Source organism: Bacteroides sp. D1 (genome assembly GCF_000157095.2).
GTDB lineage: Bacteria > Bacteroidota > Bacteroidia > Bacteroidales > Bacteroidaceae > Bacteroides > Bacteroides xylanisolvens.
Genome location: NZ_JH114333.1, coordinates 1 through 57,671, shown reverse-complemented (window position 1 = coordinate 57,671; position 57,671 = coordinate 1). Strand labels below are relative to the sequence as shown.

General features: G+C 41.2%; 48 protein-coding genes and 1 riboswitch (1 of these 49 running past the window's edge). Of the genes, 24 read left to right on the top strand and 24 right to left on the bottom strand.

Annotation, left to right across the window (positions count from 1 at the left end):
• Window positions 1-12: the beginning of a helix-turn-helix domain-containing protein gene (locus tag BSAG_RS0222725; protein ID WP_004291454.1), read on the bottom strand. 339 nt of this gene lie to the left of the window's left edge; 12 of the gene's 351 nt are visible here — the first part of the coding sequence; the start codon lies at window positions 10-12; its stop codon lies off the left edge, out of view.
• A 3-nt stretch (window positions 13-15) separates the two neighbouring features.
• Window positions 16-378: a helix-turn-helix domain-containing protein gene (locus BSAG_RS17260; protein WP_004304264.1), complete on the bottom strand. Its 363-nt coding sequence runs from the start codon at window positions 376-378 to the stop codon at window positions 16-18.
• A gap of 201 nt (window positions 379-579) precedes the next feature.
• Between BSAG_RS17260 and BSAG_RS17265 the strand changes: the two genes are divergently transcribed.
• Both BSAG_RS17265 and BSAG_RS17270 read left to right on the top strand, forming a co-directional pair.
• The gene (locus BSAG_RS17265) at window positions 580-879 is read left to right on the top strand and encodes a helix-turn-helix domain-containing protein (RefSeq protein WP_004291426.1); all 300 of its coding nucleotides are present in this window, start codon (window positions 580-582) and stop codon (window positions 877-879) included.
• A 31-nt stretch (window positions 880-910) separates the two neighbouring features.
• Window positions 911-1,216: a helix-turn-helix domain-containing protein gene (locus BSAG_RS17270; protein ID WP_004291424.1), complete on the top strand. Its 306-nt coding sequence runs from the start codon at window positions 911-913 to the stop codon at window positions 1,214-1,216.
• A gap of 77 nt (window positions 1,217-1,293) precedes the next feature.
• Here BSAG_RS17270 and BSAG_RS17275 read toward each other — a convergent pair whose 3' ends face one another.
• Complete coding sequence (locus BSAG_RS17275; RefSeq protein WP_004291423.1) at window positions 1,294-1,656, bottom strand: hypothetical protein; 363 nt, start codon at window positions 1,654-1,656, stop codon at window positions 1,294-1,296.
• Between the two features lie 11 nt (window positions 1,657-1,667).
• Window positions 1,668-2,903 (bottom strand): site-specific integrase, encoded by a 1,236-nt coding sequence (locus BSAG_RS17280; RefSeq protein WP_004291422.1) that lies wholly within the window; start codon window positions 2,901-2,903, stop codon window positions 1,668-1,670.
• Window positions 2,904-3,253: 350 nt separating this feature from the next.
• Between BSAG_RS17280 and BSAG_RS17285 the strand changes: the two genes are divergently transcribed.
• From BSAG_RS17285 to rlmJ, 5 genes are all read left to right on the top strand, one after another.
• Window positions 3,254-3,826: a Crp/Fnr family transcriptional regulator gene (locus BSAG_RS17285; RefSeq protein WP_004306434.1), complete on the top strand. Its 573-nt coding sequence runs from the start codon at window positions 3,254-3,256 to the stop codon at window positions 3,824-3,826.
• A 74-nt stretch (window positions 3,827-3,900) separates the two neighbouring features.
• Window positions 3,901-4,266, top strand: a complete 366-nt coding sequence (locus BSAG_RS17290) for an MmcQ/YjbR family DNA-binding protein (RefSeq protein ID WP_008020106.1) — start codon at window positions 3,901-3,903, stop codon at window positions 4,264-4,266.
• 259 nt (window positions 4,267-4,525) lie between these two features.
• The gene (locus BSAG_RS17295) at window positions 4,526-6,658 is read left to right on the top strand and encodes a cation:proton antiporter (RefSeq protein ID WP_004315236.1); all 2,133 of its coding nucleotides are present in this window, start codon (window positions 4,526-4,528) and stop codon (window positions 6,656-6,658) included.
• Between the two features lie 103 nt (window positions 6,659-6,761).
• Window positions 6,762-7,238: a DinB family protein gene (locus BSAG_RS17300; protein ID WP_004315237.1), complete on the top strand. Its 477-nt coding sequence runs from the start codon at window positions 6,762-6,764 to the stop codon at window positions 7,236-7,238.
• A 54-nt stretch (window positions 7,239-7,292) separates the two neighbouring features.
• Window positions 7,293-8,138, top strand: a complete 846-nt coding sequence (gene rlmJ / locus BSAG_RS17305) for a 23S rRNA (adenine(2030)-N(6))-methyltransferase RlmJ (protein ID WP_004315238.1) — start codon at window positions 7,293-7,295, stop codon at window positions 8,136-8,138.
• A 73-nt stretch (window positions 8,139-8,211) separates the two neighbouring features.
• On the opposite strand, the gene BSAG_RS17310 is transcribed toward rlmJ, so the two are convergent.
• Window positions 8,212-8,832, bottom strand: coding sequence for a hypothetical protein (locus tag BSAG_RS17310; RefSeq protein WP_004306429.1), 621 nt, complete (start codon window positions 8,830-8,832; stop codon window positions 8,212-8,214).
• Window positions 8,833-9,030: 198 nt separating this feature from the next.
• Between BSAG_RS17310 and BSAG_RS17315 the strand changes: the two genes are divergently transcribed.
• The 4 genes from BSAG_RS17315 to BSAG_RS17330 all read left to right on the top strand — a co-directional run bounded on the left by BSAG_RS17315 (window position 9,031) and on the right by BSAG_RS17330 (window position 13,087).
• Window positions 9,031-9,447 carry a DUF3788 domain-containing protein gene (locus BSAG_RS17315; RefSeq protein WP_004309075.1) on the top strand — a complete coding sequence of 139 codons (417 nt, stop codon included), beginning with the start codon at window positions 9,031-9,033 and terminating at the stop codon, window positions 9,445-9,447.
• Window positions 9,444-10,574, top strand: coding sequence for a GyrI-like domain-containing protein (locus BSAG_RS17320; protein WP_004309074.1), 1,131 nt, complete (start codon window positions 9,444-9,446; stop codon window positions 10,572-10,574). The genes BSAG_RS17315 and BSAG_RS17320 overlap by 4 nt, the downstream gene beginning before the upstream one ends.
• Window positions 10,575-10,605: 31 nt before the next feature.
• Window positions 10,606-11,076 (top strand): GyrI-like domain-containing protein, encoded by a 471-nt coding sequence (locus BSAG_RS17325; RefSeq protein ID WP_004306423.1) that lies wholly within the window; start codon window positions 10,606-10,608, stop codon window positions 11,074-11,076.
• 598 nt (window positions 11,077-11,674) lie between these two features.
• Window positions 11,675-13,087 carry a PLP-dependent aminotransferase family protein gene (locus BSAG_RS17330; RefSeq protein ID WP_008770674.1) on the top strand — a complete coding sequence of 471 codons (1,413 nt, stop codon included), beginning with the start codon at window positions 11,675-11,677 and terminating at the stop codon, window positions 13,085-13,087.
• On the opposite strand, the gene BSAG_RS17335 is transcribed toward BSAG_RS17330, so the two are convergent.
• Window positions 13,079-14,275, bottom strand: coding sequence for a PLP-dependent aminotransferase family protein (locus tag BSAG_RS17335; protein WP_004315240.1), 1,197 nt, complete (start codon window positions 14,273-14,275; stop codon window positions 13,079-13,081). The genes BSAG_RS17330 and BSAG_RS17335 overlap by 9 nt on opposite strands.
• A gap of 249 nt (window positions 14,276-14,524) precedes the next feature.
• On the opposite strand from BSAG_RS17335, the gene BSAG_RS17340 reads away from it, so the two are divergent.
• On the top strand, window positions 14,525-14,743 hold the full coding sequence (locus BSAG_RS17340) for a hypothetical protein (protein ID WP_004315241.1): 219 nt from the start codon (window positions 14,525-14,527) through the stop codon (window positions 14,741-14,743).
• A 216-nt stretch (window positions 14,744-14,959) separates the two neighbouring features.
• Here the strand turns inward: BSAG_RS17340 and BSAG_RS17345 are convergent, their stop codons facing one another.
• The 6 genes from BSAG_RS17345 to BSAG_RS17370 form a co-directional block, all read right to left on the bottom strand.
• Complete coding sequence (locus BSAG_RS17345) at window positions 14,960-16,063, bottom strand: Fic family protein (RefSeq protein WP_008025240.1); 1,104 nt, start codon at window positions 16,061-16,063, stop codon at window positions 14,960-14,962.
• A gap of 98 nt (window positions 16,064-16,161) precedes the next feature.
• The gene (locus tag BSAG_RS17350) at window positions 16,162-17,535 is read right to left on the bottom strand and encodes an MATE family efflux transporter (protein ID WP_004315243.1); all 1,374 of its coding nucleotides are present in this window, start codon (window positions 17,533-17,535) and stop codon (window positions 16,162-16,164) included.
• 93 nt (window positions 17,536-17,628) lie between these two features.
• Window positions 17,629-18,363: a lipoprotein gene (locus tag BSAG_RS17355; protein WP_004315244.1), complete on the bottom strand. Its 735-nt coding sequence runs from the start codon at window positions 18,361-18,363 to the stop codon at window positions 17,629-17,631.
• A gap of 84 nt (window positions 18,364-18,447) precedes the next feature.
• Window positions 18,448-18,975, bottom strand: coding sequence for a GNAT family N-acetyltransferase (locus BSAG_RS17360; protein WP_004315245.1), 528 nt, complete (start codon window positions 18,973-18,975; stop codon window positions 18,448-18,450).
• 11 nt (window positions 18,976-18,986) lie between these two features.
• Complete coding sequence (locus BSAG_RS17365; protein WP_004315246.1) at window positions 18,987-19,613, bottom strand: CatB-related O-acetyltransferase; 627 nt, start codon at window positions 19,611-19,613, stop codon at window positions 18,987-18,989.
• 72 nt (window positions 19,614-19,685) lie between these two features.
• Window positions 19,686-20,156: an Lrp/AsnC family transcriptional regulator gene (locus BSAG_RS17370; RefSeq protein WP_004315247.1), complete on the bottom strand. Its 471-nt coding sequence runs from the start codon at window positions 20,154-20,156 to the stop codon at window positions 19,686-19,688.
• Window positions 20,157-20,333: 177 nt separating this feature from the next.
• On the opposite strand from BSAG_RS17370, the gene BSAG_RS17375 reads away from it, so the two are divergent.
• Complete coding sequence (locus BSAG_RS17375) at window positions 20,334-21,620, top strand: O-acetylhomoserine aminocarboxypropyltransferase/cysteine synthase family protein (protein ID WP_004315248.1); 1,287 nt, start codon at window positions 20,334-20,336, stop codon at window positions 21,618-21,620.
• Window positions 21,621-21,688: 68 nt separating this feature from the next.
• The gene (locus tag BSAG_RS17380; RefSeq protein ID WP_004306417.1) at window positions 21,689-21,928 is read left to right on the top strand and encodes a hypothetical protein; all 240 of its coding nucleotides are present in this window, start codon (window positions 21,689-21,691) and stop codon (window positions 21,926-21,928) included.
• 106 nt (window positions 21,929-22,034) lie between these two features.
• Here BSAG_RS17380 and BSAG_RS17385 read toward each other — a convergent pair whose 3' ends face one another.
• The 9 genes from BSAG_RS17385 to BSAG_RS17425 all read right to left on the bottom strand — a co-directional run bounded on the left by BSAG_RS17385 (window position 22,035) and on the right by BSAG_RS17425 (window position 37,236).
• Complete coding sequence (locus BSAG_RS17385) at window positions 22,035-22,940, bottom strand: mechanosensitive ion channel family protein (RefSeq protein ID WP_004315249.1); 906 nt, start codon at window positions 22,938-22,940, stop codon at window positions 22,035-22,037.
• Window positions 22,941-23,093: 153 nt separating this feature from the next.
• Window positions 23,094-25,634, bottom strand: coding sequence for a zinc-dependent metalloprotease (locus BSAG_RS17390; protein ID WP_004315250.1), 2,541 nt, complete (start codon window positions 25,632-25,634; stop codon window positions 23,094-23,096).
• A gap of 4 nt (window positions 25,635-25,638) precedes the next feature.
• Entirely contained in the window at window positions 25,639-28,215 is a 2,577-nt protein-coding gene (locus BSAG_RS17395; RefSeq protein WP_008025245.1) for a zinc-dependent metalloprotease, read from the bottom strand.
• Between the two features lie 12 nt (window positions 28,216-28,227).
• Window positions 28,228-29,709 (bottom strand): PKD-like family lipoprotein, encoded by a 1,482-nt coding sequence (locus BSAG_RS17400; protein ID WP_004315252.1) that lies wholly within the window; start codon window positions 29,707-29,709, stop codon window positions 28,228-28,230.
• 18 nt (window positions 29,710-29,727) lie between these two features.
• Window positions 29,728-30,420 (bottom strand): DUF4843 domain-containing protein, encoded by a 693-nt coding sequence (locus BSAG_RS17405; RefSeq protein WP_008770671.1) that lies wholly within the window; start codon window positions 30,418-30,420, stop codon window positions 29,728-29,730.
• Window positions 30,421-30,438: 18 nt separating this feature from the next.
• Window positions 30,439-31,911, bottom strand: a complete 1,473-nt coding sequence (locus BSAG_RS17410; RefSeq protein WP_004315254.1) for a RagB/SusD family nutrient uptake outer membrane protein — start codon at window positions 31,909-31,911, stop codon at window positions 30,439-30,441.
• An 11-nt stretch (window positions 31,912-31,922) separates the two neighbouring features.
• Window positions 31,923-35,300 carry a SusC/RagA family TonB-linked outer membrane protein gene (locus BSAG_RS17415; protein WP_004315255.1) on the bottom strand — a complete coding sequence of 1,126 codons (3,378 nt, stop codon included), beginning with the start codon at window positions 35,298-35,300 and terminating at the stop codon, window positions 31,923-31,925.
• Between the two features lie 34 nt (window positions 35,301-35,334).
• Window positions 35,335-36,501 (bottom strand): FecR family protein, encoded by a 1,167-nt coding sequence (locus tag BSAG_RS17420; protein ID WP_004315256.1) that lies wholly within the window; start codon window positions 36,499-36,501, stop codon window positions 35,335-35,337.
• Between the two features lie 114 nt (window positions 36,502-36,615).
• Window positions 36,616-37,236 carry an RNA polymerase sigma factor gene (locus BSAG_RS17425; RefSeq protein WP_008020090.1) on the bottom strand — a complete coding sequence of 207 codons (621 nt, stop codon included), beginning with the start codon at window positions 37,234-37,236 and terminating at the stop codon, window positions 36,616-36,618.
• A 44-nt stretch (window positions 37,237-37,280) separates the two neighbouring features.
• Window positions 37,281-37,377: riboswitch (TPP riboswitch) on the top strand.
• Here BSAG_RS17425 and BSAG_RS17430 point away from each other — a divergent pair.
• From BSAG_RS17430 to BSAG_RS17440, 3 genes are read left to right on the top strand one after another with little or no spacing between them, the layout of a single operon-like run.
• Window positions 37,378-39,627, top strand: coding sequence for a TonB-dependent receptor (locus BSAG_RS17430; protein ID WP_008770668.1), 2,250 nt, complete (start codon window positions 37,378-37,380; stop codon window positions 39,625-39,627).
• A gap of 12 nt (window positions 39,628-39,639) precedes the next feature.
• A complete protein-coding gene (gene pnuC, locus BSAG_RS17435) occupies window positions 39,640-40,248 on the top strand; it encodes a nicotinamide riboside transporter PnuC (RefSeq protein ID WP_004315259.1) in 609 nt (202 codons plus the stop codon).
• Window positions 40,245-40,871, top strand: a complete 627-nt coding sequence (locus BSAG_RS17440; protein WP_004315260.1) for a thiamine diphosphokinase — start codon at window positions 40,245-40,247, stop codon at window positions 40,869-40,871. The genes pnuC and BSAG_RS17440 overlap by 4 nt, the downstream gene beginning before the upstream one ends.
• 172 nt (window positions 40,872-41,043) lie before the next feature.
• On the opposite strand, the gene thrC is transcribed toward BSAG_RS17440, so the two are convergent.
• The 3 genes from thrC to thrA form a co-directional block, all read right to left on the bottom strand.
• Entirely contained in the window at window positions 41,044-42,345 is a 1,302-nt protein-coding gene (gene thrC / locus BSAG_RS17445; RefSeq protein ID WP_004315261.1) for a threonine synthase, read from the bottom strand.
• Between the two features lie 127 nt (window positions 42,346-42,472).
• Complete coding sequence (locus BSAG_RS17450) at window positions 42,473-43,681, bottom strand: cofactor-independent phosphoglycerate mutase (RefSeq protein ID WP_004315262.1); 1,209 nt, start codon at window positions 43,679-43,681, stop codon at window positions 42,473-42,475.
• A 101-nt stretch (window positions 43,682-43,782) separates the two neighbouring features.
• Entirely contained in the window at window positions 43,783-46,218 is a 2,436-nt protein-coding gene (gene thrA / locus BSAG_RS17455) for a bifunctional aspartate kinase/homoserine dehydrogenase I (protein ID WP_004315263.1), read from the bottom strand.
• A 401-nt stretch (window positions 46,219-46,619) separates the two neighbouring features.
• Here thrA and BSAG_RS17460 point away from each other — a divergent pair, with 401 nt between their 5' ends.
• The 7 genes from BSAG_RS17460 to BSAG_RS17490 all read left to right on the top strand — a co-directional run bounded on the left by BSAG_RS17460 (window position 46,620) and on the right by BSAG_RS17490 (window position 56,954).
• Entirely contained in the window at window positions 46,620-47,657 is a 1,038-nt protein-coding gene (locus tag BSAG_RS17460) for an asparaginase (protein WP_004315264.1), read from the top strand.
• A 103-nt stretch (window positions 47,658-47,760) separates the two neighbouring features.
• Window positions 47,761-48,960, top strand: coding sequence for an ATP-binding protein (locus BSAG_RS17465; RefSeq protein WP_004315265.1), 1,200 nt, complete (start codon window positions 47,761-47,763; stop codon window positions 48,958-48,960).
• Window positions 48,961-48,971: 11 nt separating this feature from the next.
• Complete coding sequence (gene radA, locus BSAG_RS17470) at window positions 48,972-50,339, top strand: DNA repair protein RadA (protein ID WP_004315266.1); 1,368 nt, start codon at window positions 48,972-48,974, stop codon at window positions 50,337-50,339.
• 626 nt (window positions 50,340-50,965) lie between these two features.
• Complete coding sequence (locus tag BSAG_RS17475) at window positions 50,966-52,048, top strand: acyltransferase family protein (protein ID WP_004315267.1); 1,083 nt, start codon at window positions 50,966-50,968, stop codon at window positions 52,046-52,048.
• 78 nt (window positions 52,049-52,126) lie between these two features.
• A complete protein-coding gene (locus BSAG_RS17480) occupies window positions 52,127-53,779 on the top strand; it encodes an NAD(P)/FAD-dependent oxidoreductase (protein ID WP_004315268.1) in 1,653 nt (550 codons plus the stop codon).
• A gap of 16 nt (window positions 53,780-53,795) precedes the next feature.
• Entirely contained in the window at window positions 53,796-54,398 is a 603-nt protein-coding gene (locus BSAG_RS17485; RefSeq protein WP_004306407.1) for a response regulator transcription factor, read from the top strand.
• A 90-nt stretch (window positions 54,399-54,488) separates the two neighbouring features.
• A complete protein-coding gene (locus tag BSAG_RS17490) occupies window positions 54,489-56,954 on the top strand; it encodes a TonB-dependent receptor (RefSeq protein ID WP_004315269.1) in 2,466 nt (821 codons plus the stop codon).
• Window positions 56,955-57,671 lie beyond the last annotated feature (717 nt).

Genomic DNA, 57,671 nt, shown 5'->3' with positions numbered 1-57,671 from the left:
GAGCAGTTCCATGACCTATGTCCTCCTTCCTTTTGGTTTGCCGCCCGTGCGCAGCGTGTGGTTGTGGAACAGGGTGTCTATTGTCCCTTCCTCGTTCCTTACTGTGTTGTCCTCCAATAGCCGCAGTATCTCGGAAAGGCGGTAGCGGCAGCTTCCGCGTACCACCACATACTCGATACGGTGGTCGGTGCGCATACGCTGCATGGTGCGCTTGCTCACGTTGAGCATCTTCGCCGCCTGTGCCGTGTCAAGCAGCTTGTCTTCGGTTTCCCGCTTCCGTTTCTTCTCGTCCCTTGCCTCGCGGATGTACCCTGCGATGTTCGCAATCTGCGCCATCATCTCCTTGTAGGCGGAACTTTCCATTGTTATCACTTTCATGTTCAGTCCTTTCTTTTTGTTTCTGCGACAAAATTCGGCAATAAACAAAAGGGGCTTTAACAACTCACTACGTGACTCACGTAAGATTTTTGCGGAAGATGGCTCCGTAACCCGGTCAAACGGCGCAACAGGCAGCCTTTCAGCGGAAAACGATACGTCTTGTATGCCGTTTCGTTACCTTTGCGGCAAACTCTAAATGACATGAATATGGAAATAGTATCTATCGAGAAAAAGACTTTCGAGATGATGGTGGCGGCATTCGGCGCACTCTCGGAGAAGGTCGCCGCCCTGAGGCGCAAAAGCGACACGGGGCGCATGGAAAGATGGCTCACGGGCGAGGAGGTCTGCGGGCAGTTGAGAATAAGCCCGCGCACGTTGCAGACGCTGCGTGACAGGCGGCTTATCGGCTACTCGCAGATAAACCGCAGGTTCTATTACAAGCCAGAGGAGGTGAAGCGGCTGATACCGCTTGTCGGCACGCTCTATCCGCACGGCAGATGATTTGATTTATTCACCCACTGAATCCGAAGTTATGATGAACGAGAACAACGATGTTTTTACGATGGAAGACGAGCCGATAGCCTCTGTGGTGCAGGATATGCGCAAAGGCTCGAAATGGCTGTCCGCATTTCTGGAAAGCTACCGTCCTCCGCTGGACGGGGAACGTTACCTGACGGACGGCGAGGTGTCGGAACTGCTCCGTGTGAGCCGGCGCACCTTGCAGGAATACCGCAACAACCGCGTGTTGCCCTTCATACTTTTGGGAGGGAAGGTGCTTTACCCGGAAACGGGGCTGCGCGGGGTACTGGAAGCGAACTACCGCAAGCCGCTGGAGTGAGGCGGTTTCATGAAAAAGTAAACGGGTGACACCTTTTGTGGTGCTACCCGTTTACTTGTCTTATGGGGTATGTGCAATCAGCAATACCCGGCTTTTCCGTTCTGTATGAACATCACGTATGTCTGCCGTTTCTCTTGTGAGAGTGCCTTTCCCACCAGCCATGTGCGGAACAGGTGGGTGTTGTAGGTATTCACCCTGAAAGCGACCGGGATGATGATTTCAAGGGCGTACACGTCCGCGTGCAGCCCGTTTTCAAGCTGCATGTAGCGGCACACCTCGTAGTCGTTCAGCACGTCCGACTTGCGGACGGCTCTGATGGCGGCGTTCACTGCCGGGACGGTCGTATGGAACAATCCGGCTATTTCGGTGGCGGTCATCCACACGTCGTTACCGGTTACGCTGACTGCCTTGTCCTCGATGATGATTGTGTCACGTTTCATGGCTTTTCTTTTTAGATGGTGCAACCTGCAAATTCCTCGACGCCGTTCAATCTTGCGGCAAGGTTCTCCATGTCCTGATTGAGCTTCTCTTTGGTTATCTTTGCGTAAATCTGCGTCGTCTTTATGCTCTTGTGTCCGAGCATGGAGCTGACCGTTTCGATGGGAACACCGTTGGAGAGGAATATCGTCGTGGCTGCCGTGTGGCGGCTCTGATGCCACGTGATATGCTTGGTGATGCCGCAACGCTTGGCGACGGCACGGATACCGGCAAGGCACGTGTTATAATGCGGAACGGGAAATATCCTGCCGTCCCCGCACAGTCCCCGGTATTTGCCGATTATGCGGTTGGCGATGTCGAGCAGGCGGATGTTGGACACCACGCCCGTTTTCTGGCGGTTGATGTTTATCCACTCGTGTTCGTCGAAGTAGGTGCGGATATTCTCTTCCGTAAGGTTGCGCATATCCGCGAACGACAGCCCCGTGAAGGCGCAGAACAGGTAGAGGTCGCGGTACAATTCCTGTTTGGCGTTTTTCAGTTTCCCCTCCATCAGCAGGCGGATCTCATCTTTGGTCAGGAAACTGCGTGTTGTTTCCTCCTTCTTGATTTCATACTCGCGGAACGGGTCGCGCGTCAGCCACTCGTTGTTGATGGCGATGAATACCATCGTCCGTAACGGGCAGACGTACAGCCACACGGTATTGGTGCAGCAGTGCTTGTCCGTGCGCAGGAACATCTCGAAGTCGGAGATGAAAGCCGGGGTAAGCTCTTTTAGGGCGATGTCCTTCACATGGTAGCGGATGTCGAGGAACTCTTGCATGTGCTTGTAAACGGTGCGGTACTTCAGCAGCGTGCCTTTGGCTTTCATGCCTGCCTCCACCTGCTTCTCGTAGTCCTCGTTGTGCTGGCGGAACACCTGCATCAGCGTGTGGTAGCGGTGTTCCAGTCCGAGAAAGGCGTTCTTCACCTTCTCCGCCGTGACGAAGTTGTCACGCTCCATGATTTCCTGATAATGCCTGTTGATGCGTACCCGCATCTTGTCAAGCATACGGTTCGTTTCGAGTGCCGCCGTGCTTCTGCCCGTGACACGTCCACCTTTGGTGTCCCACAGTTTCGGATCGACAGTCAGTTTGCAGCTGAACTGTGTCTGGCTGCCGTCCACCGTGATGCGTCCCATGACGGGAACTGTCCCGTCCTTTTTCACTACCTGACGCTTGAGGTAGTAGATTACTGAAAATGTACTCTTCATTGTCCTTAATTTTTGGGTTTCAAAATTAGTTGGTGAAGAGTCCGGTGTTGGTACGCAAAACGGGGAGGAACGGCGCAATCTTTTTCCGTAACCTGATTTTTCGCATGAGTTATGGATAACTCACTATTCCTTAGAGCCTTGTTTCGCTATTCGTACCCGTTTGTCGCATTTTCGGGCATGGTTACGAACAAGTAACGTAGCGGCGTCAGGATTTGGCTTCGGCAGGGATTGTAATGGCTTCACGGATTATCGCCACTTCAACCAAAACCCTTGTAACTCAATTCTATCACTATATCTTTCCGCATTTCACTTTTTTGTAGTAACTTTGCAATGTAATGATTCAATGCGATATGGATATACACGAGATTATAAACAGGATATATCGGATGCCGGAGGCTTCAGCGGATAAGGTGGTCAAACATCTGTCAAAAATCACATATCCCAAAGGTTATCATATATTGGAGGCTGGCAAGACTGAAACGAATATCTTTTTCATCGAGAAAGGGATTGCTAGAGCTTACATTCCCGTAGACGGAAAAGAGGTAACGTTCTGGATTGGGAAAGAAGGGTCAACCATTGTCTCATTGAAAAGCTATGTAAATAATCAACAGGGGTATGAGTCAATGGAACTGATGGAAAACTCGGTGTTGTATCTATTAAAGCGCAAAGACTTACACGAATTATTCAAGGAAGATATCCATATTGCCAACTGGGGGCGCAAGTTTGCCGAATCAGAGTTCCTGCAAACAGAGGAAAGACTTATTTCTCTCTTATTCACCACCGCGTCCGAACGGTATATGAAACTGATACAAAATAATCCGGAGCTATTACAGAGAATACCATTGGAGTGTCTTGCTTCTTATCTGGGAATAACTCCGGTAAGTTTAAGCCGGATAAGGGCGAAATTGAAACGGGTACTTTGAGATAGAAACATGTTTTTCAAAAGCAAACAGAAAGTGATATATTTGTACAACGAATGAATCAAAAAAGAGAAGTCATGAATATCGAAGATTATAGAGAATATTGCCTGTCAGTCAAAGGAGCAACAGAATGTATGCCGTTTGATGAACATACTTTGGTTTTCAAGGTTATGGATAAAATGTTCACTTTTGCTACATTACGTCCTAAAAACGGAAGATTCTGGGCGGATATGAAATGTAATCCTGATAAATCAGAAGAGCTCATAGAACAATACGAAGACATTTTTTGGGGACCTTTTTCGGATAAGAAACATTGGATAACCGTTTACTTGGAAGGAGATGTTCCCGATAAACTCATAAAGGAGTTGATTAGCCACTCGGTAGAAGAAGTTTTAAAGAAGTTACCCAAGAAAAAACAAGAGGAATACAAGAACATGATTTAGGATTCGAAAAATAGACATATCCGGCACTACTATTATTGCTAAAAGTAGAGCCGGATAAAATCACTATACACCCCAAAACGCACACACGGATAAAATCATCGTATATTTAAAAACGTATGTCCCAGGAACACTTGCATTCTTCATTCCGGCAATCATGAATCTGGAGAAAAAATAAATGACTAATTTTATTAACTAATGCTTTTTTAGAAGCATTTTTTTAGGTTATTTTGCGGAACAAATATCACGAACTCGTCAAATTATGGATTGGATTGGCCTTGATTTAACATTCCCTATCACCGACCCTACATGGATATTTCTCCTTGTACTCCTAATTATATTGTTTGCTCCGATATTATTGAATAAACTGCGCATCCCTCATATTATCGGTATGATCCTGGCAGGACTGGCTATTGGCGAACATGGATTTAATATCCTGGCACGAGACAGCAGCTTTCAGTTATTCGGGAAAGTCGGACTCTATTACATCATGTTCCTGGCTGGTCTGGAAATGAATATGGGAGATTTCAAAGAGACGCGAAACAAAGCATTAGTGCTCGGATTACTGGCTTTTATCGTTCCTATCGGGATTGGATTCGTGGCAAATGTATCTTATCTGAAATATGGTGTAATCACCTCTGTATTATTAGCCAGCATGTATGCCTCCCATACGCTCGTGGCCTACCCTATCGTCACCCGCTTCGGCATATCACGCCATCGTAGCGTAAGTATTGCCGTAGGAGGAACGGCCGTAACGGATACACTCACGCTGCTGGTACTGGCTGTTATAGGCGGATTGTTCAAAGGAGAAACCGGAGGATTGTTTTGGATTTGGCTGGTGGTAAAAGTAATCTTTCTAGGGGCACTAATTATTTATTTCTTTCCGCGCATCGGTCGTTGGTTCTTTCACCGGTACAATGACAACGTGATGCAATTTATTTTCGTGCTTGCGATGGTCTTTTTAGGAGCAGGGTTGATGGAGCTTGTTGGTATGGAAGGTATCTTGGGAGCTTTCCTCGCAGGATTGGTACTTAACCGGCTCATCCCCCACGTCTCTCCATTGATGGATCATTTAGAGTTCGTTGGTAATGCACTTTTTATTCCTTATTTCCTTATCGGAGTGGGAATGTTAATCAACTTACGTGTTATTTTCGGAGAGGGGGATGCCTTAAAAGTTGCCGCCGTGATGATAACCATGGCGCTGACAGGTAAATGGATTGCTTGCTGGCTCACTCAAAAGATATATAAGATGTCTGTTCTTGAACGAAATCTGATGTATGGTTTGAGTAATGCACAGGCGGCAGCCACATTGGCGGCTGTGTTAGTTGGATACAACATTATTCTGCCCACCGGCGAACGGTTATTGAATGATGATGTACTAAACGGAACAGTCTTGCTTATCCTGGTCACTTGCGTAGTGAGTTCACTGATTACCGAACGGGCAGCCAGAAAAATGGCGATGGATGATTCACAACCTGAAAATGAATCGTCGAAAGAAACAGAGAAGATTTTAATATCCATAGCCAACCCGGACACTATCGAGGACATGGTGAATCTTTCTCTAGTCATACGTGACCCCAAATTGAAAGATAATCTCCTGGCATTAAATGTTATCAACGACGATAATAACTCTGATAATCTACGAATTCGAAGCAAACATTATCTGGAAAAAGCCGAAATGATAGCAACGGAAGCAAATGTACCACTCAAAAAGGTCACCCGGTATGATTTGAATATAGCTTCCGGTATTATCCATTCAGTCAAGGAGAATGAGATTACGAGTATTATCACCGGCCTGCACCGCAAGAAAAACATCACAGATTCATACTTTGGAATACTTGCCGAACACTTATTGAACGGATTAAACTGTGAAATAATTATCTCTAAATTTCTGATACCGGTCCATACAATCAAACGGATTGTCGTTGCCGTCCCTCCTAAAGCCGAATATGAATCCGGCTTTCCGCATTGGATGGAACACTTTTGTCGCATGGGGAGCACTCTTGGATGCCGCGTACACTTCTTTGCCAATGAAAAGACTACCATCCGCCTACAAGCGTGGATAAAGAAAAGGCATAAACAGACGCTTACCGATTTCTCTCTCTTAGAAGACTGGAATGACCTGCTGGTATTGACAGGACAGGTAAGTTACGATCATTTATTGGTTATTATCAGTGCACGACCAGGAACTCTTTCGTATGACAGTTCTTTTGAGAAGTTACCGAGACAGCTTGGGAAATATTTCTCCAACAATAGCTTCATCGTGCTGTATCCTAACCAGTCGGGAGAGCCGTTGGATACGTCTTTCTTCTCCAAGCTATATACTGATACCGAAACCCGACATTACGAGAAAGTCGGTAAATGGTTTTACAGGTGGTTTAAGAAAGAGGGATAAAATTAGAATTGAAAAGTTCCGTTTAATTTATAAATATCGATACATTTATCTATATTTGTACTATTAGCAATTTTGCTATAAACACCTAAAGGAAAAGAATGGTATGTCAAACGTCGATTTTTCCAAAATAACAGAAGGAATCTATCATGTGATAGAAACTGAAGAGAAAATACTAACCGGGCTACAAAATGATACGATCACGTTGAAACGTAATAAACAAAATCGTACCATCAAACAGATTCTCGGACATTTGATTGATTCGGCATCAAACAATCACCAACGCATGGTCAGATTGCAATACAGTAAAGATTTGCTTTTCTTTCCCGATTACCGTCAGGATAATGATCTGTGGATAGCATTACAAGATTACCAAAATGAAGATTGGAATAACCTGATTCAACTATGGAAGTTTTTTAACCTGCATATCATTCAGATTATAAAATCTGTAGACCAGACAAAACTGGATAACTACTGGTGTGATTTTGAAGGAACAAAGGTTACGCTACAAGACATGATAGAAGGTTATCTAAGTCATTTACACCTGCATATTCATGAAATCCATGAATTAATGAATGCCTAAAAAGGATAGCGGTTGCAGTTCTTTTATGTTCTATAAATATTAAGATGTACCCACATGGCAACTTACACTCATTTCGCAAAACAACCCGATGTACTGAAACATCTGATACTCTGTGAAGTTCTTAGAAATGAAGCCCCACAAGTATATGTAGAAACCAATTCCGCATGTGCCATCTACTCCATGACGCAAACTCCGGAGCAGCAATATGGTATCTATCATTTCCTGGAGAAAGCAGATGATGACAAATCTCTAAAAGCTTCCATTTATTACCAACTGGAAAGCACAGAAATGGCAAAAGGAAATTATCTGGGTTCTCCTGCCCTGGCAATGAATGTATTAGGAAAGCAAGCAAAAAGGTTCGTATTCTTCGATTTAGAAAAGAGTGCGCTGGAGAATGTAGACATTTATGCCAAACAAATCGGATTAAGTACATCCGTAGAAATACATCATACCGACTCCCTAAAAGGCACAATAGAACTGTTGCCTTCACTTCCCGCATCCTCTTTCATCCATATCGATCCTTACGAAATAGACAAGAAAGGAGATTCAGGAGTAACCTATCTCGATATCCTGATACAGGCTACTCAATTAGGCATGAAGTGTTTATTATGGTATGGATTCATGACCGGAGATGATAAAGCATCTTTGGATAACTATATTGTATCCAGTCTGGAAAAGGCAGGTATCAAGGATTACATAGGTGTAGAGCTTACAATGAATTCAATAAGAAAAGACAGTATATTATGTAATCCGGGCATTTTGGGAAGTGGTATTTTGGCTACAAATGTATCACAAACTTCCAAAGATATCATTCTTGATTACGGCAACAAGCTGGTTGATATATACAAAGATGCTAAATACAAAGATTATGACGGAAGTTTATATATTCAGCATCTTTGATATCCACTTATTAATTTAATTACCTAGAACATTACTCTACAAGCAGAGCGTCAGAAAGCCGGAGCTTTTAAAATCAGTTTCCGGCCTTTTGGCTATAAATTAACTTATTTCTTTGGCTGATTGTCCACAAGCCATCTATTAGCCGTACATTTTTCGTATCGTCATCTTCCACGTTCCATGCATAACCTCCTGAAGGCAGGCCACGTCTCTCCAATATTTCATTGGGTTGATTATTGGAAAAGAAAAGTTCCAGTTGCGTAGAGTCAGGACTAAACACAATAAAGGCAGAAGCATTGCTATCGTCCACCGATTCCGTGCGGATTCCTTTCTCAAACAAGCGGATACAGTCTTTTTGCACTTCACACCATACATATCCGGCAGAACCGATACAGCCATGTTCATCCCGATCACCTCCCACAATCGGAGATTGCGGATACTGAACTAATTTAGAAGCCGGCATTCCCGGTGTATATTTTCCGGTATAGAACACTTCCAGCGTATCATTCAGAAGCAAACCGTTGACTTCATCTTTATTTGCATCTATCGTACTGAACGAAAGGGTATCATTCTTATCAGTAACAATCGTTACCGTATTCATGGTTGCATCACTAACGATTCCTTTTGAGCTTGCCACTTTTGACGAGCAACCTGCCATGAGGCAGAGCGTACCTACTGCTAATAATATTGTTTTCATTTTCTTTAATTCGGGCTTTGTTTTTAAATTAATGCAAAGATAAAGGTTATACTGCCAATATTTCGCTTTTACAAAATAAATTAATTTCCGGGCAGATTGTTCACCAGCTACACACAAAATGCCTATATTGGACAACGATCTATTAGAAAATCAGCCTACCTTTGTGATATGGATAATCAAAAGTAAATACAGAATACCATGAAAGAAACTTTGCAGATTCCCACTCCTGAAACACTGGAAGCCTTGATAGGTAAGGAACTTTATGATATATGGACTTCACTTTGCCAGCTTATCGAGCAAAAGTACAATATGGAACAACTATGGAACCATGGAGGAAAAAAATGGATATACGAATATAAATATCGCAAAGGCGGAAAAACGCTGTGTGCCCTATACGCCAAAGAACAAACGATTGGTTTCATGGTCATTTTAGGTAAAGATGAGCGTGCCAAATTTGAATCTCTGCGAGAAGTATTCTCCAATGAGACTCAAAAGATATACGATGAGACGACTACTTTCCACGATGGGAAGTGGCTTATGTTCGAATTGAAAGACACTTGCTTATTTAATGATATGGAGCGACTGCTATCCATCAAACGAAAACCCAGCCGATGATTGAATCAGATATAAATAAAAGGTATTGTCAAAGTTGCGGGATGCCTCTCCGCTTTGATATAGAGAAATATCTGGGTACTAACTCCGACGGTTCCCGAAGTGACGAATATTGCTACTACTGCCTGAAAGATGGAAAATATATCGTCGACATTCCGATGTCGGAAATGATTAATATCTGGATAAAATACACCGACAAGTACAATGAATATGCAGATACCGCTTATTCGCCGGAGGAACTTAGGCGAATACTCAACGAACGGTTACCCAAACTGAACCGATGGAAACAGAAGCTGGAAACCAGTAATATCCATCACCAAAAGATTCAGGATATAGTCGTTTACATCAATAATCATTTATTCGATAGTTTAGATGCAGATATACTTAGTACGATAAGCGGACTTTCCAAATATCACTTCAGAAGAGTGTTTCAAACCGTTGCCGGAGAAAATATCGGAAGCTACATACAACGTTTGCGCCTCGAACATATAGCACATCTGTTAGTATCCACCGACTTTACATTAAATCAGATTTCGGAGCAGACAAACTATCAGACTAAATTCAGTCTGGCAAAAGCCTTCAAAAAACATTTTGGAGTGTCAACCTCTCAATATAGGGAGAAGTATAAGCCGATGTATGACGAACAGCATGCGGTTATCACTCCTGAAATCCGGTCGATTCTGCCGATGAAAGTATTTTGTATCGAGGTGGGTGAAAAGTATAAGGATGAACTCCGATACAAGTTAATATGGGATAGGCTCACCAACTATGCGAGGCAGCACAATGAAGAAAAGTCGAATGATAAGTTTGTCAGCCTTAGTATGGACGATCCGTCCATCACCCCGATGGATAAATGTCGCTTCTATCTCGGGGTAATAATCGATAACAAAGAAAATGATTCCCAGCCGGGAGTGATGGAAGTTCCCGGTGGTCGTTATGCTGTATTCAGGCATATCGGCGACTACTCTTTATTGCATAAATTCTACCGGACTATTTATGAAGAGTGGTTCCCGGAAAGTAAATATCGTCCTCAAAGCACCTTTAGCTTTGAAATGTATATGAACCGCCCTGCCTCCACCCTTAAAACAGAACTAATTACCGACATCTATATTCCGGTCATCAAGAAATAATTAATTATCAACCCTCTAAAAACAATGTATTATGGGAAAAATTTCAGAAATCATGCTATTGAAGCAACCGAAACAGCCCGCTTTGGCTGTTGAAGTACAAACAGATATGAACGGAATGTCGGAAGCTATCGGAAAGAACTTTGTAAAAATAGACTCTTTATTTAAGGAACAGGGTGAAGTCACTACCGACATCCCCTACGTTGAATATCCCAACTTTGAAAGTCTGACGGAACACAATATCAAAATGATTATTGGTCTAAAGTCATCCAAAGAATTACAGGGTGAAGGGGATATACGCTCCATAACGATACCGGAAAGAAAAATAGTTTCCTGTCTACATAGAGGAACTTACAGTGAATTGGCTGTCCTGTACAACGAAATGATGGAATGGATAAAAACCAACGGTTACAAACTTTCGGGAACATCCATTGAATATTATTACAGCAATCCCAATGTACCCGAAGAAGAACAGGTGACGAGAATAGAAATGCCACTATTATAAATGTTGATTTCATCTACTTCATCATGTAGATTCTTCCCAAGCTCCAATTATTGTTATTTGATTCAAAACGGTACGGAAAGGAATGAAACAGATTCTTTTATAAATGCCATATTTTAGTTCTAATGTAAATATTATTACAGTAATAGATGCAATAGAAATAAACGGTATTGCAAAAAAAATGTCAATAAAACTCCTATGTATTTCTGATAGATAACGTTGTTTTGTAAAACACTGTTATCCAGGCGGTTACTATTCGGGCTTTTCCTTTAAAACCAATAACCCGTTTCTCACCGAGAAACAACCTTTTCGACACCGAGAAACGAAGTGTTTCTCACCGAGAAACGAATCGACTGTTGAAGTCCTAAACTTAAATTAAGAAAATTGTTCGTCTCTTTTATTTTTGACGCTTCTATCGTAGGAATGTATATGTTGAAATATATTTCAATGATAATCTTGTCATGTCTAAAATATAATGATATGGAATAAATTTATAACTGAATAGCAAGCAATTATAAAAAATGACTGAATGAATTATTTGCAATCAAACAACAACAGATACAGACATCATTTTTGTATCTTTGCCAAGTACAGAATAAACATGAAAAGAGAAATCCTATATCAAAAGATAGCCGGCACTATCGCCTGGCAAATAAAAACAGGTATATGGAAAGCAGGCGAGAAATTACCTTCTTTACGTACTATCAGCAATGAATATGGCGTAAGTTTAAATACAGCCATTCAGGTATATTATGAACTGGAAAAGGAAGGATTCATCATTTCCCGCCCCAAATCAGGGTACATTGTCAATTATAAGCCACTAAATTTGTCTGCGCCGGCAACAACGCAGCCTTCCGCTCAATCTCCGGGAAAGGAAGAAGCAGACTTAATCATGGAAGTATATCATTCCATCGAAGATTCGTCTATCACCCGTTTTTCGCTGGGAATACCGGAAGATGTTTTATTGCCTATTGCCAAACTCAATAAAGAACTGACCAAGGCCATGTATTCACTTCCGGGGAACGGCACCAGGTATGAAGACCCTCAAGGAAACATTCGTTTGAGAAACTATATTGCCCGTTTTGCGTATAGCTGGAATGGAAATCTGACCGAAGATGATATTGTTACTACCACAGGAGTAACCAATTCCATCTCTTTAGCATTATCTGTTATTGCTCAAAGAGGAGACACGATAGCTGTTGAAAGTCCTGTTTATTTCGGGATATTACAGTTGGCCAACAGTATGGAGCTTCATGTGCTGGAACTGCCGACCAATCCTGTAACAGGCATCGAACCCGATGCTTTAAGAAAAGTATTGCCGCAGATCAATCTATGCCTGCTTATCAGTAATTTCAGTAATCCGCTTGGGAGTTGCATGCCCGATGAACATAAGAAAGAGATAGTACAGATGTTGGCGGAACACAATATTCCTCTGATTGAAGATGATTTATACGGCGATGTATTCTTCGGACATTCACGCCCTAAGCCATGCAAAGCTTTCGATGAAAAGGGACTTGTGTTATGGTGTGGTTCTGTATCAAAGACGTTAGCTCCCGGTTATCGGGTAGGCTGGATTGCCCCCGGTAAGTTTAAGGATGCTATTATTCGTCAGAAACATATTCATTTAATATCCACTCCTACCCTCAACCAAGAAGCCATTGCCAACTTCATGGAGAACGGCAGGTATGAGAATCATTTACGCAAGTTGCGCCATGAGCTACATTCCAATAGTCTTCATTTGGCACAAGCTATTACCGACTATTTTCCCGAAGACACTAAAATCATCACTCCACAAGGAGGTTTTATGCTTTGGGTGGAACTGAATAAAAAGATTGATACCACGGAGCTATATTACAAAGCGATGCAACATAAGATCAGCATTGCTCCCGGACGCATGTTTACTCTGCACGACCAGTACAGAAACTGTATGCGCTTGAGTTTCGGTCAGCAATGGAGTGCTTTCATTGAGGAACGCTTGCAGGTTTTGGGAAACATTATCAAAGAATCATTTTGATTGACTGATATACTCCTTTACCACTTCGCCGAGGGTTTTAAGTCCTTTCTCTATTTTGTCTTCGGGCATATTAGAGTAGTTGATCCGAAGCGTATTTTCCTTGTTTCCGTTCGGATAAAAGGAGCCTCCCGGAACAAAAGCAATCTTTTTCTCCAGGCTTCTGACTAAAACATCACGTGCCGAAATCCCTTCGGGAAGTTCTATCCATGTAAATAATCCGCCTTCGGGACGAGTAAACTTTATAGTATCAGGGAAATAACGTTCTATACTTTCAATCGCCACATTTCTGCGTTTTCTGTATACTTCTACTATTTTGGCAATATGTTTATCAATATCATAGCGCTTCAGGTATTCGGCGATGGTCATTTGGGCAATAGTGTTGCATTGTAAATCCGTACCTTGCTTGACCAATACGTATTTGCGGATAATCTCTTTATCCCCCGCAATCCAGCCAATCCGGAAACCGGGACAGAATATTTTCGAGAAACTACCTGTACACAGGATATTTCCAGCCTCATCAAAAGACTTTATAGATGGCAAAGACTCTCCTTCAAACCTTAACTCGCCGTACGGATTGTCTTCAATAACTGCAACACCATACTTTGCGGATAATTCAGCCAGTTTCCTGCGTCTTTCCAGGCTCCACGTCTTTCCTGTAGGATTCTGAAAAGTAGGTATTGCATATATCAGCTTTATATGAGGAGTATTGCTCAAAATTTCTTCCAAAACATCCATCATCATACCGTCCCCATCCGTAGGAAGTTCAATAAAGCTACATCCATACGCTTTGAATGCACTGATTGCAGCCAAATACGTAGGGCTTTCGCAAAGTACGATGTCTCCCTCGTCCAGGAAAACTTTTCCGGATAAGTCCAATCCTTGTTGCGAGCCATGGGTAATCAGAATATTATCTTTATCGAAAGTCGTGCCCAAACGTTCGTTCATCCGGTTGGCAATCCATTCGCGCAAAGGGACATAACCTTCTGTTGTGGTATATTGGAGCGCTTTCGTACCTGCCTCTTTCAATACGATCTGATTGATCTCATTGATTTCATCTATCGGAAAAAGTTCCGGAGCAGGCAGACCACCTGCAAACGAAATCACATCTTCCTGTTCGGTAACTTTTAATATTTCTCTTATTTCCGAAGCCTTTATATAAGACATTCTTTTAGCAAAATTCAACTTCATAACCTTTAAGTATATTAGGAGATTAAAACAACACTGCAAAGTAAATCAAAAAAGAAAGACGAGAACAGATACACTTTTTTATATATTGACAGGTACAGATGACTGACTTTTCAAAGGATAAGTATATGAAGTTAATCTCCCCGATTACTTATTTCGTCATGAGTAATCAGGGCATTCGTCGAATAATCCTATACAGAACCTTGTTTAAACCTACCTTTGCACTGAAAACAAAAGTAATTGATAGTAACTATGGAAGAGCAAATACTCATTTTTCGAACCTCGGTTAGAAATGCACGGGATATAAAACATATCGCAGCGCTGTTCACCCTATGTCCCCAAATCTACAAATGGAATGTAGATATAGAGGACTGGGAAAAAGTATTGAGAATAGAATGTCAGGGCATCACCCCGACTGAAATCTCAAAGGCATTACGCGCCATCAACATTTATGCACAGGAGCTGGAATGAAACAGAGAAAGCTAGTAATGAGCTAATAACGAGGCAGGTCTTTTACTTCCTCATAATATTTTTCCACTCCAACCTCCTGCATCCGCCTGTTGATGGCTACAAATCTCTTGTATAATTACTTTTTGTTATGACCTAACTGATCGGTGTCGGGTCGTATATAAGTGCCATTATTATACGTATTTATCGCGATGATAACCATTAATAATTACCGCCAAATTATAAGACCAATTCATAATTAGTACTCCGCCCTCCCTCGTCTGTTTTACGAAATACACCTTTAGTTATTAAATCTTGTATATCACGCAATGCAGTGTCAGGAGAGCATTTGGTTATCTTCGCCCATTTGGAAGAGGTCAACTTGCCATCAAAACCATCCCAAAACAAATTCACCATTTTAATCTGCCGTTCATTCATCGAAACCAACCGATATTTATCCCAGAAAGCAGCTTTCTGCAAAATCGTACTGATTGATTTCTCTGTATCAAGTAATGCAGCTTCCAGACAGTCAAGAAACCATTCAAGCCAATTTGTTATATCCAAACTGCCTTTTTGTGTTTTCTCCAGCATCTCATAATACCTCTTACGCTGCTTGCGTATTTCGGCAGACATACTATAAAAACGATGTGGCATTTCATCTGCACGAGCTAAAAACAAATCAGTGATCGTTCGGGATATACGTCCATTCCCATCATCAAAAGGGTGAATAGTCACAAACCATAAGTGAGCAATCGCAGCTTTCAGAACAGGATCTATCTTCTGATTACCATTTACCCACTCCAAAAACAGTTTCATCTGGTAAGGAACATGATCCGAATCAGGAGCCTGATAATGTATTTTCTCTTTTCCCATCGCTCCTGATATGACTTGCATTGGCTCCGCACCTTGCCGCCAATCGGCAACCGTTATTTTATATACCCCACTTCGTCCTGTAGGAAACAATGCAGCATGCCAATTAAAAAAGCGTTCAGCCGTCAATGGTTGCATGTAGTTTTGAGTAGCATCTATCATTACTTGCACCACTCCATCTATATAGCGGTCTGCTTCGGGTAATCCTTCTATTTCTATGCCCAAATGACGAGCCACAGAAGAACGCACCTGATCAACATTCAATATTTCTCCTTCAATTTCCGATGACTTTGTAATATCTGCTGTCAGCGCATCAAGCATAGCACTATTCTTCAAATCAAAACCAAGTGCACTCATTCGCCCTACAAGTCTACCTTGCAAGCCCCTGACTCTACCTAATTTATAAGATAGTTTTGCATCATCCCAAGTAAAATCAGGCCAATCAGTTTGTTGCCAGATATAGATTGATTTCATATTCTCCGTATATTTTGCGGTAAATATAACGATTATTCTCCGCATTTTATTCTAATTATCAATCAAAAAATAGCCAATGCTTTGTACATTGGCTGTTTCTAATCTGTACGCAAAATATTCCCCTGTATTTTCCCCAGAATCTTGGGGAACTGCCAAAAGAACAACAAAGTACAGCAAATTGCCGCTGTGGCATCAGATATTGCTTCGGCTGCATATACACCGGTTACTCCCATATAATGCGGTAATATCAATGCCAATGGAATCAGTAGAATCGCTTTACGCAACAAAGCAATAAAAATAGGTATTTTTGCTTGTCCCAAGGCTACAAACATATTCTGACAGGCACGTTGTAATCCAAAAATAGTCATACCACCCAAGAAGACAGGCATTGTCCAACGGACTGTTTCTATCAATTTTTCATCACTAGTAAAAGCAGATGCTACAATCGTAGGAAACAAGATCATAAGCAACATCAATAACAGGTTAAATGAAAACATGGTTATCATCACAATACGGAAACAGTCTTTCACACGTTGTTTATCACCATGACCATAATTATAACTGATAATCGGAACAAATCCCAGCGCAAAACCGGTTAACGGAACACTTGCAAACTGCATCGCACTTTGCAAGATAGTTAATGCGCTGACATAAATATCTCCAAAATTTTTCAGACTACTATTCAATACAAAACCAACCAGGCTCTCCGTACTTGCCATTATAAATGGAGATACTCCCAAAGCTAACATGGCAAATACAATCTTCCGGCTCAACCGCATATTACGCTTTTCCAAAGGTAAGGAAGCACGACGGGAAAAGAGAAAACTCAATACCCACGCCGCACTACATGCTTGAGACAATACGGTAGCCAAAGCAGCTCCTTTCACTCCCATATCAAACCAGAAAATGAAAATAGGATCAAGAATAATATTCAATAAGGCACCGATCAAGACGGAGTACATGGCAATGGCTGGCCGTCCCTGTGCATTAATAAAGCTATTCAGTCCTGTAGATATTTCAACGAAAACAGTTCCTAATAAATAGATGGAAAGATAATCAACCGCATATTCCAACGTATTTTCCGAAGCACCCGTAAAAAGCAAAATCGGTTCCATAAAGGTATATGCGATGAACGAAGTGAACAGGGTGAATAGTATTAATAAGACAAAACCATTCCCCAAAATTTTTCCGGCACGCAGACGATCGCCCTGTCCCAGTGCCATGGCTGCCAATGGCGCGCCCCCTCCTCCTACAATCGCCGAGAAAGAAGAAATCAGTATAACAAGAGAAGTCGTCACTCCTACCCCAGCCAACGCATCAGTACCAATACCCGGAATATGTCCGATATAGATACGGTCGACCATGCTATACAGCAAATTGACGAATTGGGCAACTACTGCGGGAAGCGCCATTTTGAAAACGAGCGGCAACATACGCTCTGTACCTAGCCGTGCTTCATACTTATTTATCATTCCAAACTTCTTTTTCTAAAATCAGCTGCAAAGTTATAAGAAAAACAGGCTCCCGATTTAAAACCGTTGGATAAAATAAATAGAATACTTCAGTTATTTCTGTGTCAGAAATCCAGAAATAGATTGATTAATAAGCCTGTGTTGCTCTTCCGTTCCATTCTCTCCCATATTACTATGCGTTATTCCGTCCAATTTCACAACTTTCATATGAAATTGCTCCTGTTCTTGTTTTGTGGGGAGTACTCCCGCATCCGCATCATAATCGCATCCTCTTAATGTATACAACCGGGGCTTCTCCGTTCTAGGCATAATCATTCTGCGATGATCCATAGATATGGCTTTGTTTATTAAATGCGGATATTTAGTAGCAAACAACATTGTCATATCACCACCATTGGAGTGTCCTATCAGTATAAGTTTATCCCAGTCTAATTGTGGTTTCAACTTCTTAAACTCCTGAATGGTGAAATAGATATTTGCCACTCCTCTTTCCCAGTTTGGCATACGGGTTTGCATAAAATCGCCTTCCATAGCCAAGAGTGGATCATTCGGCAATTCATGTTGTATACTTATTACATAAAATCCTTTTTGAGAAAGGAATCGTGTCAGATAAGAATAGGTCTGATTAGATTTTCTATTCTTATTTCCATCATAACCATGATTGAATATAATGACTTTCGTTTTTGAATTTACTTTCTGTGGCTGATAAACAGTTATGGGTATAACTCTGTTTCTTGCTCCATCAAATAGGCAAGTCGTAAATTCTGTTTGTGAGAAACAAGAGAATGTTGATAAAAAAAGAACAAATACAATAATTAATTTCTTCATGTTTATGATGTAATAATTATCATTCTACAAATCTAAGAATAACCGAATTATAACGGTGCAATGTATTACGCAGGAAAAGGAGTATTAAATGATTCTCTCATAAAGTCTGAACCAATCCAAGCCGTACTGTCCCAGTCCTAAATCCACGGTATCAACATATTCAAAACCGCATTTTTCGTATAACGATATGGCAGGAAGATTTTTCTCATAAACATCTAACCGAACAGACTTTATTCCCGACCTTTGAGCCAATTCCAACGAATAATCCATCAACGCATGCCCTACTCCCTTTTTCAAAAAAGAAGGATGCACAACAAAAGTATGTATCACAAAGATACAGCTATAATCCAGTTCCATTTTCCATTTGACATTCTCATAAGCCTTTTCCGGCTGATGATTTAAGATGACCGAACCGGCAATTCTCCCATCGATTCTTGCTACGTAAAGCATGTTATCATTCACACCGGCAACTGCATCCTCCCGAATTGGATAGATACCTTTTATCCATCCGGGATAATTAATCGTAGCTGCCAGATAATCATTCAGTTCATTATACAGCTTTTCCAATTCATCTATATCAGCAGAAGTTCCGGGTTCTATTATAAATTTCATATATGCATTGCTTATCTTTTCATCAGTTCTTCTATCTTTCCACCTGTGATATAAGGTATACATTCGGAGATCTTTTCGACACTCCAATCCCACCATTGCAATTCTTGCAATCGGACGATCGTTTGCTCATCAAAACGTTTCCGAATCTCCCTGGCAGGTGTTCCACCTACTATTGTATAAGGAGGAACATCTTTAGTAACCACAGCCCGCGACGCAATGACTGCTCCATTCCCGATATGTACTCCTGCCATGATAACAGCTTCATATCCAATCCAGACATCATTACCTATTACTATATCCCCTTTATTATCCCAGGCAGAAGTTACATCTCCCTTATCTAAATTCCATTCCTCAAAAAAGATAGGAAACGTATAATTGGATAAAGAATTCAATGTGTGGTTTGCACTGTTGAAAAGGAACTTAGCTCCACAGGCTATGGAGCAGAATTTTCCTATTATCAAACGGTCTTTATTAATCGGATAATGATATAAGACATTGTTCTTCTCAAAAAGAACCGGATCATTTACAAAGTCATTGTATATTGTATAATCACCTACGATAATAGCAGGATTCTTAATCACTGTATTCAGGTAAATAGTCTGAAAATCATTGGTACGAGGATATATGTTCGAATTCATTGTGTGTAGGGAAACAGGATTTATATTACATAGCAAATATACAAGATAAATTTCAGACTATCACACAAAGGACTAAATATGTATTCCATATTGATGCTTCACTTCTGCCATCACAAATGTACTTTCCAGTGATCCCAAGCTATCAATCGTTCCCAACACATTCAGAATAAACTCCTGATAGTATTTCATATTGGGAGCGTGAATCTTCAACAGATAATCATAACTTCCCGATATATTATAACATTCGGTTACTTCAGGAATATCCTGTATGATCCGTGTAAACTCTGCCGCTATATCCCTGTTCAGACGTCTAAGCTTCACACTGCAAAACACGACAAATCCCTGATTCAGTTTCTCCGCATCCAATACGGCAATATACTTCTTTATATAACCTCCATTCTCCAACCGTTTAAGGCGTTCAAAAACAGGAGTTGAAGAAAGACTCACCCGCGCAGCCAACTCTTTCGTTGTCAATCGGGCATTCTCTTGCAAAGTACGGAGTATTTGCAAATCTACTTTATCCAGCTTATCAAAAGTATCCATAAGAAAAATATTCTTCTAAAAGGTGATTTTCAGGAATAACGCAGTTACATTATTCCATATAACGGCACAAAAATAGCATTATTTTCTATATTTTACCTATATCTTGTTCGATATATCTACATCTCATAACTTTGCAAGAAAATAAAGGAAGAATATAAACTTAAAAAACATACGATTATGGCAACAAAGAAATTACACTTCGAGACTTTACAGGTTCATGTAGGACAAGAACAAGCAGACCCGGCAACAGATGCCCGCGCAGTACCTATTTACCAGACCACCTCTTATGTATTTCACAACTCCGCCCATGCAGCCGCACGCTTCGGCTTGCAGGACCCGGGAAACATCTACGGCCGTCTGACCAACTCCACTCAAGGAGTCTTTGAACAACGCGTAGCCGCCCTTGAAGGAGGAGTAGCAGGGCTGGCAGTCGCTTCGGGTGCCGCTGCCATCACTTACGCTTTCGAGAATATCACTCGTGCAGGCGATCATATTGTAGCAGCCAAAACCATTTACGGAGGAAGTTATAACCTACTGGCACATACCTTGCCCAGCTATGGTATCACAACAACATTCGTTGATCCAAGCGATTTGTCGAACTTCGAAAAAGCTATTCAGGAAAATACAAAAGCCGTATTTATCGAAACTTTGGGAAATCCAAATTCAAATATCATTGATATAGAAGCAGTGGCAGAAATAGCCCACCGCCACAAAATACCTTTGATTATTGATAACACATTCGGAACTCCGTATTTAACCCGCCCCATCGAACACGGAGCAGATATCGTAGTACATTCCGCAACAAAGTTCATTGGCGGACACGGTTCTTCATTGGGAGGAGTTATTGTAGATTCAGGTAAATTCGACTGGGTAGCTTCCGGCAAATTCCCACAACTGACCGAACCCGATCCATGCTATCATGGCGTACGCTTCGTCGATGCAGCCGGTCCGGCTGCCTACGCAATCCGCATCCGTGCCATTTTGCTGCGCGACACAGGAGCTACCATCAGCCCATTCAACGCTTTTATCCTGCTACAAGGTCTGGAAACTCTTTCCTTACGTGTAGAGCGTCATGTAGAAAATGCATTGAAGGTAGTGAATTTCTTAAACAATCATCCAAAAGTGAAGAAAGTGAATCACCCGTCATTATCCAACCATCCCGACCATGCACTGTATCAACGTTATTTCCCGAACGGTGCCGGTTCTATCTTTACTTTCGAGGTAAAAGGCGGACAAGAAGAGGCACACCGTTTCATCGACAGTCTGGAGATTTTCTCCCTGCTAGCCAATGTGGCTGACGTGAAATCATTGGTGATCCACCCGGCGAGCACTACCCATTCGCAGCTCAATGCACAGGAGCTAGCCGAACAGGAAATTTATCCGGGCACCGTACGTCTATCCATTGGAACAGAACATATCGATGACCTAATTGCTGATTTGGATCAGGCACTTACCAAAATCTAACATTCAATCATTGAACTTTCCATGACTGCAAGATGTTATACCTATATAACATTAAAAACATTGCAGTCATGGAAAAATATTTAATACACAGCAACGAACTGCATCTGATAGACGCAGAGAAAATCCATCAAGCTGTAGAAAAGATGGTGGAATCACTCGATTTAGCCGCTGGCTCAACTACGAACTTCGATCTCTATCAGGTTGTGGAAAACTACTTTAAAGATCTTGAGAAAAGAAGAAAGATCAATCATGTACTGGGGATCAAAGAAGATAGATATGAACTAGCCGAAGATTTCGGCATTAAATAAAAGAAAGAAATTTATTCAATCACACCAGACAAGTTTATCCAAAAACGAGGGAGTTACACTCAATGTGAAACTCCCTCGTTTTTTTGGAATAATCGGCGTATCATAATTAATTTCCCTGATGTACTGTAAGTTGCGGGAAAGGGAAGTTGATACCTTTTTCATTGAAGGTTTCGTAAATCGCTTTATTTATATCGAAATAAACACCCCAGTAATCTCCGCTATTTACCCATACACGTGCCACTACATTCACACTGCTGGCGTCCAGCGCATGAAGAGCCACAAAGGGAGCAGGTTCTTTCAGGATACGTTGATCAACAGCAAGAATATCATAAACGATTTTCTGCACTTTCTCATAATCTTCTCCATAATCTACCCCAACAATCCATTCCACGCGACGAGTCACCTGATTACTATAGTTAGTTACCACTCCACTACTCATTGCACCATTCGGCACGTAAATCACTTTATTATCTGCAGTAGTCAAAATAGTATGAAAAATCTGTATTTCTTTCACTGTACCAGAAACTCCCTGACTTTCTATCCAATCTCCCACTTTATATGGCTTAAACAACAACACAATCAAACCTCCCGCAAAATTCTGTAAATTACCGGATAAAGCCATACCGACAGCAACACCGGCAGAAGCCAACAAAGCAGCAAACGAAGTTGTTTCAACTCCAAGAGCACCTACTACAGAAATGATTAACAGTACAGTCAACGTAATATTCACCAAGCTTTTTACAAAAGTCTTGATACTTATATCCACTTTTCTTTTATCCATCAAACGCCCGACAAACTTATTAAGCATAGAGATAAGGAAACGTCCGACGATAAAGACAATGACCGCAATCAGTATACGTTCTCCGGCACGAATACCAAAGTCTATCAGTTGTTGAGTAATCAGCGAAAGTTTATCTAAGCCGTCAGCATTGGCAATCGCCTCTTTTATTAATTCATCTGCAGCCACTTGCACAGAGTCCGCAGCTTGTGTTGCTTGCAATAATAGTAGCATAATTAAAATGTATATTAAATGAATAAATTGTTGTTTTGTTATTTCAACAATTTACAAAGTTATATTGTTTCTCGTAAATAAAAAAGTTTTTTAATAATCGAGATTATTATTCCTTTTATTTCCTACACTTTATTGCATACAACTTCATTTATATCAGTTATCATCTAAGATCTGATTTATTTTGTAAATCAAAAAACCATAATATTCCTTCATGTCCGGAGAAGCAGATGAAATACGGCTACTCAAAAGATTTCTTATTTTTAATAGCATATCCCAATAAACTGAGGCGTCTTGATGTGAGTTCACTGGTACTATATCCTGCGCCTGCCAACCCATTACGAAAGAATTAGCCTCATTAAAAATATCCATTTTAAAACTATCTCCCCGTAAAGCTTGCTGACGTCCGGCATTCTTAGCCGTACCTCCACCCATATTTTTCGATATATTCTTTACTAAATAATCAATAAAGGCATTTTGATACAGCATCTCCGTATTCGTCAGTACTCTGTTTTGCAACACTCCTTTCCAAACAATAGAATGAATATCATCCATATAGTTTTTTACAGAGTATTCTCCGTCGGATTTCTCCGAGCATAATGCCACATAACGGATTCTGTCGAATAATAACTGAAAAATGTATTTGCGTGTCTTATCTACGATCAAATCCTGTAATTCCAAACTGGATTTAACTTCAGCATTTGTCAGCCAGTCCAAATCCATCGACATTTTCACCAGATAATTCAATGCTTTCTGTTGCATTTCCTTAGATACCGGAAAGCTTATTCCTTCCTTTCCTTCATCCAGATAAAGTCCACCTATCCAGAATGATAATTCCATTGCTCTATTGGTAAATAGCTTTATCAAACTTGCATATAGTTCTGCACGCCGACTTATATCATAATCCTCTTTTGCATACCACTTCATAAAGTTTGCAATTGAAATTTTCAAATTTTGAATCTGATAATCTGCTGCTTTAAACGGATCATCACCGAGATCCCAATATAATGCAGTCGGATCATATAGGGCATAAAACTCCTGTCTTGGCCCATAATGATACTCATGAGCAGTATAAGCATCTTCTACCCATTTATTTAAAGTAACGAGTTCCTTCTCCGGCTTATCAGCAACAACAGGAGCATACAAATAACGAATTGGGAAATAGTCATACGGACCAATTCCCGGTTGCACTAACACAGCACCCTTTTCAACATCCTCCGGCTGGGCAATATAATTACACATTATGTTATCCATAACAGAAGCAGTCAATCCGTGCTGACGCGTAAATTCAGCACTTCGGAGCGAGTCTACCGGGTAATGATAAGAAGCCCCCATATTATCTGTAAGTCCCAAACAACGACCTACTTGCTGTGCAATACCGACTTTTAACAATTCTCCCATCTGCTTTTCCGAAAGTGTCAATGTTCTGGCCGTCGGATCAGAAGCCATAGTCTGCGTACAACGACCGCTATATAACAAAGAAAGAAAATTATGATGGATGTAAACTGAAGCATTCAGTATTTCGCCGGTACGAGGGTCTGTGTGCATAGAAGTCTGTGCCATATACATCCAATCCGGTGCATAACAAATAGAAGAATGACGGATGTTGGAAGAAGAAAAGTCTGTTCCTTTCGGCCATTCTTTAGCCTGAACAGCATTTAAATAGCCAATCTTCTCAAAACTTTTATTCCATTCTTCTACTCCTTCCTTGATATAAGGTTTCCAAGAATCCGGCATTAACGTATCGATATAAAATACTATCGGCTTTTTAGGTTCTACCTTTTCTCCCCTTTTAAACGCAGCTTTGTCCGAAGGCTCCAAACGCCAACGTTTTACTAAATGAGTGCTTTTCAAAGGAGACATCTCATCTACATACTGCTTACGGACTAGAAATGCCGTATTCACTTTTTGATTAGCATATCGGATATCCATCGGCGTTTCCGGAAGTAATACCAACATTCGTGCTGCAGTAACCGTCACCGGTACATTTCGTTGCATAGTAATTGTTCCGAAAGCAGTATAATCCACATCATATCCCAATACACAGGTTACCGAAATATTATCCGGATAACTATGAATATCCTTTAAAAAAGAACGTGAAGTGTCACATCTGAATTTCCGGGTTACCATTCCATACATTGAATTAGGTGCATAAGACGAAAAAGGATTCGAGTAATCCGAATGTTCCAAAAATAAAGGAGCCAGGTTAACCAGAACCGAAGAACTGTCTTTTGCAAAAGCTTCTATCTTAAAAGATTTATAGACACCTCCCGAAGCAGACTTCAACAAAGAAGATGCTACTCCTTCTTTTCCCGTTTCCTCACGCATTAAAGGTTGGTTAGTCATCATTCTTGCTTCCAACTTTTTGCCATTTCTCACAAAACGGAACATGACTTCCGGAGAAGTGAACTGCCCGACTACTCCTTCTCCATTGTCACTGATATTAATAATCGAAGAGGCTAAAAGCATTTCTTTCTCCAATAACCTGACTGGAAACTCTACCAGAACTTTATCTTTAGTCCGGTGCATGATCATTAACCCCGTCGAATCAGAAGCAACACAATCTTTTAAATGATTCTCATATCCTTTGATTTCCGTTTTTGCCGACTTCTCCTTTTTTTTACGTGCACAAGCATCCTGTACAGTAAAGAGCAACAATAGAGACAACAAAGAGAAATATATAATTTTCCTATTCATACACCTATTTTAAAGATTGAGATATTTTATAAACCAACAGACGATAATGAGTGCGATTCTCATCACTACCGGCAGACATTCGATTTTTAGCCAACCGCTCAATCTTCCGTAACATAGAATAATAATGATGTTCCATCGACTCTACAGGGATAGTAACAGAAACAGTATCTTCAAATCCCATAACTTCTTTAGGATCATTGAAATGATTCAATGGTCCATCATACAAATAAGTGGGAGCAACAATACCTTCAGGCAAAGGTATTCGTTCATCCGTCAACATTCTCCCTGATGTTCCGGCAGCACTTCCTTTCTTGACTGTTTTGATTCCATTCATTAAATAGGATACGAACTTTAGCTGCATATTTTTCTCAGAAGCCGAAAGTACATTTTTTTTATCCGGGACCATAAACATATAATAGTATAGATCATCCATATAATCCAGCTGCGTATAAGGATTCTGCTCCATCTTATCCCCACAAATTGCCACCGAAGGGAAACGTTTTAGCACATAGTCAATAATCAGGTTCTCTATCACACTGCTCAAATTCGAATGAAGAGGCAATATTTTTTGTAGAGCCGGTTCATCTATCCATGAACAATCAAGAGCCTGCTCCCAAAGAAATTTTAACGACTCCCTCTGCTTCTCCTTTGTCACAGGAACGTATGAAGGGAACGGATCGCCTTCATAATGTTCATTTACATAAATACCGCCAATATTAAATAATACATTATTAATATAACGTATATACTGACCGATAATCTCGTTATAAATTTCTTTTCGGAAGTCACCTTCTACATCGTCTTTAATCCACTCGTTCATCTGAGACAAAATATATTTCAGATTCATGACTCCGTAAGAGGAAGCTTTCACCGGATCGTCCCCCAGATCTTCTTCAAAAGAACTTGGGTCGATACGAGTACGAATCTGTTGTCTGCCATAACGATAGGCCGGGTCGGGCAACTTCTCACTAATCCATTGCCTCAAAATAGGAATTTCTTCCTCACTGGATTTGGCTGACATAATAGGAGAATATAACCACTTTACTGAAAAATAATCATATATCCCCAAATCAGGAGGGGTCAAACGAACTCCTTTTTCTTTATCTCCCGGTTGTGCCACATAATTATTGCGTGCATAGTCCATAATTGAATAAGTAGTTCCATACTTATTGGTAAAAGAGGCAGAGCGTAATGAATCCACAGGAATCGAAGAAGACGCGGCCATGTTATGCATAAAAGCAAACGTATGTCCTACTTCGTGAGCCACCACATAACTGATACAATCACCCAATATATCTGTAGGAAGTTGTTTCCGGCGAACATCCGTGTCCGCCTGTGCCGTCTGTACAAAACGCCAGTTACGTACCAGCCCTACTAAATTATGGTACAAATAAACAGATGCATTCAAAATTTCCCCCGTACGCGGATCACTCCAAGAAGGTCCCATAGCATTGGCTATAAAAGAAGGAGAATATCTCACACAACTATATTTTATATTATCCGGATCAAATTCAGGGTCATCTAATGGAAAGTCTTTCACACAAATTGCATTCTTAAAACCGATCTTCTCAAAAGCATCATTCCATCTTAAAATTCCACGACGAATATATTTTTTCCAAAAATTAGGGAAAGCATTGTCTATATAATATATAATCGGCTTCTTAGGTTCCACCAATTCCCCTTTCTCATATTTTTCTGCATCTACAGGCTCTAAACGCCATCTTAATGCATAATAAACATTCTCAACGCGTTGACTCTCATTGCTGAATTTAACTTTAGGAGTATAAAAGATATTGATACGAGAATCCGCATAACGAGGACGCATCGGTTTCTCCGGCAGTAAAATAATACTACGTGTCAACACCGCTGTAAAAGGCATCTGCTTAATATATGTCACTCCCATACTCGATACAGTAACATTGTAAGTCAAAGAAGAACGAATACTTAAATTATCATCGAATGATTTGATTGACATAATAGATGAATCCTCCTTTCTGAACTCCTTGCTGACAGTGTATGCTGCCATAATAGGAGAAAATGGGGAAAAGGGATTCATATTGTCCCGATTTGCCAATAAAAAATCTGTCATATCAAAAACCACAGCTGTACTGTCCGGTGAATATGCTTTTATATTAAAGTTCTTCAGAATTGCCGGTCGGGTACTTTCTGATATTCTCTGCTGTAGATTGCTATCATGTGACATATAATCATCAGATACTTCACATAAGCTAATCAACGAGTCTGTTTTTATAAATGTAATATGCAAAGGAGCATACGGTTTTTCACCAACACTTCCAAAACGATTATCTGTAGTCTCACTAATAGTAGAGCCTAACAACATATCCTTTTCCAACAAATTCAAAGGTAATTCAAAATAGACGCGGTCATCCATTTTATGAAGTGTTATCATACCTTTTACTGTTTCACACTTTTTGCCACGAAACAGTTTCTCATAAGGAGTAGCTTTCTTCACCTGTTCCGATTTTGCCTTTTTCTTTTTCCAAGGAAACTTAGCATGCCCTTCATTAGAAAACATAACTAACAACGAAAGACCCACTAGAGTCAATAAACGTATTTTCATTTGAATAAATTATTAACGATACATTTTTGACGGACTTCCATAACGGTAAATCACGTCTACCACTTCTCCAATATTATTTACTTCGTGAAGTTTCTTTGCTTCACCACCCATAATAGTCGATTCATCTACAGCGTATACGACAAAACCGTCCTTCATTCCAACTCCTAAAGTCATACTTTCATAATTCAATTGAAGATCTGTAATTTCACTATTACAAATAGTATAAGGTATTACACGCTGAGTACTTTTCTCATAATAATACAATTCATTATTAATGGCTCCACCTGAAAAGAACAAATAACTTCCTGAAGCATCCTTTGAACAATAAAACTTAGATTTATCTGTCAAATAGTCGCCACCGTCAGAGAAACTAAAATCTGTTTCATTCTTTATTATTACCTTACCCTGCCAATCATATTCCAAATCGAATGTCTTCACCGAATAGTTTCCATCCGCATCTTGCAACACTAATACATAACCACAAAGATAATCCGTATAAGGATCTGGAAGATAAGCATCTGCATATATTAACTTTTTACCTTCCAATCCATTGATCGGAACATCATCTATTGCACCCGTATAGTAACTATAAAGGCTACTCAAACTGAGGAAACGATGATTCTTCTCATCATACATCAATACATGTCGTGTTTTATAAAAATTGGCTTGTACCATTCGTGTTATTTTCATTCCCATGTTATAATGCACGGGAATACTACTGTAAGGTGCCGAATGGAACCCCGCATTATCAGGATTCTTCAACAAACGAATATATATTTGTCCGTTAGCTGTCAACAGAACATCTGTATAATAAAGATAAGCAGCATCTGTCACAACAAAATCTTCAGGCACTCCTTCGGTAAATTCCTGTGTAGTATATAAAACTTTCATCATCGAATTCCCCTCCAATTCCAATGGACCTTTTGCATCCTGATTGACAACCAGAATTTCCGGATTAGTTTTCTTACCGGAATAATGTTCTACTAATTTATATGGTTGACTGCCTAGTTCCTCGCCATTTACCTTCTCATAAATATTTAAATAATCCACATACTCATCATTATCGTCACGAACTTGTGTTAATATAGCCTTATGATTCAAATCTGACAAAATAGCCCATCCTGTTTTATAAGAAGATTTAGCTACCAGTTGCAGATTTTTCATTGTTCTAATCTTACTGTCTTTATGGATGACTGAGTACAAAACATAATAAGTAATAGCTTCTTTGGGTACAAATGAGAGTATCTGTTCGTTACACACAACCTCACCATTTAGCTCCCATTCAAATTCATAATTAGAGACATCATCTCCCTCGCTAAAAGACAGATTAGGTTCAATATGCGTTTCTTCTCCAATGACCCCGTCATATATAGACTCACTAAAAGTTATCTTCACCGTGGGAGTTTGTAAGTAGTCATAAGAGCCTTTATCATCTACACAAGAGTAAAAGGTCATCAACCCACTCAATAAATAAATAAGATATCTTGCTTTCATAATCATATCGTTTTTAAATTATCCTACTACCGGAACAGACATATACGATCCATCTTCATCCTGCACCGGATTTCCCTCATCTTCTTTTTTTATGAGATAGTACTTGAACTGGCGAGCCAAAGACCATCTTTCAGATTCTGACAGCTCCGTCAGATCTCCCACTCCTGTAACTTCCATGAAAAGCCTGAACTTAGTTTCTGTATATTTTCCTAATAAGCTTTCTGTTACAACATCATCCCACCAAAGAGGTTGAGATATTAAAGAGCTAAAACGAACGACTTTACGAGTATATATATTTTGTCCGGGTTTTAAAACATCATTCTCCACAATGTCAATCACAAGCCGGACTTCTTTTGTATCCAACAATGCCGTTTTCTTCAACAAAAAATACCCAGTTTCTTCCAAAACATCTTTCCGAAAAACCATCTCATTCTCCAATTCATACGAATCCGGTTCAGCTGTTGTCAGTTCCTTATTAACCCTCAGACTAACATAAGCATCATTTGCCAACGGTAATCCTATCAATCGCATATTGAGAGGTACCTTTATTTCCTCTTGTGTCCCATAGAAGAAAAAAGAATAAGTCAAGGAATCTTTATACTCTTCCACAAACTGCACATAGTTACCGGAATCCCATATCCGGATTTCGTCCTTTTCACAAGCAACCAACAAAAAGAAGGTTGCTATCAATAATGAATATATCTTTTTCATTTTGTTTATCTCCATAAATTAATAGATTATCTCACTTTCCGGTATCGGCATTACATATCTGCCATCCATTTGTATTACTTGTGTTCCCGTGGTGACAGGCATATTCCAGCGTTTAAAGAAATAAAACATCTGTCCCTCCGCCAAGAATTCTTTCTTGTATTCTGCTACCAACTCATTATAATAGTCTTTCGATGCTGTGCCTGAAATATCTCGTTTCGCTCCACGTGCTTTTCTAACTACCGACAAATAAGAGAGAGCCTCCGACAGGCTTGTCTTAGAACTAGCCTCACTCAAGATATAATACATTTCACTTAACCGAATCATCGGTATCAGCTTATACTGAATGGTGACACTCTGGTTCGTTGAATTCGTATTTATCCATTTCATTGATGTTTTACCAGTTTTACCGTCAGAGGTCGCTAAAGAAGTACGATAGTCGTCCGCATCCAGTTCAAACAAAGCATCGTAATTCTTCAGAGTCATTAATAAACTATTATTAGCAGATTTAAAATTATCAATACGCTCCAATAACTCCCGGTCGTAAAAAGCCAGGAATGTGTCTTCATACAATTTGACATATTTATATTTATCCGTAGCTTTCGCATAATCGTAAGGATCTGTAAAATAAAACCATTTTCGACGAGTTACGAAATCATCTATTACATGCTTGGCATACTTAGCAGCATTGTTCCAATCATTATCATACAAATATACACGAGCTAAAAGCGCATTAATAGCCACATAATTCATACGAATTCCTCTTTGACCAAAAAAGTCACCACCTGTAGCCTTATTCGTACCTCCCATCCGGTAATCCGGCATTGCCATTGTTGACGTATTGACAATCGTATCATGCTTTGCAACCAGCTGACGAGCCTCAAGTAAATCTTCTTCTACTTTCTTCAGTATTTCCTTTGTTGAAAGATTCGGTTCATATTTAGATGGATATACAGTAAAGTATGGAATCCGCTTGCTTTCATCACCGGACTCTACCGAAGGAGCAAATAAACGTAAAATGTCAAAATGCATCATGGCTCGCAATGCTTTAGCCTCCCCGATAATCAGATTCCTTTCAAGTGCTCCCTCACGAAAAGCAGTCGAATCTTTTGCTTCTGCTTCTGATATCAACTTATTGCAATTAGCAATTACATTATATCCTTTTGACCAAACTGATTCCAGCACCGCTTTGATCTCCGTTTCTCCGTATTCATATTCCATAGCGCTACCATATGCTTTAGATTTGGCGATATCGTTATCTGCATATGTTTGAGAAAGAACACTGGCAAGCCCCCAAGACAACTCGCGCCCATACAGTTCGGAAGACGACATAGCAATATAAATTCCGTTTAACGCATTTCTGAATCCATCTCCACTTTCAAACAATTTCTCGCTTGATACCTGATCAGAAGGATCAATATCCAGCCAATCATTACAAGCGCTTAATGACAGCAACAAGGTAACACCTATTATAGCAAAATTATATTTTTTCATATCCGTTGTTTTTAGAAACCTAAATTTAAAGAGAAAGTAAATGTACGTGCATAAGGATAAGAGAGACCTCTTTCTTGATGAATAGAAGAAATACGAGCAATATTATTCATATTAAATTGTACACGCAACATACTGAGATTGATAGGAGCAAGCAACTTATTGCTAAACTCATAGGCCAAAGTAAATGAATTAAATTCGAGTGTATTATTATCCTGCACGAAACGAGAAGTCGGTCGTGTCGTTTGGTAACGGTCTTTTATTGATTTCAGCATAGTTACATCTCCCGGCTGTTTCCATCTGTCAGTCAATACCCGTTTATCTGCATTGACTTCGTAAATATTCACATTTTCGACCTTGTTTACCAACGTGCTATTATACAGCTGCCCGCCACATTCGTATTTGAAAGTAGCATACATAGTGAATTGCTTATAACGTAGATTTACACCAAAAGCTCCTTGTGCAGTAGGTTCCGTATCGCCTATGATCACCTGATCCGATGAATTCCAATCGGAAGTAATTGTTCCATCTTTCTTCAGAAAAGTCTCTTGACCATCCGAAGGATTAATACCTAATGACTGCATTCCCCAAATGGAAGTCAACGAACCGCCCTCTGTATATTTCATAAAAGGTTTACTATACTTAGAATCCTGCATGGTACCTATATTCTTATCATAATCGGCAAAGTATGTGTCTACACGATCATTATAAGCCTTTAATGATTCTGAGATCTTTAATATTTTATTCTTATTATGTGCCAGGTTACCAAACAAAGTTACTGTCCAATCTCTATTTTTGAATACATCGGCTCTGATATCCAACTCAATACCACGATTCTGTACCTCTCCGAGATTATCACGATATACGGTGAAACCTGTTGATGAAGGAAGAGTAACATCCGTAATCAAATCGACCGTTTTCTTGTTATACCAAGAGAATCTGAATAAAACCGCATCGTTGAGCAATGATATATCCGTACCGATATCAAAAGTGTTAGTACGTTCCCATTTCAAGTTTTCATTCCCCATGTAATAAAGTAATACACCGGCTCCGGTTCCATATTTATCCGATAAGATCTGATAAGTGTTCTTTGCTGCATAAGCCGGAAAATTGACTTTACCAATCTGACCATAAGAACCGCGAATCTTGAATTGGCTAAATAATGTCTGCTGTTTCATAAACGGATAATTATGAATATTCAATCCGGCTCCAAACGACCAGAAAGGAGCGAATTTCTTTTTCGAGCCAAATTCCGAAGAACCATCCATACGGAAAGAGGCATCCATCAGATAAATGTTATCATACGTATAGTTGGTAGAAAGGAATGTACCCATTAATCGGGTATGATTATCCGAAAACGAAGGCTTGGTAGCGATTTCATCCGCATAATTCGGAGAGTCCAGCTTACCGGAAGGAAATCCACGATACAGCGCACTCTCCGATTCATCCTTGGTTTCACGTATATTCAAACCTAAAGAAAAATTCATGTGATTACGGTTTACTGTCTGTACATAATTTGCCAATAAGTTAGCATTCCAATAAATACTTTGCGAACGGCCGGACAATAATTCTCCTTTAGGATCACTATCCGCATAATTGACATATTTACCGCTTCCCGGATCTGTAAATTGCCTGGATTCATCATCACGTTTTGTTACGGAGAACTGTGCTTTCAACTGAAAGACATCCGCCAGATGATAATTTAGGCTTAGGTTGTTAGTCAAGTCCGTATAAGACGAACGATCATAACTGCTCAACATGGTAGCATCATACAAAGGATTACGGAGATTCGAAGTTCCCGTATGCCAAGTAGTCAGATATTCCACGTAATTACCTTCTTCATCTTTAAATGAGTCATAGGGTTGCCTGGAAGTATAATCAGAAAAAGTCCCATACGGAGAATTCTCCGACTTTACAGAGTTGAATGTCACATAATTCTTGATTTGCAGATTGTTAATACGATAATCGATGTAAAATCCTCCTCCCGCACGCTTTCGATATGAACCTTTCATTACTCCATTCTGAATGTCATAGTTCATCTCAGCACCGAAACGGATATCATTAACGCCTCCCTCTATATAAAGACTGTGTTTGTGATTAAAACCGTTTCGTAACGGCTGTGCAATCCAATCGGTATCAATACCCTTTAATATATTATTCTGTTTTGCCAGATACTCTTTCTGTAAGTTCAGGGCTGTACTGGGCGAGTCGCTTTCATAAAGTCCGGCCAGACGTTCAGCCTCAAGTTTCTCACTGGCATTCATCAGATTATAGTCAGATATGTCCGGAGCTGTGAGTTCTGCAGAGAAATTATAGTTCACACGCAATCTGCCGGGAACCGGTGCTTTCGTTTCAATCACAATCACCCCATTTGCCGCACGTGAACCATATATGGCAGTAGCGGCCGCATCTTTTAAAATCGTAATCCGTTCTATACGGTTAGGGTCAAAGTCATACACTTTCGACACAGATACCTCAAAACCATCCATAATAAAAATAGGAGTGTTCGGATTATTTGAAAGAGCGGATTGGGAAACTGCATCCTTATCCAATTCCATGACTCCGACACCGGAACGTCCACGGATATAAAACTCCGGCAAACTATTGGGATCTGACCCCATTTCATTATTAACCGCTATCCGTAAAGAAGGATCGTACACTTGCAATACATCAATCATATTACGTGTAGACACTTTCAATAAGTCATCTTTTGTGACGGTTACCGCATTTCCGGTAAAACTTGTACGTTTCACACTCGAATAACCATTCACGACCACTTCATTCAAACTATTCGAGTTTTCTTCCAAAAAGATCTGTAAAGGTTTATTAGCAACGACCTTTACAGATTTGTTCTTGTAGCCTATATATGATGCAACAACCTCCTTTGTATCTGCCGGAACTTCCAATGAGAAATCTCCATCCAAAGTAGCCGCTGTCCCCACCGTGCGCTTATCATTCTTCATAATAAAAACGGTAGCTCCTGCTAACGGAGATCCATCTTTACTATCCATTACTTTTCCTGTAAGTTTGATCTTCTTCTCCTTTTTTCTCAGATGGATAACAAATACTCCGTTTTGTTTTTGGGCAACCAAGTTAGTACCACTTAAACAAGCAGTTAATGCAACTTCCGGTGTCACATTATCCACGTTTACCGTAATATCAGTTACTGACTTCACATCTTCATCACTATACATGAGATTCAGATTTGATTGCCGTTTAATCTCATTAATGGCCTCAAGCAAGGATACATGATTCAAATGTAAACTAACAGAGTGTTCCTGCGCCAAAATTGGAAAGGTCGTAAACAGCAACCAGCATGCAAATGCCATTCTTAACGCTATCGCCTGTATAACTGCCAGACTATAGCCTGTTTTAGAAAGCTCTTTCATCATTAAAAATTAAAGTTAGTATTTATATTCATGAAGTTTAATCGATATAAACAGTACGCCCTTTGACAGAGAAACTCACTTTTTCTGTAAGTTCTATCATACGTACAAAGTCTACAAAATCTTTAGAACGCGGCAACTCTCCGCTGAACAGTGTATGCCTTCTTTCTTCTGAAACCCATACTATCCGGATGTCATACCAGCGTGCTGCTTCTTCCATAATCTGTTCCAAAGTAGAACTGCGGAAAACAAACATATCATCCTTCCAGGATACGACTTCCTGTACATTGGCAGTTACTACATCTATCTCTTGATTGTCTGTAACAACAGCAGTCTCACCCGGATGAAGCTCTATAATATCCTCTGTTTCATGGGATGAAACCAACACTTTTCCCTGTACCAGTGTGGTTACCAACTTCTTTTCTTCCCGGTAACTCCTCAGATTAAAAGAAGTACCTTTTACCTCCACCCGGCCATAATCGGTTTCAATAATAAACGGCCAACTATCGTGATGCGACACCTCAAAATACATTTCTCCGCTTGCTTTCACAATTCGTTGATCAGAAGCAAAAGCAGATGGATAGTATAACTCCGAATCAGAATTTACCCAAACTTTAGTTCCATCGCAAAGAGTTATGTCATACTTACCATTTCTTGGAACAAACAGTTTATTTTTCCTCTTTGTATCTGTTCCTTTTTTATTGTCAAGAATATGAATACCTGCTTCATCTCTAATAGCATAATTTTCTCCTACCAATGCCAGACGTATACGGGAGTTCAAATAATATTCGCTCCCATCAACCAAAGATAGTATAGCTTTGGAGTCTCCCGCTCTAATAGCGGTCAGATCATCTTGATACTCGAATTGATGAACATCAGATTGAATAATCCAAAGAGCACCTGCAGACAATAGCAAGGCAAAAACGGCAGCACAAGAAACGACCTTTACTAATAATGCCCGTTTCTTCTTTTTGGCAATGCCAGTCTTAATACTTTTCCAGATTCTTTCCGAGCTTTCATATTCTTTTTCTTTCACGATAGACCGTGCTCTAAAATACTCAGCATCCTGATATTTCTGATATAATCTCCGGTTTCTGTCTGAAGCATTACGCCATACATCTAATTCATTGCGTTCCTCTTCAGATTCTTTTCCTTTAATAGATTTTACGATTAGCGCAGCAATGCGATAAATGTCATTATATCCCATAATCTTGTCGTTATTTACTTAAAGACACACGAGCTGGAGAAATTAGTCGCTTCGTGGTTACTTTTTTTTCAAGAAATTATTCTTTTGTCAGTTACCCGGCCCAAAAGTTATGATTTAGATAAGAACAACCAGACTGTATGCCCGACATGAAAGTTTCTTTTTCAAGCTACTCTTAGCTCGTTTCTTGTACGCATTTACCGCATTCCGAGTAACTCCCATTATTTGCGCTATTTCATCTGCATGTTTGCCCTCCAGACTAAGTTCGATCACTTTACGATAAGATTCCGGGAGTTCTGTTATCGCTTTACTCAACTCAATAAAAACTTCTTCATCCAGCATGACTTCTTCAAAAGCCTCATCCGTGATTTTCTCAATGCAGCGCTGCTCCATTGCCTGCGAACGAATATAATTAAAGCAACCATACTTTACTGCTGAATAAAGATAATCTTTCACTGATTCAATCTTATCCAACTCCTTCCGCTTCTCCCATAATTTTAGAAACACATCTTGAATAATGTCTTCAGCAGCTGTACGAGGAACAAAATGACTAGCTACAACTAAGAGGGAAAGATGGTATCTTTCAAAAAGAAGTTCGAAGTTTTCTTCATTCTTCTTATTTTTTCCCCACTCAATTGGTTGGATAATCATAGGCTTATAATAAAACGAAGGAATAGTAATTAGTTCCAAATATATCTTATGGCTGGACAAAGTTATACTATTTTTCCAATAAAACATATATTTTTTGTTTTCTTCGGGCAAAAACCGTATTTTTGTAACCGATTCACTGGTAGGGGTGCCTTAACATGACGGGCTGAGAACATACCCATAGAATCTGATCCGGGTAATGCCGGCGTAGAGAACTAATTAGTAAGCAAGATGAAAAAAATTGTATGGATGGCCATCGCCTTATCGGGCGTAGGCATCACTGTTCATGCACAGACGAGTGTAAAGGATAGTATGAGAGTAGTAAACCTGCAAGAAGTGCAGGTAGTATCCACGCGTGCCACCGCCAAAACTCCCGTAGCATTCACCAATATAGGCATAGCGGAATTGAAGAAGGTTAACTTCGGACAGGACATCCCTTATCTGTTAAGCATGACTCCTTCTACGCTGACCACATCGGATGCAGGAGCAGGTATCGGCTACACGACTCTTCGCGTGCGCGGAACCGACGGTACACGTATCAACATCACGGTAAACGGCATACCGATGAACGATGCTGAAAGCCATAATCTGTTCTGGGTAAATATGCCCGACTTTTCTTCCTCCGTAAAAGATATGCAAGTGCAACGCGGCGCAGGTACGTCTACCAACGGGGCAGGTGCCTTCGGAGCCAGCGTTAATATGCAGACTGAAGGTGCATCCATGAAGCCGTATGCCGAATTCAACGGTTCATACGGTTCATTCAACACGCACAAGGAAACGGTGAAAGTGGGAACCGGTTTGCTCAATAATCATTGGACGTTTGACGCCCGTCTTTCCAACATCGGTACGGACGGATACATAGACCGCGCTTCGGTAGACCTAAATTCATACTACCTGCAAGGAGGCTACTTTGCAGAAAACACATCTGTGAAGCTGATTGCATTTGCCGGAAAAGAAAAGACATATCACGCCTGGGGATACGCAACCAAAAAGGAAATGGAGGATTTCGGCAGACGCTACAACCCCTGTGGCGAGATGTACACCGACGCCAACGGCAACAAGCATTTTTATGACGACCAAACGGATAATTATCTGCAAAAGAATTATCAACTTCTCTTCAATCATACTTTCTCGACAGCCTGGAATTTGAACGTTGCCTTGCATTATACCAAAGGCGACGGCTATTACGAAGAGTACAAAGACGGAAGATCTCTTATAGAATATGGCCTGAAACCATTCACAATTGATGGAACCGAAATAACCAAAAGTGATTTAGTCCGTCAGAAGAAAATGGACAACAAATTCGGCGGCGGCGTTTTTTCTCTCAATTATACAGTCAACAGGCTGAATGCGTCTCTAGGAGGTGGTTTGAATCAATACCGGGGCAATAACTTCGGAAGAGTTCCTTGGGTGAAGAATTATGTGGGCACTCTATCTCCCGACCATGAATATTACCGCAATAAATCCAAAAAGACCGATGGCAATATTTATCTGAAAGCAAACTACGATCTTACCAGAGGATTAAGCGCGTATGCCGATCTTCAGTATCGACACATCGACTATACCATTGACGGCAACAATGATAAATATGACTGGAGCAAAAATGCCCTGCGTCCACTGGCAGTAGACAAGAAGTTCGATTTCTTTAACCCGAAAGTCGGATTAAACTGGAACATCACGTCCAACCATCGCGTTTATGCCTCTTTCTCGGTTGCTCAAAAGGAACCGACCAGAAACAATTATACGGATGGCGATCCGGATTCGTATCCCAAAGCAGAAAAATTACTCGACTATGAAGCGGGATATACTTTCGCCAACCAATGGCTGACAGCAGGTGCAAACTTCTACTACATGGATTATACCGACCAACTGGTTCTGACCGGAGCTTTAAATGACATCGGTGAAGCACTGACCGAAAACGTGCCGGACAGTTATCGTATGGGAGTCGAGCTAATGCTGGGAATCAAACCGTGTAAATGGTTTCAATGGGATATAAACGCTACATGGAGCAAAAACCGCATCCAGGATTTTGTAGAAAGCCTGCCGGGCTACCATTATAATGAAAACGGCAGTTCTACTTCCCTCCCGACTGTTCAGATCAAGCATAAAGACACTCACATCGCTTTCTCACCTGACTTTCTATTTAATAACCGTTTCTCATTCAATTATAAGGGATTCGAAGCGGCTCTGCAATCGCAGTTCGTAAGCAAGCAGTATATGACAAATGCGGAAGTAGAAGAATTGACTCTTGATAAATATTTTGTCAGTAACCTCAATCTGGCGTACTCCTTCCGTCCCAAGAAGGTGTTGAAAGAAGTCACGGTAGGGTTCACTGTGTACAATCTGTTTAATGAAAAATATGAAAACAACGGTTGGGCCTCGAGCGACTACACCGATACGGTGGAGAATCGGGGAAACTATGCCGGATATGCAGCGCAGGCAGGAACAAACGTTATGGGACATGTTTCTTTCCGCTTTTAATACCACAGGGCTATGGAATTGAATTTTCTGGAAATATTCGGTACGATTGTCGGGCTAGTCTACCTTTGGTTGGAGTACCGGGCAAGTATCTACCTTTGGATAGCAGGTATCGTGATGCCTGCCATCTATATCTTCGTATATTACAAAGCAGGACTGTATGCCGATTTCGGTATCAATATCTACTATCTGATAGCTGCCATCTATGGTTGGTTCTTCTGGATGTGGGGACACAGAAAGAAAAAAAGTCAGCAGTCAGCAGATGCTTCAATCGGTGACAAACCCAAAGACCTTCCTATCGTGCATACTCCATGGAAATGTTACTTACCTCTTTTTCTGGTATTTATTGTTGCATTTATCGGCATTGCGTGGATACTGATCGAATATACGGACAGCAACGTGCCCTGGCTGGATAGTTTTACTACGGCATTGAGCATTGTCGGCATGTGGATGCTGGCGCGTAAATACGTCGAGCAATGGTTTGCCTGGATTCTTGTGGATATTGTCTGCTGCGGACTTTATATCTATAAAGACCTTTATTTTACTTCTGCTTTATACGGACTTTACTCCATTATAGCTATCTTTGGCTACTTTAAATGGAAAAAATTAATGAGCGTACAATGATAAGTGAACACTATACTCCCGAAGCCGTCATACTTGCCAACGGCGAATATCCTACGCATGTGCTTCCCCTGAAAATACTGGAAGAGGCTAAATTCGTGGTTTGTTGCGATGGAGCAGCCAACGAATATATCTTACGTGGACATACTCCCGATATTATTATTGGCGACGGAGACTCTCTTTCGCCGGAAAACAAAACACGCTTTTCGGACATTATTCACCATATTGCCGATCAGGAAACAAACGACCAAACCAAGGCTGTCCACTTCCTGCAAGAAAAAGGCTACCAGAGAATAGCCATCGTCGGTGCTACCGGAAAACGGGAAGACCACACATTAGGAAATATCAGTTTGCTGCTGGATTATATGAAAAGCGGTATGGAAGTACGAACCGTTACGGATTACGGAGTATTTATTCCGGCAAGCGGCACGCAGACTTTCGTTTCTCACACAGGCCAGCAAATTTCCATTATCAATTTCGGAGCGAAAGGATTGAAAGGGGAAGGATTGGTTTATCCGCTTAGCGACTTTACGAATTGGTGGCAAGGAACTCTTAATGAAGCTACAAGCAATCGTTTTACCATTCAATGCACGGGAGAGTATTTAGTGTTTCTAGCTTCTATGTAAACCGATATTAATTCTCAAACATTCTCATCACTATGAGAAAAAATTCTCACTGCGACGAGAAAAAATACTCATAGTAATGAGAACTTTTTCTCATTGCGGTGAGAATCTTTCTTTCATTTCAATAGACTGTCAACGCCTCATAGATCACTGTATAACAACCTATTAAGACCGACTACAATGAAAGTAAATAGCTCTTGAAATCTGCAAATTCTTTCGTCATTTGCAAACTCTTCTTCTCGCCTTTCATAAATTCCTGCAATTTGGCAGGTATCTCTACTGATTCACCGATAATGCTTTCCACTGTTTCAAGGAACTTGGCCGGATGAGCCGTTTCAAGGAATACACCCGTTTCGCCTTCTTTCAAGCCTTCTACCAATGCACGGTATCCGCAAGCTCCGTGAGGATCGAGGAGATAATGATGTTCTTTCCAAGTTTCTTTCACCGTTTCACGGATCTGTTCGTCGGTATAAGTTGTTCCTGAAATTTCGGCAGAGATAGCAGCGTGCGAACCATTATACAAATCAAGTACACGGGCAAAGTTGCTAGGATCTCCCACGTCCATAGCGTTAGCAATTGTTGCAATAGACGGACGGGGATTGTATTTACCTGTTTGCAGATATTGATAGAAAATATCGTTGCGGTTGTTGGCAGCAATGAAACGCTTCACGGGCAATCCCATTTTCTTTCCGAACAGTCCTGCGGTGATATTTCCGAAGTTTCCGCTAGGTACACAGATGACGGCGTTATCCGCTTTTCCGACACGCTTCAGTTGAGCGTATGCATAGAAATAATAAAATGCTTGCGGCAGGAAACGGGCTACATTGATGGAATTGGCAGAAGTCAATGATAGATGTTCATTCAGCTCCTTATCCATGAAAGCAGCTTTTACCAATGCCTGGCAATCATCAAACGTTCCGTCCACTTCGAGCGCAGTGATGTTCTGTCCCAGTGTAGTGAATTGTTTCTCCTGTATTTCGCTGACTTTTCCTTTCGGATAGAGCACATATACATGAATACCGTCCACACCCAAAAAGCCGTTAGCCACAGCACTTCCCGTATCACCGGAAGTGGCTACCAGTACATTCACATTCTTCTGACCTTCCTTCTTAATAAAGTATCCCAGCAGACGCGCCATGAAACGACCGCCTACATCTTTGAAGGCCAGTGTCGGTCCGTGGAAAAGTTCGAGCGAGTAGATGTTATCCGCTACTTTCACCAAAGGTACATCAAAACTTAAGGTATCATATACAATCTGTTTCAGGGTGTCGGCAGGAATATCCTCACCGAAAAAAGCATCGGCTACACGATAAGCTATTTCCTGAAAAGACAACGTATCAATCGTATCGTAAAACTCTTGTGGAAGAGGCTTGATAGACATAGGCATAAACAACCCTTTATCGGCTGCAAGACCTTTTACAACTGCTTCCTGTAGAGAAGCCACCGGCGCTTGTTTATTCGTACTATAATATTTCATGGGATGATATTTTTAGTGCTCACCACAGATTACACAGATTTACACAGATATTTTCTCTATTATTACATAATACAAAAGTCTCTTATCACTTTAAATCTGTGCGAATCTGTGTAATCTGCGGTGAACATTATTTCATAAATTCTTTAATAAACTCGTCTTCTTTCAACACACCGTAACTACCATTGCAGGCAGATACTTCGTCGTAAGTTTGCACCTCGTCCGGCTCAATTCCCGGATACCAAATAAGGAACGGGATAGGATCGGAAGTGTGCGTGCGAAGTTCGCAGGGAGTAGGATGGTCAGGCAATACGGCTATTGCTACCGGTTCATCCCAATCTTTCACTGCTTCGTAGATAGGTCCTACGGCACGTTTATCCAGATTCTCGATAGTGAGAAGTTTCAAGTCGATGTCTCCTTCGTGTCCGGCCTCATCGCTGGCTTCGATATGAAGATAGACAAAGTCATCGGTTTTCAAGGCTTCCAATGCAGCAGCCACTTTATTTTCATAATTCGTATTATACAGGCCGGTTGCCCCTTCTACCACAATACGACGTAATCCGGCATAATAACCGATTCCATTTATCAGATCGACAGCCGAAATCACCGCACCTTTTTTCACTTGCGGGAAAGTTTCGGAGAAAGTAGTCATCTGCGGACGATAACCGGGGCTCCAGGGCCAAATACTATTGGCGGGGTCTTTGCCTTCAGCTATGCGTTTCAGGTTCAACGGATGATTCTTCAACAGTTCCTGTGATTTTAGAATCAGGTCGTTAATCAGGTCTGCCGTTTCTTGTGCTTCCGGGGTCAATGGTTTCACCATCAATGGGCGGAAAGGTTTCAAAGGAACATCGTGCGGAGGAGTACAGTCCAGTTCTTTATTTCCTCCCTTGATAACCAATAGATGACGGTACTGGACTCCTGTGTGGAACCGTACGCGGTCATTGCCCAGTTTCTCTTGCAGGTATTGAATCAATACGTCCGCTTCTTCTGTAGATATGTGTCCGGAGGAGTGATTCTTCAGAATTTCTCCTTCCACACAAATCAGATTACAACGCATTGCCATCTCGCCCGGTTTCAAATCCACGCCGATACTGGCAGCTTCCAGCGGTCCACGACCTTCGTACACTTTCGGAAGATTATATCCCAACACTGACATGTTGGCTACTTCACTACCCGGATGGAAACCTTCCGCCACGGTAATCAGGCGGCCGTTACGCCCCATTCGGGCTAACTGATCCATATATGGCGTCTTCGCATATTGCAGGAGCGTCTTGTCCCCTAATGACTTCACTGGCCAGTCGGCCATTCCGTCTCCCAATATAATGATATGCTTCATTTCTTTTGAAAATTAAGAATGAAGAATGATGAATGAAGAATTGGCTGCACCATTACGCTGCATAGTAATTCTTCATTCTTCATTTTTAGTTCTTCATTTAATTAAACGTTTGCGATGCTCATGATGTCGGCAAATACTCCGGCAGCGGTAACTCCGGCGCCGGCACCGTATCCCTGAATCATCATCGGATATTCTTTATAGCGTTCTGTAGTAAGCAGGATAATGTTGTTGCTGCCTTCCAAGCCGTAGAACGGGTGGTTGGCGCCTACTTCCTGTAAGCCGACAGAGGCTTTTCCGTTCTCCAGTTTGGCAACGAAACGCCAGTGTTTATTTTCTTTCTCCAATACCTGACGGCGGGCTTCAAAGTCTGCGTCGAGACTTGGAACACGTTTCCAGAAATCTTCCAGAGAACCTTCAAAGAAGTCATTGGGGACAAAGAGGTTCTTTTCAACATCTTCCTGTTCCAGACGGTATCCGGCTTCACGTGCCAGAATCACCAATTTACGGATGACGTCTTTTCCACTCAAGTCGATACGCGGGTCCGGTTCGGAGTAGCGTTCTTCCTGTGCCATTTTGATGGTACGGCTGAAAGGAATATCGGCGCTGATCTTATTAAAGATGTAGTTCAGTGTGCCTGAAAGCACTGCTTCAATCTTCAGAATCTTGTCGCCGCTATGAATCAGGTCGTTGATCGTGTTAATAATCGGAAGACCTGCACCTACGTTTGTTTCGAACAGATATTTCACACCACGTTGGCGGGCAATTGTTTTCAGTTCACGATAGTTTTCGTAAGCGGAAGAAGCGGCAATCTTGTTGGCTGCTACCACAGAGATATTGTGTTGCAGGAAATCTTTGTAAAGCGATGCGATATCGGCGCTGGCCGTACAGTCTACAAAAACGGAGTTAAAGATGTTCATTCCGATAATCTCGTCGCGGATGGTTTGCAGACTACTGTCTTTACCCTTTTCCAACAGTTCCTGACGGAAATTAGAAAGGTCGAAACCTTCACGGCTGAACATTGCTTTGGCAGCATCAATGATACCTACCACATGGAGTTTCAATCCGTTTTCCATCATGAGTTTCTGCTGTTGGCAACGAATCTGTTCTACGAGGCTGCCGCCTACTGTACCGACACCGCAGATAAAGAGGTTCAGTACCTGATATTCGGAGAGGAAGAAAGAGTCGTGAATGACATTCAGGGATTTACGCAAAGATTTGGAATCGACCACAAAAGAGATGTTTGTTTCCGAAGCTCCCTGTGCACAGGCAATTACGTTAATACCGTTGCGTCCCAGCGTACCGAAAAGTTTACCGGCGATACCCGGGGTATGTTTCATATTCTCGCCTACGATAGCAACAGTAGCTAAATCTCTTTCCGCAAGAATCGGAGAAATCTCGCCCATCTCTATTTCTTTCGCAAATTCCTCGTTCAGCACTTCACAAGCCAGGTCGGCATCGGCATTACGCACACCGATAGAAGTACTGTTTTCCGATGAAGCCTGCGACACGAGGAATACGCTGATTCCGTTCTTAGCCAATGCTTTAAAGATGCGGTAGTTTACACCGATCACCCCCACCATACCGAGTCCCTGAACAGTTATCAGGCTGGTGTCGTTGATGGAGGAAATACCTTTGATAGCCTTGCTCTGCGGGTTGGAAACTTCTTGTTTGATAACCGTTCCCACTCCGTCCGGATTGAAGGTATTCTTTATTATAATAGGAATATTCTTGTGACATACGGGATAGATAGTCGGCGGATAAACCACCTTTGCACCGAAGTTACAAAGTTCGGTCGCTTCTACATAACTCAATTCCGTAATGGTATAAGCAGTTGAAATGACACGCGGGTCAGCCGTCATAAATCCGTCTACATCGGTCCAGATTTCCAGACTTGCCGCATCCAGAGCCGCAGCAATAATGGCAGCCGTATAGTCCGAGCCACCACGTCCGAGGTTCGTCACATCTCCTGTCGTTTTATCCGAAGAGATGAATCCCGGCACCAGTGACACTTTAGGGATAGACTGGAAAGCCTCTTTCACCAACTTATTAGTCAGGTCAGTATCCAACGTGTGTTTACTATGTTTTCTTTCGGTCTTGATAAAAGTGCGCGAATCGAACCATTTTGCTCCGTCAATCAGTTCGGTAACGATGATGGATGAAAGGCGTTCACCATAGCTGACGATTGTATCCGAAGTCTTCGCGGAAAGGTCTCTAATCAGATAAATTCCCTGGAAGATGTCCTTCAACTCGTTCAGCAGTTCGCCAATCTGACGTTGCAACGACACTTGCTTTTCTCCGGCAGGAATCACCTCCTTAATCATCTCCACATGACGGTAAACGATTTCGCGGAACTCGCCCTCGTATGCTGAATCTCCTGCTGCCGCCATCTTTGATGTATTTATCAATTTGTCAGTGATGCCTCCCAATGCGGAAACAACTACAATTACCGGCTCACTTGCCGACTCTACAATTCTCTTTACGCTTAAAATGCTGTTCACGGAACCTACGGACGTCCCGCCGAATTTCATTACTTTCATGAAGATACTTATTTAAATGCAATGTCCTGCAGTTTACTTTTTACAGAACGATTGGTTGTTTACGAATAAAATTGAAATTGAATTTTGCCTGCTTATACAAGCGTGAATCACGTAGATACACAAAAACTATCCATTAACCCCTAAGGGTCATGGTACACATGGATGTGACTGTATGTGGATAGTACTTCATCATAGTCCTTGTTTCTACTCTTGTTTTTGATAAGTGTCGCAAAAGTAATAATAAAAACGTTCAATCTATCACTTTTTTCGGTTTTTTTCTGATAAAAAGAATCTTCCGTCTTCTATTCGTCCTGTCATCCGCCTTTACTTTTATGACATTTTGCTACTTATATATCAAATATATTATTATATTTGCGAAAACAATCGCACAAAATCAGCTTATGAATCCATTAAATACTTCCGTATTGCTAATATACACCGGTGGAACAATTGGCATGATCGAGAATGCCGCGACAGGTGCTCTGGAGAACTTTAACTTCGAGCAACTGCAAAAGTATATCCCCGAACTGCAAAAGTTCAACTTCCCGATTGACACCTATCAGTTTGATCCTCCAATGGATTCGTCGGACATGGAACCGGATATGTGGCGGAAGCTGGTACGCATCATTCATGAAAATTACGACCGCTACCACGGCTTCGTCATCCTGCACGGAACGGATACGATGGCTTACACTGCTTCTGCATTAAGTTTTATGCTCGAAGGGCTCGATAAACCTGTTATCCTCACAGGTTCACAACTTCCCATAGGTGTACTCCGCACGGACGGAAAGGAAAATCTGATGACCAGCATCGAGATTGCCGTCGCACAAAACAAGGAAGGGAGAGCGCTCGTACCGGAAGTGTGCATCTTCTTTGAAAATCATCTGATGCGGGGAAACCGCACAACCAAGATGAATGCGGAAAACTTCAACGCGTTCCGTTCTTTCAATTACCCGGTATTGGCGGAAGCCGGAATCCATATCAAATATAATAATGTGCAGATTCACGTAAATGGTGAAGAGCGGGAATTGAAGCCTCATTATCTCCTAGATACCAATGTTGTGGTACTGAAACTCTTCCCGGGCATCCAGGAAGATGTGATTGCCGCCATTCTGGGGATTGACGGATTGAAGGCTGTCGTGCTCGAAACATACGGTTCGGGAAATGCTCCCCGGAAGGAATGGTTCATACGTCGGCTTTGTCAGGCCAGCGAACGTGGAATTGTGATTGTCAACGTGACGCAATGCAGCGCAGGAATGGTAGAGATGGAACGTTATGAAACGGGCTACCAGTTGTTGCAGGCAGGTGTTGTCTCCGGATACGACAGTACGACGGAGTCTGCTGTGACGAAATTAATGTTCTTACTGGGACATGGATATACAGCGGACGAGGTGCGCGACCGGATGAACCGTTCGATGGCAGGAGAGATAACTCTGTAAATTCCCTGTTTGTTTTACGCATTGAACAGATTTTATCTGAATTTGTTTTGCGCGTTGAACAAATTATGTCTATTTTTGTATTCCATAGAAAACAAATAAAGATATGGATACACTAATCAGAAGATACAAAAGGTTATTAACAGCTACTTCCACGACCTATATCAGAAGCCTGATGAATACAATCAATTGGGATAACCGTCTGATTGCTATCCGGGGAGCTCGCGGAGTTGGGAAAACAACTTTAATGCTTCAATACTTAAAACTTCATTATGCCAATGATAGCCAAAGTGCCTTATATACAAGTTTAGATAGTCTGTATTTCACACAGCATTCTCTTAGCGAACTCGCCGAACAGTTTTACCTGAAAGGAGGTAAATGCCTGTTCTTGGATGAAGTGCACAAATATCCGTCATGGAGCAAGGAAATTAAAAATATATATGATGAGTTTCCTGAACTGAAAATAGTATTCACCGGGTCATCCTTACTCCAACTGCTGAATGCGGAGGCCGACTTGTCTCGTCGATGCATATCATATAATATGCAAGGGCTATCCTACCGTGAATATCTGAATTTATACCATCAGATTGACATCCGCCCTTACACGCTGGAAGAGATATTGGACAAAAGTGATGGAATTTGTAATGAAGTGAATTCCCAATGCCGTCCCCTCGCCTATTTTGAAGACTATTTGAAACATGGATACTATCCTTTTTATTTGGAAGGAAATGCGGAATACTACACACGTATCGAAAATATAGCCAACCTGATACTCGAAATCGAACTTCCCCAGCAATGCGGAGTGGACATCAGTAACGTGCGAAAACTAAAAAGTCTGCTGGGAATCCTCTCCTCCGAAGTGCCTTTTATGGTGGACATCACTAAACTCTCTGCTATGGCAGAACTTTCACGTACTACTATTTTGGCCTATTTACAGTATCTGGACAGAGCTAAATTAATCCACCTTCTTTATTCGGATAATGACTCTATCAAAAAGTTACAAAAACCGGATAAGATTTATATGGAAAATACCAACCTGCTTTATGCATTGACCTTTAAAGATGTAAACAAAGGAACATTGAGAGAGGTGTTCATGGTAAACCAACTCGCCTATCAACATCGTGTGGAATATTGCACGCGTAGCGCAGACTATACGATAGACAGTAAATATACGATAGAAGTTGGCGGGAAAAGCAAAGACGGGAAACAGATAGCTAACAGTAAACAAGCATTTATTGCCGCAGATGATATTGAATATTCGGCCGGAAATAAGATTCCACTCTGGGCATTCGGATTTTTATATTAAAGAAAGAGAATATGGCAAAAGAGAAAACCGTATATGTATGCAGTAATTGCGGACAGGATTCACCGAAATGGGTGGGTAAATGTCCGTCGTGTGGAGAATGGAATACGTATGTTGAGGAAATCGTACGGAAAGAACCTACCAACCGCCGTCCGGTGTCGGGCATTGAGACACAGAAACCCAAACCACTGGCACTTAGCGATATTGAAGCGGACGACGAGCCACGCATCAATATGCACGATGATGAATTGAATCGCGTATTGGGTGGCGGACTTGTGCCGGGTTCTCTTGTCCTGATAGGCGGTGAGCCGGGAATCGGTAAATCCACGCTCGTCATGCAGACCGTACTGCACATGCCGGAAAAGAAAATCCTTTATGTGTCCGGTGAAGAAAGTGCACGGCAGCTTAAACTCCGTGCCGACCGTCTCTCTGATACTTCCAGCGATTGCCTGATTGTTTGTGAGACTTCGCTCGAACAAATTTATGTGCATATCAAGAATACGAATCCCGATTTAGTGATTATTGACTCTATACAGACTATTTCCACCGAGAGTATCGAATCATCTCCTGGAAGTATTGCGCAAGTCAGAGAGTGTTCGGCATCTATTCTTCGTTTCGCGAAAGAAACGCATACTCCTGTGTTGCTGATCGGTCATATCAATAAGGAAGGAAGTATTGCAGGACCTAAAGTGCTGGAACATATCGTAGATACCGTTCTTCAATTTGAAGGCGATCAGCATTATATGTATCGTATTCTGCGCAGTATCAAGAATCGTTTCGGCAGTACGGCAGAGTTAGGGATTTATGAAATGCGTCAGGATGGGTTGCGCCAGGTGAATAATCCTTCCGAGCTTTTGCTTAGTCAGGATCATGAGGGAATGAGTGGAGTGGCTATTGCTTCCGCTATCGAAGGAATCCGCCCGTTCTTGATCGAGACACAGGCTTTGGTCAGTTCTGCTGTTTATGGAAATCCTCAACGTTCGGCAACCGGTTTCGATTTAAGAAGAATGAATATGCTGCTGGCTGTTCTCGAAAAACGTGTCGGATTTAAGTTGGCACAGAAAGATGTGTTCCTGAATATTGCCGGAGGACTGAAGGTGAATGACCCGGCTATCGACTTGCCGGTTATCAGTGCCATCCTTTCGTCCAATATGGACGCAGCCATTGAGCCGGAAGTTTGCATGGCGGGAGAAATCGGATTATCGGGAGAGATACGTCCTGTGAATCGAATTGAGCAACGTATCGGTGAAGCCGAGAAATTAGGTTTTAAACGGTTCTTGTTGCCAAAATACAATCTGCAGGGTATCGATACAAAAAAGTTAAAGATAGAATTAGTGCCTGTGAGGAAAGTGGAAGAAGCATTCAGAGCTTTATTCGGATAAGCAATAAACTTCTACCTCTGCTACTCATAAGATAAAACATTTCCACATATATAATATTAATAGAATATCTCAATCTTTTTAACAACACCTATTTTATAGCATCAACGCAATAGATAAAAAGAAATAAAATTGTATATTTGCACAATTATAATTAAAACGAGAAACAAAAAACAGTAAGCTTTAATTCTGACATATTAGTATTTGCTATTATTTCTTGTGTAGTAAAACGACCAAATAAAAAGCTCGAAAGAAATAAACTTGGTGAATACACCTTCAACGGGGTGTGTTCCTACGGTTTATTTGGTTCGGGCTGGGTGCTTGGTCGTACCTTCTACATTCTGAATAAATACGAGGTCACACCTTTTTTATGCCCGAATACAACCCCCTTAAAATTGCATAGCCTATGGTATAAATTTTCAATCTTCTTATAATAGAATATTGCTTCACAACATTTCTCCGATAGAAAAACGACCAATTTATTCTAAAGCCCAGAGAAAGGTATAGGTGAATGCATCCCGTTTTATTTTGTTACGAACTGGGTGCGTTTCGCTTTGTATACTTCCCTCCAGAGAAAAGATACAAAGTGGAGCGCACTTTTTCCATAACAAATTAAAACTTATTAAACAATGACAGACGAAGAGCTTCAATCAAAAAGCATCGATTTCCTCCGCTTTCCACTAATTGTAGGAGTAGTGCTAATTCATGCACATTTTTCCAATGTAATTATGAATGGTGTTAATGTTAATATATTGCATGAATACTCATGCCCGATATATGATACAACATCTTATTTTTTTTCAGAACTAATTGGCCGTATTGCCGTTCCACTGTTCTTTTTCATTTCTGGCTTTTTATTCTTTTACCGATCGAAGGAATTCTCACTATCAGTATATAGACATAAATTAAAGAATCGTGGACGCTCTATCTTGCTCCCCTACTTATTTTGGAACCTAATGATTATTTCATATTCCATTCTCATACAAACGATTCCGGGACTTTCGTCAAGTACCAATCAGTTAATGGATATGTATTCATTGACTGATTGGTTAGATGCTTTTTGGAGCATAAATGGAGGATGTCCTATTTGTTATCAATTCTGGTTTTTACGCGATTTAATAGTTATGATACTTTTTTCCCCGTTGATATATATACTTGTGAAATACTTCCGTTGGTTTAGTGTCTTTGTATTAGGAGTATTGTGGTATTTTAATTGGTGGTTCTCTCTTCCCGGATTTAGTATAGCAGCCTTTTTTTTCTTCTCTGCAGGAGCTTGTTTCAGTGTTAAAAACTGTAATTTTGTTGCATTGCTAAAGCCTTGCCTATTGCCTTCGGCAATGTTTTATTCTCTATTGGCGCTTGTATGCATATATTTTAGGGAACAACCATGGATAAACTTTATCCATTCATTGAGTATTCTTACAGGTATTGTTCTTGCCATTTCTCTATCAGCCCACTTTATAGAACGAAGAATGTGGACTGCAAATACTTTCCTTGTAGGTGGCGCTTTTTTCATTTATGCCTTTCATGGTATACCATTAGGAGTTATCTTAAAATATACCCTTAAATACCTTCCCGTTTCAAACGATATGATATTTTTGAGTATTTACTTTTTGAGTGCAGGATTTATCATTCTTACAAGTTTGGGAATTTACAGTCTATTGAAGAAATGGCTTCCCCGTTTCTTAAGTGTTGTGACAGGGGGACGCTAAAGATATAGTTTGAAATCAAGTGTTGTATGGCTATAACACTTGATTTTTTTTGATACCTTTGTAGCAAATTCTAAATCGATGATACAAGAATACCAACTCCGCATCCTTCCCGAAATCGCAGCAAACGAACAGCGATTGAAAGAATATCTTTCTAAAGAAAAAGGTTTGAACCTGCGTGACATCACTGCTACCCGAATCTTGAAACGAAGCATCGACGCACGTCAGCGGACTATCTTCGTCAATCTGAAGGTACGGGCATACATTCGTGAGATGCCTAAGGATGACGAATACGAACATACTATATATAATAAGGTAGAGGGAAAACCGCAAGTGATTGTCGTGGGTGCAGGTCCTGGCGGACTATTTGCAGCCCTGCGTCTCATCGAACTGGGATTACGTCCCGTTGTTATCGAACGCGGAAAAGATGTGCGCGAGCGAAAAAAAGATTTAGCACAGATCAGCAGGGAACACACGGTTGACCCGGAATCGAATTACAGTTTTGGCGAAGGGGGTGCAGGAGCTTATTCGGATGGGAAACTCTATACCCGGAGCAAGAAGAGAGGGAATGTAGATAAGATTCTGAACGTATTTTGCCAGCATGGAGCTTCGACTTCGATATTGGTGGATGCGCATCCGCATATCGGAACAGACAAATTGCCACGTGTCATTGAAAATATGCGGAACACCATTATCGAATGTGGCGGAGAAGTACATTTCCAGACACGAATGGATGCATTGATTATTGAGAACGATGAAGTCAAAGGTATCGAAACAAATACAAGAAAGACTTTTCTCGGACCCGTGATACTGGCAACCGGACATTCGGCGAGAGATGTATATCGTTGGCTGGCTGCGAATCATGTGGCGATTGAAGCGAAAGGCATTGCAGTCGGTGTCCGTTTGGAGCATCCGGCAATGTTGATCGATCAAATACAATACCATAATAAGAATGGACGGGGCAAATACCTGCCCGCTGCTGAATACAGCTTTGTAACACAGGCAGAAGGCAGAGGAGTATATAGTTTCTGTATGTGTCCCGGAGGTTTCATCGTTCCTGCCGCCAGCGGACCGGAACAAGTGGTAGTAAACGGCATGTCTCCTGCCAACCGTGGGTCACGGTGGAGTAATTCGGGAATGGTAGTGGAAATTCAACCGGAAGATTTGGGAAATGAAGAATTAAAAATGAGGAATAAAGAATTGGCTGCGCAACAAGATGAACAGCTGATGGCACTAAACCCGAATTTGAAAAGTTCACAACTTTCAGAGATTAATTCACAGTTACTATCTGTTCTTCACTTTCAAGAGGAATTGGAACGTCAATGCTGGTTGCAGGGAGGCAGACGACAGACTGCTCCGGCACAACGCATGCTGGATTTTACCCGCAAGAAATTGAGTTACGATCTGCCCGAGTCATCCTATAGTCCGGGATTGATTTCGTCTCCACTTCATTTCTGGATGCCATCATTTATTAGCAAAAGGCTATCTCTTGGTTTCCAACAATTCGGACGAAGCAGTCACGGATTCCTGACAAATGAGGCAGTAATGATTGGTGTGGAAACACGAACTTCTTCCCCCGTTCGTATCATACGCGATAAGGATACTCTACAACATGTCACCGTTCGCGGATTATTTCCTTGCGGAGAAGGCGCAGGCTATGCCGGAGGAATTGTGTCTGCCGGGGTGGACGGCGAACGATGTGCAGAAGCAGCAGCCAACTATTTCAATCATTAATTAAACTTACACTAAAATGAATTATCAACCCGAAATAGCAATCGTAGAAGCCAATACATTGACCTGTCTCGGTCTGAAAGGAATCCTGGAGGAAATGATTCCTATGGCAACCATACGGACTTTTCATCACTTCAGCGAACTGATGGACGATACTCCCGATATGTATGCCCACTATTTCATTTCCGCACAGATTTACGTGGAGCACAATGCTTTCTTTCTCCCCCGGAAACGAAAAACGATTGTATTGGCAAGCGACAGTCCGCAATTCCAACTGTCCGGCGTACCTGTACTCAACATTCACGAATCCGAAGAAGAGCTGGTGAAAAACATATTGAAACTTCACCAACATGCTCACCATGACGGTTATCCGGTAAAAGATATGCCACCCATGCCTCCGATGCAGCCTCATCAGGAAATTCTATCCGCCCGTGAAATAGAAGTGCTCGTACTGATAACCAAAGGATTAATCAACAAAGAAATAGCAGATAAACTGAATATCAGCCTGACTACCGTTATCACTCACCGAAAAAATATCACGGAGAAATTAGGCATTAAGTCCGTCTCCGGGCTGACTATTTATGCTGTAATGAACGGATATATCGAAGCTGACCGAATCTGACCTCTTAAAAAATAAGTCATAATCCTAATAAATGAGGATTGACCGTCATCTATATTTGCCGTTACTTTGCACCAGATAAATTAACAGCAGATGAAGACAAAGAATATTATGATTGCCCTCACGCTCCTGACGACAGGTACAGCATGGGCGGAAGATTTCCCGAAAGACTCACTAAAAATAGTAGACATCGAAGAAGTGGTAGTGATTGCCACTCCGAAAGAGAATCGTAAGTTGCGTGAATTACCGGTGGCAGCCACTGTTTTATCGCAAGATAATATGCGCGCCAATCAGGTGAACTCTGTGAAAAACCTGACAGGCATCGTCCCTAATCTGTTTATCCCCGATTATGGTTCCAAACTGACCACTTCCATTTATATCCGCGGAATCGGCTCACGTATCAACACTCCGTCCGTAGGACTTTACGTAGACAACATCCCTTATATCGACAAATCCGCTTTCGACTTCAACTATGCTGATATCGAACGTATTGACATTCTCCGAGGACCACAAGGTACTCTCTACGGACGTAATACGATGGGAGGACTTATCAAAGTGCACACAAAATCGCCTTTCACTTATCAAGGTACTGATATCCGCATGGGAGCAGCGACCTACAATAATTATAATGTGTCACTCACCCACTATCACCGGACATCCGACCGCTTCGCTTTTTCTACCGGAGGTTTCTACGAACACACAGGTGGCTTCTTTGAAAATTCGGCAAGAAACAACGAAAAGGTAGACAAGAGCAATGCCGGTGGCGGACGTTTCCGTGGTATTTACCTGCCTACTTCGAACCTGAAAATAGACATGGCCCTTAGCTATGAATATAGCGATCAGGGCGGATATCCGTATTACTATACCGGGATTACCCCCAGTGCGATAGCTAAAGCGAAAGAAAATGGTAAAGAAATGACAGAAGACCGTGCCGATTATATCGGAAAGATTTCATATAACGACCGCAGCAGTTACCGCCGTGGATTGCTCAACTCCGGTGTTAACATCGAATATCAAGCCAATAACTTTATATTAAGTGCCGTGACAGGTTATCAGAACCTGAACGACCGCATGTTTCTCGATCAGGATTTCACAGAAAGAGATATTTTCAATATTGAGCAAAAGCAGCGTGCAAATACCATTTCCGAAGAGATTGTATTGAAAGCCAAACCCGGAAAAAGATGGCAATGGGCTACGGGCGCTTTCGGATTCTATCAATGGCTGCATACTACGGGACCTGTTTTGTTTAAAGAAGAAGGAGTGAAGTCGGTCATTGAAAACAACGCCAATGCAGCTTTTGAAGAAGTATCTGCCAAACCCGGAGCTCCCACCATGGGAATGACCGTACATAACCCGTCATTAAGCGTAGGAGGAACTTTCGATACCCCGACTCTTAGCGGTGCACTTTATCATCAGTCTACTTTCAACAACTTGTTCATAGAAGGACTGTCCGTTACAGCCGGCCTCCGGCTCGATTACGAGAAAATCAGTATGAAGTATAATTCTCTTAGCACTCCTATCGACTTTGGTTTTGATTTTCACTTAGCTATGGGACCCAACCAAATAAACTTGTCTGATCAGAATATGAAAGCCCCTGCCTCTTTCGTTGGCAAGCTCTCTACTGATTATGTACAGCTCCTACCCAAATTTGCTATTCAATATGAATGGAAGAATCAAAATAACGTTTATGCCACCGTCACCCGGGGATATCGTTCGGGAGGATATAACATCCAAATGTTCTCTGACTTATCACAAACAGAATTGAAAAATTCGATGATGAATGCCATCAAAGAAAGTCCGACAATAGGGCAAGATGCCACCTGGGGAAAAACCATCATTAATATGATGAACCAAATGGTACCTACAAAAGAGATTGATGTAAAAGCGTCCACCACTTACAAACCCGAATATTCGTGGAACTACGAAGTAGGTAGTCACCTTACTCTATGGGAAGGAAGACTTTGGGCTGACGTCGCAGCATTCTATATGGATACCCGCGACCAACAACTCTCCCAATTTGCAGAAAGTGGTCTGGGACGTATCACGATCAATGCAGGAAAAAGCCGTAGCTATGGTGCAGAAGCAGCCCTTCGTGCCAGTGTGACAAAAGAACTTAGCCTGAATGTCAGTTACGGATATACGTATGCCACCTTTACGGATTATGTAATCACCGAAGAGCAAAAAGACGGCACTTTTAAAGTAACCGCAGATTATAATGGCAAATATGTTCCCTTTGTCCCCAAACATACCTTAAATATCGGAGGAGAATACGCCATCACCTGCAGTCCGCGCTCTATCTTCGACCGGGTTGTATTCCAAGCTAATTATAACGCTGCCGGACGTATCTACTGGACTGAACAAAACGATGTCAGCCAATCTTTCTATGGCACACTCAACTGGAGAACGAATCTGGAAATCGGTGACGCAATGATTAGTTTCTGGGCACGCAACTTCTTGAATAAAGAATATGCCGCCTTCTATTTCGAAACAATGAACAAAGGTTTTATGCAAAAAGGACGCCCAATGCAATTTGGAGTAGATCTCCGCTGCCGGTTCTAATCATTTTCACTCATAGAGATATTATTGGTTCTTCTTCAAATTCCGTGCTAGTAAAGCTCATTGAAAGGTTGATGGATAAAGGGATATCGGCATATTAGAAATAGCAAATAAATTATCCAAGCTATATGCATCTTAAAGTACCCCGGAATAGCCATGAATAAGGTTATTGAACATAAATAAGTAGCACGGAATTTGATTAAGAACCTATTATTTAGTCATTTTATTGTCAGCTAAAGATTTTATCCATATAAAACAATGATTATCAACCCATTGACACCTGACAATAAGTGCTGACAATAACCCAAAAACAGGCTGACAATAAAAGATTCGGACTTTTATTGTCAGCCTGTCTCTTATAGATTGATGGCATGGAATACGTGATAGAAGAACGTATGCCTCTATGAAGTATGCATTATAAAGTCGTTATACTTAATTAATCCAATAGGCATTGTTCTCTTAACCCTGTAAGCATTCGGTCACGTGCGTGTTTGTTTCCCTTCTTTTCCTTCCTACCTTTGTGTCTTCATTACAATCTTAATCCATTATGTGTTCAGTATTAGTATTTTCTAGCGAAAGTGATAAACTACGTAGCCTTTTTTCCGAGTCTAACCATTTTGATTCGGTTCTTTTCATATTTGATGGTGGTCGTCGTTATAAAGTTTCGGCTTCCAGCCTTGGTATCCATTCCCCTCAGGACCTACTTCTCCCTTTAGGCCT

Bases quoted from the DNA above. Each gene is read 5' to 3' on its own strand.
- BSAG_RS17320 (WP_004309074.1), top strand. From the start codon at position 9,444: ATGATTGAATCAGATATAAATAAAAGGTATTGTCAAAGTTGCGGGATG.
- BSAG_RS17420 (WP_004315256.1), bottom strand. From the start codon at position 36,501: ATGGGATATAATGACATTTATCGCATTGCTGCGCTAATCGTAAAATCT.
- BSAG_RS17295 (WP_004315236.1), top strand. From the start codon at position 4,526: ATGGATTGGATTGGCCTTGATTTAACATTCCCTATCACCGACCCTACA.
- BSAG_RS17330 (WP_008770674.1), top strand. From the start codon at position 11,675: ATGAAAAGAGAAATCCTATATCAAAAGATAGCCGGCACTATCGCCTGG.
- BSAG_RS17270 (WP_004291424.1), top strand. From the start codon at position 911: ATGATGAACGAGAACAACGATGTTTTTACGATGGAAGACGAGCCGATA.
- BSAG_RS17385 (WP_004315249.1), bottom strand. From the start codon at position 22,940: ATGCTACTATTATTGCAAGCAACACAAGCTGCGGACTCTGTGCAAGTG.
- BSAG_RS17350 (WP_004315243.1), bottom strand. From the start codon at position 17,535: ATGATAAATAAGTATGAAGCACGGCTAGGTACAGAGCGTATGTTGCCG.
- BSAG_RS17485 (WP_004306407.1), top strand. From the start codon at position 53,796: ATGAATTATCAACCCGAAATAGCAATCGTAGAAGCCAATACATTGACC.
- BSAG_RS17335 (WP_004315240.1), bottom strand. From the start codon at position 14,275: ATGAAGTTGAATTTTGCTAAAAGAATGTCTTATATAAAGGCTTCGGAA.
- BSAG_RS17475 (WP_004315267.1), top strand. From the start codon at position 50,966: ATGACAGACGAAGAGCTTCAATCAAAAAGCATCGATTTCCTCCGCTTT.
- BSAG_RS17275 (WP_004291423.1), bottom strand. From the start codon at position 1,656: ATGAAACGTGACACAATCATCATCGAGGACAAGGCAGTCAGCGTAACC.
- BSAG_RS17280 (WP_004291422.1), bottom strand. From the start codon at position 2,903: ATGAAGAGTACATTTTCAGTAATCTACTACCTCAAGCGTCAGGTAGTG.
- BSAG_RS17355 (WP_004315244.1), bottom strand. From the start codon at position 18,363: ATGAAGAAATTAATTATTGTATTTGTTCTTTTTTTATCAACATTCTCT.
- BSAG_RS17370 (WP_004315247.1), bottom strand. From the start codon at position 20,156: ATGGATACTTTTGATAAGCTGGATAAAGTAGATTTGCAAATACTCCGT.
- BSAG_RS17395 (WP_008025245.1), bottom strand. From the start codon at position 28,215: ATGAAAATACGTTTATTGACTCTAGTGGGTCTTTCGTTGTTAGTTATG.
- BSAG_RS17400 (WP_004315252.1), bottom strand. From the start codon at position 29,709: ATGAAAGCAAGATATCTTATTTATTTATTGAGTGGGTTGATGACCTTT.
- BSAG_RS17425 (WP_008020090.1), bottom strand. From the start codon at position 37,236: ATGTTTTATTGGAAAAATAGTATAACTTTGTCCAGCCATAAGATATAT.
- BSAG_RS17450 (WP_004315262.1), bottom strand. From the start codon at position 43,681: ATGAAGCATATCATTATATTGGGAGACGGAATGGCCGACTGGCCAGTG.
- BSAG_RS17490 (WP_004315269.1), top strand. From the start codon at position 54,489: ATGAAGACAAAGAATATTATGATTGCCCTCACGCTCCTGACGACAGGT.
- BSAG_RS17375 (WP_004315248.1), top strand. From the start codon at position 20,334: ATGGCAACAAAGAAATTACACTTCGAGACTTTACAGGTTCATGTAGGA.
- BSAG_RS17325 (WP_004306423.1), top strand. From the start codon at position 10,606: ATGGGAAAAATTTCAGAAATCATGCTATTGAAGCAACCGAAACAGCCC.
- BSAG_RS17465 (WP_004315265.1), top strand. From the start codon at position 47,761: ATGGATACACTAATCAGAAGATACAAAAGGTTATTAACAGCTACTTCC.
- BSAG_RS17460 (WP_004315264.1), top strand. From the start codon at position 46,620: ATGAATCCATTAAATACTTCCGTATTGCTAATATACACCGGTGGAACA.
- pnuC (WP_004315259.1), top strand. From the start codon at position 39,640: ATGGAATTGAATTTTCTGGAAATATTCGGTACGATTGTCGGGCTAGTC.
- BSAG_RS17265 (WP_004291426.1), top strand. From the start codon at position 580: ATGAATATGGAAATAGTATCTATCGAGAAAAAGACTTTCGAGATGATG.
- BSAG_RS17290 (WP_008020106.1), top strand. From the start codon at position 3,901: ATGAATATCGAAGATTATAGAGAATATTGCCTGTCAGTCAAAGGAGCA.
- radA (WP_004315266.1), top strand. From the start codon at position 48,972: ATGGCAAAAGAGAAAACCGTATATGTATGCAGTAATTGCGGACAGGAT.
- rlmJ (WP_004315238.1), top strand. From the start codon at position 7,293: ATGGCAACTTACACTCATTTCGCAAAACAACCCGATGTACTGAAACAT.
- BSAG_RS17360 (WP_004315245.1), bottom strand. From the start codon at position 18,975: ATGAAATTTATAATAGAACCCGGAACTTCTGCTGATATAGATGAATTG.
- BSAG_RS17315 (WP_004309075.1), top strand. From the start codon at position 9,031: ATGAAAGAAACTTTGCAGATTCCCACTCCTGAAACACTGGAAGCCTTG.
- BSAG_RS17310 (WP_004306429.1), bottom strand. From the start codon at position 8,832: ATGAAAACAATATTATTAGCAGTAGGTACGCTCTGCCTCATGGCAGGT.
- BSAG_RS17410 (WP_004315254.1), bottom strand. From the start codon at position 31,911: ATGAAAAAATATAATTTTGCTATAATAGGTGTTACCTTGTTGCTGTCA.
- BSAG_RS17260 (WP_004304264.1), bottom strand. From the start codon at position 378: ATGAAAGTGATAACAATGGAAAGTTCCGCCTACAAGGAGATGATGGCG.
- BSAG_RS17300 (WP_004315237.1), top strand. From the start codon at position 6,762: ATGTCAAACGTCGATTTTTCCAAAATAACAGAAGGAATCTATCATGTG.
- BSAG_RS17390 (WP_004315250.1), bottom strand. From the start codon at position 25,634: ATGAATAGGAAAATTATATATTTCTCTTTGTTGTCTCTATTGTTGCTC.
- BSAG_RS17380 (WP_004306417.1), top strand. From the start codon at position 21,689: ATGGAAAAATATTTAATACACAGCAACGAACTGCATCTGATAGACGCA.
- BSAG_RS17480 (WP_004315268.1), top strand. From the start codon at position 52,127: ATGATACAAGAATACCAACTCCGCATCCTTCCCGAAATCGCAGCAAAC.
- thrA (WP_004315263.1), bottom strand. From the start codon at position 46,218: ATGAAAGTAATGAAATTCGGCGGGACGTCCGTAGGTTCCGTGAACAGC.
- thrC (WP_004315261.1), bottom strand. From the start codon at position 42,345: ATGAAATATTATAGTACGAATAAACAAGCGCCGGTGGCTTCTCTACAG.
- BSAG_RS17365 (WP_004315246.1), bottom strand. From the start codon at position 19,613: ATGAATTCGAACATATATCCTCGTACCAATGATTTTCAGACTATTTAC.
- BSAG_RS17440 (WP_004315260.1), top strand. From the start codon at position 40,245: ATGATAAGTGAACACTATACTCCCGAAGCCGTCATACTTGCCAACGGC.
- BSAG_RS17285 (WP_004306434.1), top strand. From the start codon at position 3,254: ATGGATATACACGAGATTATAAACAGGATATATCGGATGCCGGAGGCT.
- BSAG_RS17415 (WP_004315255.1), bottom strand. From the start codon at position 35,300: ATGATGAAAGAGCTTTCTAAAACAGGCTATAGTCTGGCAGTTATACAG.
- BSAG_RS17430 (WP_008770668.1), top strand. From the start codon at position 37,378: ATGAAAAAAATTGTATGGATGGCCATCGCCTTATCGGGCGTAGGCATC.
- BSAG_RS17405 (WP_008770671.1), bottom strand. From the start codon at position 30,420: ATGAAAAAGATATATTCATTATTGATAGCAACCTTCTTTTTGTTGGTT.
- BSAG_RS17340 (WP_004315241.1), top strand. From the start codon at position 14,525: ATGGAAGAGCAAATACTCATTTTTCGAACCTCGGTTAGAAATGCACGG.
- BSAG_RS17345 (WP_008025240.1), bottom strand. From the start codon at position 16,063: ATGAAATCAATCTATATCTGGCAACAAACTGATTGGCCTGATTTTACT.